The sequence below is a fragment of the Cellulomonas marina genome (genome assembly GCF_900111925.1).
Lineage (GTDB): Bacteria > Actinomycetota > Actinomycetes > Actinomycetales > Cellulomonadaceae > Cellulomonas > Cellulomonas marina.
Map to the genome: position 1 here is coordinate 57,672 of NZ_FOKA01000014.1, position 43,845 is coordinate 101,516.

The 43,845-nt window shown below is 76.7% G+C and carries 34 protein-coding genes, 1 tRNA gene and 1 pseudogene (1 of these 36 cut by a window edge); 19 read left to right on the plus strand and 17 right to left on the minus strand.

Annotated features, from left to right (window positions below):
* From glyA to BM048_RS14280, 4 genes are all read left to right on the plus strand, one after another.
* Positions 1–1,072: the 3' portion of a serine hydroxymethyltransferase gene (glyA, locus tag BM048_RS14265; protein WP_090034068.1), read on the plus strand. It extends 227 nt beyond the left edge of the window; the window shows 1,072 of its 1,299 coding nt (coding positions 228–1,299); the start codon falls outside the window, past its left edge; the stop codon is at positions 1,070–1,072.
* Between the two features lie 12 nt (positions 1,073–1,084).
* On the plus strand, positions 1,085–1,966 hold the full coding sequence (locus BM048_RS14270) for a bifunctional methylenetetrahydrofolate dehydrogenase/methenyltetrahydrofolate cyclohydrolase (protein WP_090034070.1): 882 nt from the start codon (positions 1,085–1,087) through the stop codon (positions 1,964–1,966).
* 142 nt (positions 1,967–2,108) lie between these two features.
* Complete coding sequence (locus BM048_RS14275; protein WP_090034072.1) at positions 2,109–2,600, plus strand: VOC family protein; 492 nt, start codon at positions 2,109–2,111, stop codon at positions 2,598–2,600.
* Between the two features lie 53 nt (positions 2,601–2,653).
* Positions 2,654–3,439 (plus strand): exodeoxyribonuclease III, encoded by a 786-nt coding sequence (locus tag BM048_RS14280; RefSeq protein ID WP_090034074.1) that lies wholly within the window; start codon positions 2,654–2,656, stop codon positions 3,437–3,439.
* Between the two features lie 18 nt (positions 3,440–3,457).
* Here the strand turns inward: BM048_RS14280 and BM048_RS14285 are convergent, their stop codons facing one another.
* The 6 genes and pseudogenes from BM048_RS14285 to BM048_RS14310 all read right to left on the minus strand — a co-directional run bounded on the left by BM048_RS14285 (position 3,458) and on the right by BM048_RS14310 (position 10,022).
* Entirely contained in the window at positions 3,458–4,672 is a 1,215-nt protein-coding gene (locus BM048_RS14285; RefSeq protein ID WP_090034076.1) for an ABC transporter permease, read from the minus strand.
* On the minus strand, positions 4,669–5,538 hold the full coding sequence (locus BM048_RS14290; RefSeq protein WP_090034116.1) for an ABC transporter ATP-binding protein: 870 nt from the start codon (positions 5,536–5,538) through the stop codon (positions 4,669–4,671). Before BM048_RS14290 ends, BM048_RS14285 begins: the two co-directional genes overlap by 4 nt.
* A complete protein-coding gene (locus BM048_RS14295) occupies positions 5,535–6,584 on the minus strand; it encodes a permuted SH3 domain-containing protein (protein ID WP_090034117.1) in 1,050 nt (349 codons plus the stop codon). The genes BM048_RS14290 and BM048_RS14295 overlap by 4 nt, the downstream gene beginning before the upstream one ends.
* A 163-nt stretch (positions 6,585–6,747) precedes the next feature.
* On the minus strand, positions 6,748–7,998 hold the full coding sequence (locus BM048_RS14300) for an Mrp/NBP35 family ATP-binding protein (RefSeq protein ID WP_275407355.1): 1,251 nt from the start codon (positions 7,996–7,998) through the stop codon (positions 6,748–6,750).
* Between the two features lie 265 nt (positions 7,999–8,263).
* A pseudogene (locus tag BM048_RS19190) lies at positions 8,264–8,752 on the minus strand (DUF1003 domain-containing protein); the annotation flags it as partial.
* Positions 8,745–10,022, minus strand: coding sequence for a magnesium transporter MgtE N-terminal domain-containing protein (locus tag BM048_RS14310; RefSeq protein ID WP_090034078.1), 1,278 nt, complete (start codon positions 10,020–10,022; stop codon positions 8,745–8,747). The pseudogene BM048_RS19190 and the gene BM048_RS14310, both read right to left, overlap by 8 nt.
* A 126-nt stretch (positions 10,023–10,148) precedes the next feature.
* Here BM048_RS14310 and BM048_RS14315 point away from each other — a divergent pair, with 126 nt between their 5' ends.
* Complete coding sequence (locus BM048_RS14315; RefSeq protein WP_203708978.1) at positions 10,149–10,847, plus strand: YflT domain-containing protein; 699 nt, start codon at positions 10,149–10,151, stop codon at positions 10,845–10,847.
* A gap of 92 nt (positions 10,848–10,939) precedes the next feature.
* Here the strand turns inward: BM048_RS14315 and BM048_RS14320 are convergent, their stop codons facing one another.
* Complete coding sequence (locus BM048_RS14320; protein WP_090034080.1) at positions 10,940–12,556, minus strand: aminopeptidase P family protein; 1,617 nt, start codon at positions 12,554–12,556, stop codon at positions 10,940–10,942.
* A gap of 157 nt (positions 12,557–12,713) precedes the next feature.
* On the opposite strand from BM048_RS14320, the gene BM048_RS14325 reads away from it, so the two are divergent.
* The gene (locus BM048_RS14325) at positions 12,714–13,556 is read left to right on the plus strand and encodes a PHP domain-containing protein (RefSeq protein ID WP_090034082.1); all 843 of its coding nucleotides are present in this window, start codon (positions 12,714–12,716) and stop codon (positions 13,554–13,556) included.
* Positions 13,553–14,173: a MarC family protein gene (locus tag BM048_RS14330; RefSeq protein WP_090034084.1), complete on the plus strand. Its 621-nt coding sequence runs from the start codon at positions 13,553–13,555 to the stop codon at positions 14,171–14,173. Before BM048_RS14325 ends, BM048_RS14330 begins: the two co-directional genes overlap by 4 nt.
* A 76-nt stretch (positions 14,174–14,249) precedes the next feature.
* Here BM048_RS14330 and BM048_RS14335 read toward each other — a convergent pair whose 3' ends face one another.
* Positions 14,250–16,058 carry a DEAD/DEAH box helicase gene (locus tag BM048_RS14335; RefSeq protein ID WP_090034085.1) on the minus strand — a complete coding sequence of 603 codons (1,809 nt, stop codon included), beginning with the start codon at positions 16,056–16,058 and terminating at the stop codon, positions 14,250–14,252.
* 315 nt (positions 16,059–16,373) lie between these two features.
* On the opposite strand from BM048_RS14335, the gene BM048_RS14340 reads away from it, so the two are divergent.
* Positions 16,374–17,339 (plus strand): ferritin-like fold-containing protein, encoded by a 966-nt coding sequence (locus tag BM048_RS14340; RefSeq protein WP_090034086.1) that lies wholly within the window; start codon positions 16,374–16,376, stop codon positions 17,337–17,339.
* Positions 17,340–17,475: 136 nt separating this feature from the next.
* On the opposite strand, the gene BM048_RS14345 is transcribed toward BM048_RS14340, so the two are convergent.
* Complete coding sequence (locus BM048_RS14345) at positions 17,476–17,700, minus strand: DUF3107 domain-containing protein (RefSeq protein WP_090034120.1); 225 nt, start codon at positions 17,698–17,700, stop codon at positions 17,476–17,478.
* Positions 17,701–17,739: 39 nt separating this feature from the next.
* Positions 17,740–18,576, minus strand: coding sequence for a TetR/AcrR family transcriptional regulator (locus BM048_RS14350; protein WP_175499558.1), 837 nt, complete (start codon positions 18,574–18,576; stop codon positions 17,740–17,742).
* 168 nt (positions 18,577–18,744) lie between these two features.
* Between BM048_RS14350 and BM048_RS14355 the strand changes: the two genes are divergently transcribed.
* From BM048_RS14355 to BM048_RS14365, 3 genes are all read left to right on the plus strand, one after another.
* Positions 18,745–19,671, plus strand: coding sequence for a DUF3152 domain-containing protein (locus tag BM048_RS14355; RefSeq protein WP_239079022.1), 927 nt, complete (start codon positions 18,745–18,747; stop codon positions 19,669–19,671).
* Between the two features lie 96 nt (positions 19,672–19,767).
* Entirely contained in the window at positions 19,768–23,154 is a 3,387-nt protein-coding gene (locus BM048_RS14360; RefSeq protein WP_239079021.1) for a UrvD/REP family ATP-dependent DNA helicase, read from the plus strand.
* Entirely contained in the window at positions 23,151–26,912 is a 3,762-nt protein-coding gene (locus BM048_RS14365; RefSeq protein WP_308439551.1) for an ATP-dependent helicase, read from the plus strand. The genes BM048_RS14360 and BM048_RS14365 overlap by 4 nt, the downstream gene beginning before the upstream one ends.
* Before the next feature lie 7 nt (positions 26,913–26,919).
* Here the strand turns inward: BM048_RS14365 and BM048_RS14370 are convergent, their stop codons facing one another.
* Positions 26,920–27,861 carry a phosphotransferase gene (locus BM048_RS14370; protein ID WP_090034089.1) on the minus strand — a complete coding sequence of 314 codons (942 nt, stop codon included), beginning with the start codon at positions 27,859–27,861 and terminating at the stop codon, positions 26,920–26,922.
* A 154-nt stretch (positions 27,862–28,015) separates the two neighbouring features.
* Here BM048_RS14370 and nudC point away from each other — a divergent pair, with 154 nt between their 5' ends.
* Positions 28,016–29,107, plus strand: a complete 1,092-nt coding sequence (gene nudC / locus BM048_RS14375) for an NAD(+) diphosphatase (protein WP_203708977.1) — start codon at positions 28,016–28,018, stop codon at positions 29,105–29,107.
* 28 nt (positions 29,108–29,135) lie between these two features.
* Here nudC and BM048_RS14380 read toward each other — a convergent pair whose 3' ends face one another.
* Both BM048_RS14380 and BM048_RS14385 read right to left on the minus strand, forming a co-directional pair.
* Positions 29,136–30,287 (minus strand): acyltransferase family protein, encoded by a 1,152-nt coding sequence (locus BM048_RS14380; protein WP_090034093.1) that lies wholly within the window; start codon positions 30,285–30,287, stop codon positions 29,136–29,138.
* A gap of 67 nt (positions 30,288–30,354) precedes the next feature.
* Positions 30,355–30,642: a mycoredoxin gene (locus BM048_RS14385; protein ID WP_090034094.1), complete on the minus strand. Its 288-nt coding sequence runs from the start codon at positions 30,640–30,642 to the stop codon at positions 30,355–30,357.
* 226 nt (positions 30,643–30,868) lie between these two features.
* Between BM048_RS14385 and BM048_RS14390 the strand changes: the two genes are divergently transcribed.
* From BM048_RS14390 to BM048_RS18970, 3 genes are all read left to right on the plus strand, one after another.
* Complete coding sequence (locus BM048_RS14390) at positions 30,869–32,956, plus strand: ATP-dependent helicase (RefSeq protein WP_090034096.1); 2,088 nt, start codon at positions 30,869–30,871, stop codon at positions 32,954–32,956.
* Between the two features lie 205 nt (positions 32,957–33,161).
* A complete protein-coding gene (locus tag BM048_RS14395) occupies positions 33,162–33,434 on the plus strand; it encodes a hypothetical protein (protein WP_090034098.1) in 273 nt (90 codons plus the stop codon).
* Positions 33,435–33,566: 132 nt separating this feature from the next.
* On the plus strand, positions 33,567–33,983 hold the full coding sequence (locus BM048_RS18970; protein WP_275407354.1) for a WhiB family transcriptional regulator: 417 nt from the start codon (positions 33,567–33,569) through the stop codon (positions 33,981–33,983).
* A gap of 23 nt (positions 33,984–34,006) precedes the next feature.
* Here the strand turns inward: BM048_RS18970 and BM048_RS14405 are convergent, their stop codons facing one another.
* Positions 34,007–35,038, minus strand: a complete 1,032-nt coding sequence (locus tag BM048_RS14405; RefSeq protein WP_139224466.1) for a ThiF family adenylyltransferase — start codon at positions 35,036–35,038, stop codon at positions 34,007–34,009.
* 297 nt (positions 35,039–35,335) lie between these two features.
* Complete coding sequence (locus tag BM048_RS14410) at positions 35,336–35,494, minus strand: DUF5679 domain-containing protein (protein ID WP_090034128.1); 159 nt, start codon at positions 35,492–35,494, stop codon at positions 35,336–35,338.
* A gap of 191 nt (positions 35,495–35,685) precedes the next feature.
* On the opposite strand from BM048_RS14410, the gene BM048_RS14415 reads away from it, so the two are divergent.
* Complete coding sequence (locus BM048_RS14415) at positions 35,686–36,276, plus strand: SprT-like domain-containing protein (protein ID WP_090034101.1); 591 nt, start codon at positions 35,686–35,688, stop codon at positions 36,274–36,276.
* Between the two features lie 56 nt (positions 36,277–36,332).
* Here the strand turns inward: BM048_RS14415 and BM048_RS14420 are convergent, their stop codons facing one another.
* On the minus strand, positions 36,333–37,841 hold the full coding sequence (locus tag BM048_RS14420) for a zinc-dependent metalloprotease (protein ID WP_090034102.1): 1,509 nt from the start codon (positions 37,839–37,841) through the stop codon (positions 36,333–36,335).
* 214 nt (positions 37,842–38,055) lie between these two features.
* Between BM048_RS14420 and BM048_RS14425 the strand changes: the two genes are divergently transcribed.
* On the plus strand, positions 38,056–39,261 hold the full coding sequence (locus BM048_RS14425) for a YlbL family protein (protein WP_239079020.1): 1,206 nt from the start codon (positions 38,056–38,058) through the stop codon (positions 39,259–39,261).
* 40 nt (positions 39,262–39,301) lie between these two features.
* On the opposite strand, the gene BM048_RS14430 is transcribed toward BM048_RS14425, so the two are convergent.
* Positions 39,302–39,880: a PPA1309 family protein gene (locus BM048_RS14430; protein ID WP_090034105.1), complete on the minus strand. Its 579-nt coding sequence runs from the start codon at positions 39,878–39,880 to the stop codon at positions 39,302–39,304.
* A gap of 133 nt (positions 39,881–40,013) precedes the next feature.
* Here BM048_RS14430 and BM048_RS14435 point away from each other — a divergent pair, with 133 nt between their 5' ends.
* Together BM048_RS14435 and BM048_RS14440 are read left to right on the plus strand one after the other, a co-directional pair.
* Complete coding sequence (locus BM048_RS14435; RefSeq protein WP_090034106.1) at positions 40,014–43,130, plus strand: UPF0182 family membrane protein; 3,117 nt, start codon at positions 40,014–40,016, stop codon at positions 43,128–43,130.
* Positions 43,131–43,270: 140 nt separating this feature from the next.
* Positions 43,271–43,344: transfer RNA gene (locus BM048_RS14440), tRNA-Met, on the plus strand.
* The last annotated feature ends 501 nt before the right edge of the window (positions 43,345–43,845 follow it).

The window sequence follows — 43,845 nt, forward strand, 5'->3', positions numbered from 1 at the left end:
CGAGCAGGTCGACGTCGCGGAGACCATCGCGATCGACCGCGCGAAGGCGCTGTTCGGCGCCGAGCACGCCAACGTCCAGCCGCACTCCGGCGCCACCGCCAACGCCGCGGTCCTGCACGCGCTCATCCGCGCAGGGGACAAGATCCTCGGCCTCGAGCTGGCCCACGGCGGCCACCTCACGCACGGCATGAAGATCAACTTCTCGGGCCGGCTCTACGACGTCGCCTCCTACGGCGTGGACCCGGACACGTTCCTCGTCGACATGGACAAGGTCCGCGAGGCGGCGCTCGAGCACCGCCCCGACGTCATCATCGGCGGCTGGTCCGCGTACCCCCGCCAGCTCGACTTCGCGGCGTTCCGCTCCATCGCCGACGAGGTGGGCGCCAAGCTCTGGGTCGACATGGCGCACTTCGCCGGCCTCGTCGCCGCCGGGCTGCACCCCTCGCCCGTGCCGCACGCGGACGTCGTGTCCTCCACGGTGCACAAGACGATCGGCGGCCCGCGCTCGGGCTTCATCCTCTCGCGCGAGGAGCACGCGAAGAAGCTCGACTCCGCGGTCTTCCCCGGCCAGCAGGGCGGCCCGCTCATGCACGTCATCGCCGCCAAGGCCGTGGCGTTCAAGATCGCCGGCAGCGAGGCGTTCCGCGACCGCCAGGAGCGCACGCTCGAGGGCGCGCGGATCATCGCCGAGCGCCTGACCGCCCCCGAGGTGGCGCAGGCCGGCGTCTCGGTCCTCACCGGCGGCACGGACGTGCACCTCGTCCTCGTCGACCTGCGGCACTCCGAGCTGGACGGCCAGCAGGCGGAGGACCTCCTCCACGCCGTGGGCATCACCGTGAACCGCAACGCCGTGCCGTTCGACCCGCGCCCCCCGCGCGTCACCTCCGGCCTGCGCATCGGCACGCCGGCACTGGCCACCCGCGGCTTCGACGCCACGGCTTTCGCCGACGTCGCCGACGTCATCGCCACGGCGCTGACCCAGGGCGCGGGGGCCGACGTCGACGCGCTCAAGGCCCGCACGGCCCGGCTGGCGGAGCAGTACCCGCTGTACGCCGGCCTGCGCCAGTACTGAGCGGGCGGCGCCATGACGGCACAGCTGCTGGACGGCACGGCCACGGCCGCGGCGATCAAGGCGGAGCTCACGGAGCGGGTCGCCGCGCTCGCGGCGCGGGGGGTCGTGCCCGGCCTGGGCACCCTGCTCGTGGGCGACGACCCCGGCTCGCGCTGGTACGTCGCCGGCAAGCACAAGGACTGCGCGGAGGTCGGCATCGCCTCGCTGCGCGAGGACCTGCCGGCCGACGCCACGCAGGAGGACATCGAGGCCGCGGTGCGGCGCCTGAACGAGGACCCGGCCTGCACCGGGTTCATCGTCCAGCTCCCGCTGCCCGCGGGGATCGACACCCAGCGCGTCATCGAGCTCGTCGACCCCGCCAAGGACGCGGACGGGCTCCACCCGACGAACCTCGGCCGGCTCGTCCTGCGCGTGGCCGAGGACCTCGACTCACCGCTGCCCTGCACGCCGCACGGCATCGTCGAGCTCGTCGAGCGGCACGGGATCTCCTGGCGCGGGGCCGAGGTCGTCGTGGTCGGGCGGGGGGTCACCGTGGGGCGCTCGATCGGGCTGCTGCTGACCCGCCGGGCGGTCAACGCCACCGTGACGCTGACGCACACCGGCACGCGGGACCTGGCGGGGCTCACGCGCCGGGCCGACGTGGTCGTCGCGGCGGCGGGCGTGCCGGGCATCGTCACCGCGGACATGGTGAAGCCGGGGGCGGTGGTCGTCGACGTGGGCGTGTCGCGCGCGACCGATCCCGGGACCGGGAAGAGCCGGGTCGTCGGGGACGTCGAGCCGGGCGTGCGCGAGGTCGCGGGCTGGGTCTCGCCCAACCCCGGCGGCGTGGGCCCGATGACCCGCGCGATGCTGCTGCGCAACGTCGTCGAGACCGCGGAGCGCGCGGCGCGCTGACGACGGGCGGGGCGTGGGCGATGAGCGGGCGATGAGCGGGCGATGAGCGGGCGATGAGCGGGCGATGAGTCCGTGCCCCGCCCGCGGTCTGCCCCACCAGGACGGGACGCACGGGGCGTCCCGACGACGAGGGGAGCCCGCCATGGGCAAGGTCCGTCCGCACCTGTGGTTCGACCACGAGGCCGAGGAGGCCGCGACGTTCTACGCCGCGACGATCCCCGGGTCGAGGATCACGCACGTCAACCGCGCGCCGGAGGGCGTGCCGGGTGTCGAGGCCGGCGCGGCGTTCGTCGTCGAGCTCGAGCTCGACGGCATGCCGGTCACCTTCCTCAACGGCGGGCCGGGCCACCCGCAGACGGACGCGTTCAGCCTCGTCGTCGACTGCGCGGACCAGGCGGAGGTCGACCACTACTGGGCCGCGCTGACCGCCGACGGCGGTACCGAGGGCCAGTGCGGCTGGTGCCAGGACCGCTTCGGCGTGTGGTGGCAGGTCGTCCCGCGCGGCATGGAGGAGGTGCTCGCGGGCGACGACCCCGAGGGCACCCGGCGGGCGATGGGGGCGATGTTCGGCATGCGCAAGCTGGACGTCGCGGCCCTGTGGGCGGCGTACCGCGGGGAGACGGCCACCGTCTGAGCCGGGCCCGGACGTCGCGGGGTCGTGTCGGTGCCCTGCGGCAGGATGTCCGGGTGCTGACCGTCGCCACCGTGAACGTCAACGGCATCCGTGCCGCCGCCCGCCGGGGCATGGGCCTCTGGCTCGACGAGCGCAAGCCCGACGTGCTGCTCCTCCAGGAGGTGCGCGGGTCCGACGAGGTGCTGACCGAGCACCTGCCGGGGGACTGGCACCTCGTGCACGAGGAGGGCGCGGCGAAGGGGCGGGCCGGCGTCGCGGTGGCGTCGCGGCTGCCCTTCACCGCGGTGCGCGTGGGGCTGGGCACCGACGTCCCCGGGGACGCCGGGCGCTGGGTCGAGGCCGACCTCGAGGCGCCCGGCGGCGCCCTCACCGTCGTCTCGGCGTACCTGCACTCCGCGACCGTCGGGACCCCGTCGCTCGACGAGAAGTACGCCTACCTCGAGGTCGTGACCGTCCGGATGGCGCAGCTGGCCGACGCGACGGCGCTCGTCGGCGGCGACCTCAACATCGCCCATCGGGAGGTGGACCTCAAGAACTGGAAGGGCAACCTGAAGAGCGCGGGCTTCCTGCCCGAGGAGCGCGCGTACCTGGACCGGTGGTTCGACGACCTCGGCTGGCGCGACCTGGGCCGGGACCTCGGCGGGCCGGGGCCGGGGCCGTACACGTGGTGGTCCTGGCGGGGTAAGGCGTACGACAACGACGCCGGGTGGCGGATCGACTACCAGCTCGGCTCGCCGGATCTCGCCCGCCGGGCCGTCCGCGCGCAGGTGGACCGGGCCGCGACCTACGCGGAGCGCTTCTCCGACCACGCCCCGCTCGTCGTGGAGTACGACCTGTAGAGGTCGTGCCCTGACGGGTCAGTAGCGGATCGCGTCGATGACCTTGACGCGGACCGCGACGACGGCCGGGATGAGGCCCGCCAGGGCACCGACGCCCGTCGCGGCCGCCATGCCGACGAGCGCGGCCGACACCGGGAACGGCGGCATCTCCTGGATGGCCCCGCCGAACACGCGGTCCACCGGCACGGACTTGATGATCGCCACGGCGAGCACCACGCCGACCGCTCCGGCGACGACGGTCGCCACGACCGACTCCATGAGCACGCCGAAGAACACCCGCCCCGAGGTGGCGCCGAAGGACCGGCGGATGCCGATCTCGCGGATGCGGTAGCGGACGGTCACGAGCGCGATGTTCACCAGGCCGAGGCCGCCGAGCAGCAGCGCGAAGGCGCCGACCCCGATGCCCACCCAACGGGCGGCGCCGTCGATGTCGAAGGTCTCGCCCCAGCCGCGGTTGTCGCTGACGTCCACCTGCAGGCCCGGCACGGCGGCGGCCATGTCGCGGGAGATCCGGGCGCCCAGCTCGTCGGCCATGTCGGCGGGCACCCACACGGACAGGGTCGGCGGCCCGCCGCCCCAGGCCGGGTTGGCGGTGCCGTACCAGTGCGCGAGCTGGTCGTAGAGGACCATCGCGAACGGCTCGGGGTTCTCGTACCCCTCGTCCATGACGCCGATGACCGTGGCGCGCACCGGGTCCGTGCGGCCCAGCAGGACGGTGGGGTGGTCCGCCACGCGGGCCCCGACGCGGTCGAGGAAGGCCTCGTTGACCACCAGCGTCGGCGCGTAGGCCTGCGCGTCGGCGGCCGTGAACCACCGGCCCTCGGTGATCGGGATGCGCTGCAGGACCCCGGCCGCCGGGTCGACGGCCCGCACGCCGATGTCCTGCACGCCGCTGCCGGGGAAGCGGATGGGCGCGCCCGTCCACAGGTCCCGCGTCGACCAGGTGAGCCCGTAGCGGGCCAGGGTCTCGGCGTAGGCGGCGTCGACGCGGGCGTTGTCCTCCTCGGTCGTGGCGCCGGTCATCGACCACGCGCTCACCATGAGCGTGACCTGCCGGCCGGACTGCCGGTCCGTCTGCTCGGCGAAGGCCTGCTTGAGCATCGCCACCGCCGCGGTGACCCCGGTGATGGCCGTGACGGCCACGGCGACGCCCACGAGGGCGAGCAGCACGCGCAGCCGGTGGATGCGCAGCTCCTGCCACGCCTCGACGACGGTGCTGACGAGGCCGGTCACGGTCCGACCACCGGGCTCGTGACCTCGGTGCGGGCGGCATCCGGTGCCGCTGCCGGCGGCGCGGCGGGCACCGACGGCGCGAGCACCGGCGGCAGGCTGCGCCCGGACGCGTCGTGCGTGCGCTCGGCCAGGTCCACCGGCACGTCGCCGACCCACTCGGTGACGCGCCCCGGCTCGCCGAGGCTCACGGGGACGAGCACGCCGTCGGCCAGCCGGTAGCAGCGCTGGGCGCGCGCGGCCACGGACAGGTCGTGCGTGATGGTGACCAGCGCCGCCCCGGTGTCGGCGGCGACCTCGTCGAGCAGGTCCATGACGCTGGCGCCCGTCTCGACGTCGAGGGCGCCGGTGGGCTCGTCGGCGAGGATGACGCGCGGGCCGCGCACGAGGGCGCGGGCGATGGCGACGCGCTGCTGCTCACCGCCGGACAGCTTCTCCGGCATCGTCTCCAACCGGTCGCCCAGGCCGACGCGCTCGAGCATCGCGGCGGCCAGCGAGGTGCGCCGCCAGAACTGGCGACCCGGCGCGTACATGAGCGGCGCGACGACGTTCTCCAGCGCGGTGCGCCCCGGCAGCAGGTTGAACTGCTGGAAGACGAAGCCGAAGTCGCGCCCGCGCCGCTTCGTCCGGGTGCGCGACGAGAGCCGGCCGATGGGCACGCCGTCCAGCAGGTACTGGCCCTCGGTGGGGGAGTCGAGCAGCCCGAGGATGTTGAGCAGCGTCGACTTGCCGGTGCCGGAGCGCCCGACGACGGACACGTGCTCGCCCGTGTCGACCGCCAGGTCCACGCCGCGCAGGATGTGCAGGCGTCGGTCGTCGGGCAGCAGGACCGAGCGCGTGACGCCGGTCAGCTCCAGGAGCGCGCTCATCCGCCGCACACCGCCGGGTCGTACTGCGACGGGTCGGCGCAGTCGACGGCCGCGTCGGCCACCGGGATGAACTGCAGCACGTGCTCGCCGGGCTCCAGGCCACCCGTGACCTGGACCATCTCGCCGTCGGTGAGCCCGAGGGCGACCTGCCGCAGCTCGCCCTCCGGGGCCGCGTCCGTGACGACCCAGACGTTGCCGTTCTGCACCGAGCCCTGCACGGCGGTCACGGGGACGACGACGCCGTCGGCCTGCCCGTTGGTGATCTCCAGGTCCGCGCCGAGGCCGGCGAACGCGGTGACGCCGGCGGGCACGGCGCACGTGACGGTCCCGGACGCCGTCGTGCCGTCGGGGCTCGTCGCGACGCCCGTGCCGGCGCCGCCGGCGTCCGTGCCGGTCCCGGTGCCGCCGGCCGCGGCGCCGATCCGCATTCCGGTGCAGGTGAACGGCGCGGGCCCGCCCTTGAGCGTGACCTGGGCCTCCGTCGGGGCGTTGACGAGGCGGTACTGCTGCTCGGGCGTGAGCGTGCCCGTGACCGACAGGGTGCCGGGGGTGACGCTCGCGACGACGTCCCCGATGGCGACCTCCTGCCCGACGAGCACCGGCAGCGTGAGGGTCCCGCCGACGGGCACCGTGATCGTCGTCGTCGTGACCTTCGGGGCGCGCTCGGTGACGGTCTGCTCCCCGGTGGTGGGGTCGGTCGTGACGACCGGCTCCTGCGGCGTCTCCGTCCGGATCTGCACGATCCCGGCATCGGGCCCGACGCCGACGCCGTCCGTCGCCAGGAGCTTGGCGACGGTCCCGGCCGCCGTGGACTTCACGGGGACGGCCGGGTCGGCCACGACCGACCCGGCGACCTTCACCGTGTTGACGACGGTCCCGGTGGCGACCTCGACGGTGGGCTCGACGAGCTGGCCGCCGGGGACCAGCGGGTCCTCCGCCGTCTGCAGCTCGGCTCCGCTGAACGCGATGCGCACGAGCGCGACGGCGATGACCGCCCAGATGACCAGGCGCAGGGCGGGGAAGACGATGCGACGGGTGACACCCACGGTGGTGCGCCTCTCGGGTCGGGGGCCGGCTGCCCCCCAGCCGACCACGCGACCCTAGCGGCCGGCATCGTCCCGCAGGAGGAGATTCGGCCCCCGAGTTGCACGACTGTGGTTCACGTGCTGCCGCGGCCCCGCCCCACCGGGGGAGGACGGCGGCACCGTGTCAGCGACCCGCCGGCGTCAGGCCCAGCGAGAGCCCGGCCAGACCACGGCGACGGCCGGCGAGCGCGGTCGCGACCCCGCGCAGCGCCTGCGCCCCCGGGCCGCCGGGGTGCGCCGCGACGACGGGCACGCCGGCGTCGCCGGCCTCCCGCACGGGGACGTCGAGGGGCACCTGCGCCAGCACCGGGACGTCGGTCCCCGTCAGGCGGGACAGCTCGTCGGCGACCTGACGCCCGCCGCCGCTGCCGAAGAGCTCGAGGCGCGTGCCGTCCGGCTGCTCGAGCCAGGACATGTTCTCGACGACGCCGACGACCCGCTGCCGGGTCTGCACGGCGACCGAGCCGGCGCGGGCGGCGACCTCCGCGGCCGCCGGCTGCGGCGTGGTGACCACGACGATCTCGCTCGTCGGGAGGAGCTGCGCCACGGAGATGGCGATGTCGCCGGTGCCGGGCGGCAGGTCGAGCAGCAGCACGTCGAGGTCGCCCCAGAACACGTCCGCGAGGAACTGCTGCAGCGCGCGGTGCAGCATCGGTCCGCGCCACACGACGGGCTGACCCGCGGGCACGAACATCCCGATGGACACGACCTTGACCCCGTGCGCGACGGGCGGCAGCAGCATGTCGTCCACCCGCGTCGGCGCGCGGTCCACGCCCAGCATGCGCGGCAGGCTGAAGCCGTGGATGTCGGCGTCGACGACGCCCACGCGCAGGCCCTCCTGCGCGAGCGCGACCGCGAGGTTCGCCGTCACGGTCGACTTGCCCACCCCGCCCTTGCCGGACGCGATGGCGTAGACCTTCGTCAGCGAGCCGGGCTGCGCGAAGGGGATGACCGGCTCGGCGGTGCCGCCGCGCAGGTGGGCGCGCAGCTCCGCGCGCTGCTCGGGGCTCATGGCACCGAGCGCGACGTCGACGGACGCGACCCCCGCGACGCCGAGCGCGGCGGCGGTCACGTCGCGCGTCAGGGTGTCCTTGAGCGGGCACGCGGCGACGGTGAGGTCCACGCCGACCACGACGTGCGCGCCGTCCGGGCCCGACCCGGCCACCTCGACCGACCGGACCATGCCGAGCTCGGTGATCGGCCGGCGGATCTCGGGGTCCTGCACGGCGCCCAGCGCGGCGCGGACGGCGTCGACGAGGGCGTCCGACGACGGGCCGGCGGAGGGCGTCGTCCCCTGGTCGGGGACGTCGCGGCGGACGTCGCGGCGGACGTCGCGGCGGACGTCGACGGGGTCAGCGGGACGAGGGTCGGGCACGGGTCCCATCGTAGGTGGCGACGGAGGACCCTCCCGTGGGACCCCCGGCCACGTCCTCCGCGGGCGCCGCCGCCGCGCGCGGTGCTTCCTCCGGCACGACGGGGACGGCGGTGGTGGCGGTCCCGGGCTCCTGCCGGCGCCGGCGGCCACGGCCCTTGCGTGCCTCGCCCTTGCGCGCCTCGCCCTTGCGGCCCTCGCCCTTGCGGCCCTCGCCCCTGCTGCGCCCCTCGCCGCGCCCCTCGCCGCGACCGGCGTCCTCGTCGCCCTCCTCGTCGCCCTCGTCGTCCGCGAGGAGGTCCTCGAGCAGGTTGCGCAGCTCGGAGCGGACGAAGTCGCGGGTCGCGACCTCGTTGAGCGCGATGCGCAGCGCCGCCACCTCCCGGGCCAGGAACTCCGTGTCGGCGAGGTTGCGCTCGGCGCGCGTGCGGTCGAGGTCGGCCTGCACCCGGTCGCGGTCCGTCTGACGGTTCTGCGCGAGGAGGATGAGGGGCGCGGCGTAGGAGGCCTGCAGGGACAGCATGAGCGTCAGCGCGGTGAAGCCGTTGGCCGCCCGGTCGAAGCGCAGGTCCTCCGGGGCGAGGGAGTTCCACAGCAGCCAGACGACGCAGAACAGCGTCAGCCAGAGGATGAACGTCGGCGTGCCGAGGAACCGCGCGATGGACTCGGAGACCTTGCCGCTCGTGTCCTGGTCCAGGCGCGGGCGCGGCAGGAGCGGCCGCCGCGTGCTGCGGGGCGTGTCGAGGCGCTCAGCCACGACGCACCGCGCGCACCGGGTAGAAGGTCTCGTCCGTCTCGCGCCAGTCCTCGGGCAGCAGGTGGTCGAGGACGTCGTCGACCGAGACCGCCCCGAGCAGCCGCCGCTCGGCGTCCACGACGGGCAGCGCGAGCAGGTTGTACGTGGCCAGGCGGCGCGTGACGGACTGCAGGTGGGCGTCGGCGGTGACCGTCTCGATGTCGCTGTCGACGATCGTGCCGATGGACTCGTGCGGCGGTTCGCGCAGCATCCGCTGCAGGTGCACCACGCCGATGAACCGCCCCGTCGGCGTCTCGAGCGGCGGGCGCACGACGAAGACCATGGAGGCGAGCGCCGGCGTCAGGTCCTGCCGGCGCACGTGCGCCAGGGCGGCGGCGATGGGCGTCTCCGGGCCGAGGATCACCGGGTCGGTGGTCATGAGGCCGCCGGCGGTGTTGTCCTCGTAGGCCAGGAGGCGGCGCACGTCCTTGGCCTCCTCCGGCTCCATCCGGGCCAGCAGCTGCGCGGCCTGCTCGTCGGGCAGCCCGCCCAGCAGGTCGGCGGCGTCGTCGGGCTCCATCGCCTCGAGGACGTCGGCGGCGCGCTCGACGCCGAGGTCGGCGAGGATCGCGACCTGGTCGTCCTCGCCCAGCTCCTCCAGGACGTCCGCCAGGCGGTCGTTGTCGAGGGCCGCGGCGACCTCCAGGCGGCGGGTGATGCCCAGGTCGTGCAGGCGGTCCGCCAGGTCGGCGGGCTTGAGGTCGCTGAACTGCGCGAGCAGCGACTGCGTGCCCTGGACCGGCGCCCGCCCGCCGAGCCCGCGCACGGCGTGGTGGTCGACGACGAGCGTCTCGCCGCGCCGCCGCAGCAGCCCCGACCCGCCGCCCTGCCGCCGCACCGACAGCCGCCGCACCTCCCAGTCGCCGTTGCGCTGCCGCTCGATGGCGACGTCCTCCACGGTGACCTGCCCCGACCCGTCCACCATGTCGACGGTCCGGTCCAGCAGCTCCCCGACGACGCTCGTCTCGATCGCCCGCTGCTCGAAGCGGCGCATGTTGAGCAGACCGGTGGAGATGACCCGTCCGGGCTCGATGGAGGTCACGCGCGTCAGGGGGAGGAACACGCGGCGCCGTCCCGGCACCTCGACGACGAGGCCGACGGCGCGCGGCGCACGCTTCTCGCGGATGAGGACCACGACGTCGCGCACGCGGCCGACCTGGTCCCCGATGGGGTCGAACACCGCGGTCCCGGCCAGGCGCGCGACGAACACAGGGGTCCCGACGCCGCTCACGCCGTCAGCCTAGACGTCGCCGGCGCGCCCGCCCCGCCTGGGAGCGGGCTGGGCGTCCGCTCCGGGTTCGCTGCGGGTTCCCCCCATCACCAGGACGGGCGGCCCCCGCGCGGGGATGATGGACGCATGTCCCTCTCCGGCAACACCCGCAGCCCCCGCACCCCGACCCTGCCGCAGGGCGAGACGGTCGCGTCGTACGCGACGTACCTCGAGGCGCAGAAGGCGGTGGACCACCTGTCGGACAAGGAGTTCCCGGTCGAGCTCGTGACGATCGTGGGCACCGACCTGCGCATGGTCGAGCGCGTGATGGGCCGGCTGACCTACCCCCGCGTGGCGCTGAGCGGGTTCGCCTCCGGCGCCTGGTTCGGCATCTCGTTCGGCCTGCTCATCGGGCTGCTGGCGGGCGATGGGCTCGGGGTGACCGTGCTGGCCGGCCTGCTCATCGGTGGGGCCTTCGGGCTGCTGTTCGCGGTGGTCGCGTACGCGTTCACCGGCGGCCGGCGGGACTTCACCTCGTCGAGCCAGATCGTCGCCACGACGTACTCCGTGCTGTGCCGGGAGGAGAAGGCGCACCAGGCCCGCCAGCTCCTCGCCGAGGTCGGCGGGGTGCAGTCGGGCTGGGGCCGCCCCCAGTCCGCGCCTGTCGCGCCGCCGGCGCCGCGGCCGCAGGCCGTGCACCAGCCGGTCCAGCAGCCCGTGCACCAGCCCGCGCACCAGCCCGCCCAGCCGCAGCCCGGGCAGCCGCAGGCCGGTCAGCCCTGGGGCGCGCCCCAGCCCCAGCCCCAGCCCCAGCCCCAGCAGCCGCCGCAGCCCCCGCAGGGCTGACCCAGGGCTGACGCAGAGCTGACGCAGCGCCGAGCCGGGCGCCGGCCCCAGGCAGGGGCCGGCGCCCGGCTGCGCCCGGGCCGCGCGCCGCGTCAGCCGAGCAGCCGGGCCATCCACGCCTCGACGTCGTCGGGCTCGCGCGGCAGCGCCGCCGACAGGTTCTCGACGCCGTCCGCCGTGACCAGCACGTCGTCCTCGATCCGCACGCCGATGCCGCGGAACCTCTCGGGCACCAGCAGGTCGTCGGACTTGAAGTACAGGCCGGGTTCGATCGTGAACACCATGCCGGGCCGCAGCTCGGCGTCGAGGTACATCTCCTTGCGGGCCAGCGCGCAGTCGTGCACGTCGAGGCCGAGGTGGTGGCTGGTGCCGTGCACCATCCAGCGGCGGTGGTGCTGGGCGTCCGGGTCGAGCGACTCCTCGGCGGTGCCCGGCAGCAGGCCCCACGCCGCGAGCCGGTCGGCGATGACGCGCATGGCGGCGGCGTGCACGTCGCCGAACCGGACGCCCGGCCGCGCGGCGGCGAAGGCGGCGTCCGCGGCGTCGAGCACCGCCTGGTACACCTGCCGCTGGACGTCGGTGAAGCGCCCGTCGACGGGCAGCGTGCGGGTCACGTCCGCGGTGTAGAGGGAGTCCACCTCCACCCCGGCGTCGACGAGCACGAGCTCGCCCGCACGGACGCTGCCGTCGTTGTCGGTCCAGTGCAGGGTCGTCGCGTGCTCGCCGCCCGCGGCGATGGTCTCGTACCCGACGGCGTTGCCCTCCTGCCGGGCGTGCCCGAGGAAGGTGCCCTCGAGCACCCGCTCGCCGCGCCGGTGCGCCGTGGCGGCCGGTAGCGCGCGCACGATCTTCTCGAAGCCCTCGACCGTGGCGTCGACGGCCCGGCGCAGCTCGGCCACCTCGTGCTCGTCCTTGACGAGCCGGAGCTCGGAGAGGGCCTCCGCGAGGCGGGCGTCCGTCTCGCCCGCCTCCTCCTGGCCCCGGATCTCGGCGACGACGGCGTCGACCGCCGGGTCGACGCCCGTGACGACCCGCAGCCGGACGCCGTCGGGGCCGACGTCCTTGGCGAGGGCGTCGCGCAGCTCGTCGAGGTCCGCGGTCGTGATGCCCGTCAGGGCGGCGACCTCCTCCAGCGTCGGGCGGGCGCCGACCCAGAACTCGCCGGAGCGGGCGTCGGAGAAGAACTCGTCGGTGTCGCGGCCCGCGAGCGGGCGGACGTGGAGGACGGCGCGGTGGCCGCTGCCGGACCCGCTGCCGGACCCGCTGCCGGCGCCCTCCTCGTCGGCGACGGGGTGCAGCACGAGCACGGCGTCCGGCTCCTGCTCGCCGCCGAGCCCGGTGAGGTGGGCGAAGGCCGAGTGCGGGCGGAAGCGGTGGTCGGTGTCGTTGGACCGGACCGTGAGCGTGCCGGCGGGCACGACGAGCCGCTCGCCGGGGAACAGCGCCGCGAGGGCCTCGCGCCGGGCGGCCGCGAAGGGGGCCGCGGGCGAGGGCTCGACCGTGCGCGGCTCCCGCGGCGCCCACCCCGACGTCATGTACGCCGCGAAGGCCGCGGACCGCGGCTTCTGCGAGCGGTTCGACCCCCGGTCCGCCAGCGTCTGGGGGTCGGACGGCTCGGCCGGGGTGGTGGCGTCGGGGACGGCGACGGGGGTCGCGCCGCCACCGGCGGGAGCGGTCGTCCGTGCGGTGGGCTCGAGGGGTTCCGTCATGGCCCCAGTATCCGCGCAGCACCCGCGCGGCGGCCGCGTGGCGACACCCGCGTGGGGACGCCCGCGTGGGGACGCCGGGGCGGGGACGCCCGCGTGGGGACGCCCGCGTGGGGACGCCGGGGCGGGGACGCCCGCGGGCGGCACTACCCTGGGCCCGGTGCGTGCCGACCTCCACACCCACTCGACCGCGTCGGACGGCACGCAGACCCCCGCGGAGGTGGTGCGGGCCGCCGCGGCGGCCGGCCTCGACGTCGTCGCCCTCACGGACCACGACACGACCGCCGGCTGGGACGCCGCCGCCGACGAGGCCCGTCGCTCGGGCGTCGCGCTGGTCCGCGGCACGGAGGTCTCCACGCTGTCGGGCCACGTGAGCGTGCACCTGCTCAGCTACCTGCACGACCCGGAGCACCCCGCGCTCGCGGCGGAGCTCGCCCGGACCCGGGCCGCCCGCGACGGCCGGGCCCGCGCGATGGTGGACCTCCTCTCCCGCGACCTGCCCATCACCTGGGCGGACGTCGAGGCGCAGTCCGTCGGCAACGTCGCCCTCGGCCGGCCGCACATCGCCGACGCGCTCGTCGCCGCCGGGGTGGTGCCCGACCGGGACACCGCCTTCGCGCGGCTGCTCAGCGCCCGCGGGCCCTACTTCGTCCCGCACCACGCGCCGCCCACGGCACGCGCCGTCGCGCTCGTGCGCGCCGCCGGCGGCGTCCCCGTGCTCGCGCACCCGGGCGCCGACGCCCGGGGCCGGGTCATCCCCGACGCCGTGTTCGACGAGCTCGCCGGCGCCGGGCTGGCCGGCGTCGAGGTGCACCACCGCGACCACACCCCGGCCCAGGTCGCGCGGCTGTCCGCGATCGCCGCGCGGCTCGGCCTGCTCGTCACGGGGTCCAGCGACTACCACGGCACGGGCAAGGTCAACCGGCTGGGGGAGCACCTGACGGCCCCGGAGGTCGTCGCCGCCGTCGAGGAGCAGGGAGGGCTGCCGGTGGTCCGGCCGTGACGGGGGCGTTCGACGCCCAGCTGCTGCTGTCCGTCTTCATCACGCTGTTCGTCATCATGGACCCGCCCGGGACCGTGCCGATCTTCCTGGCGCTGACGGGGACGATGACACGGGCCGAGCGCTCGCGGGCCGCCCGGCAGGCGGTGCTCGTGGCGCTGGGCGTCGTCGTCGCCTTCGCCGTGTTCGGGCAGGGCCTGCTGTCCTACATGCACATCTCGCTGGCCGCCCTGCAGGGGTCGGGGGGCCTGCTGCTGCTCGTCGTCGCCATGGAGCTGCTCACGGGCAAGGCGGAGGAGCCGCAGCCGGCGGCGGCCGGGCGCGTCAACGTGGCGCTGGTGCCGCTCGGGACGCCGCTCCTGGCGGGGCCCGGCGCCATCGTCGCGACGATGGTCTTCGTCCAGCAGGCCGAGCAGACGTGGGACTGGGTCGTCATCGCGCTGGGCATCCTCGGCGTGCACCTGTGCCTGTACCTGGCCATGCGGTTCGCCGGCGCGGTGCACCGGGTGCTGGGGGAGTCGGGCACGACCCTCGTGACCCGCATCGCGGGTCTGCTGCTCGCGGCGATCGCCGTGCAGCTCGTCGCCGACGCGGTGCGCGCCTTCGTCACGGAGGGCTGAGGCCGGCACGGGGGACGGTGACGGCGCCGACCCGTCGTGGGTCGGCGCCGTCGCGGTGCGCCCTCGTGGGCGCCGGTCAGGCCTCCGGGGCCGCCGGTGCCGGCTCGCCGGACGCCGGTGCGCCCGCAGCGCCGTCACGGCCGCCGCGGGTGCGCCGGCGGTTGCGGCTCCGGCGGCGGGGGGCGTCGCCCTCCTCGCGCGGCCCGGTCGCGGTCGCGCCGTCGCCCGCCCCGGCCGTCACCCCGGGCGCGTCGAGCGTCGTCGGGCCGTCCGCGGCCGCGTCCCGCGCGCGGCCCTCGCCGCGCCCGGACCGGCCCCGGCCGCCGCCGCGCTCGTCGCGCCCGCGGCCCGCGTCACGCCCGCCCTCGCGCGCGCCTTCCCGCCCGCCCTCACGACGGGGCTCGCGACCGCTCTGGGCGCCGGCCCCGCCGCCGCGCTTGCCGGTCTCGCCCAGGTCCTCGAGCGCCTCGGCCTGCAGGCCGGCGCGGGTGCGCTGCTCCTTCGGCAGGCGCCCCGTGGTGCCCGCGGGGATGTCGAGCTCGGCGTAGACGTGCGGCGAGGAGGAGTAGGTCTCCACGGGCTCGGGGATGCCGAGGCCCAGCGCCTTGTCGATGAGGCCCCAGCGGGGGATGTCGTCCCAGTCGACGAAGGTGACGGCGGTGCCCGTGTGCCCCGCGCGGCCCGTGCGGCCGGTGCGGTGCAGGTAGGTCTTCTCGTCCTCGGGGCACTGGTAGTTCACGACGTGCGTGACGTCCTCGACGTCGATCCCGCGCGCCGCGACGTCCGTGGCGACGAGCACGTCGACCTTGCCGTGGCGGAACGCGCGCAACGCCTGCTCGCGGGCGCCCTGGCCGAGGTCGCCGTGCAGGGCGCCGGCGGCGAACCCGCGCTCGACGAGCTCGTCGGCCACCTTGGCCGCGGTCCGCTTCGTGCGCGCGAAGACGATCGTCAGGCCGCGCTTGCGCGCCTGGAGGATGCGGGCCAGCAGCTCGACCTTGTCCAGCGCGTGCGCCCGGTAGACGACCTGCGCGATGTTCTTGACGGTCTGGCCGTCGTCGTCCGGCGCGGCGGCGCGGATGTGCGTCGGCTGCGTCATGTAGCGGCGGGCCATGGCGACGACCGCGCCGGGCATCGTCGCGGAGAACAGCATCGTGTGCCGGCTGGCCGGAGTGGCGCCCAGGAGCTTCTCGACGTCGGGCAGGAAGCCCAGGTCGAGCATCTCGTCGGCCTCGTCGAGGACGACCTCGACCACGCGGGACAGGTCGAGGTGACGCTGGTTGAGCAGGTCGATCATGCGGCCGGGCGTCCCGACGACGACGTCGGCGCCGCGCTGCAGCGCCTCGATCTGCGGCTCGTAGGCGCGCCCGCCGTAGACCTGCACGACGCGGACGGACCGGCGCGACGAGGCCGTCGCCAGGTCGCCGGCCACCTGGACGGCGAGCTCGCGCGTCGGCACGACGACGAGCGCCTGCGGCTTGCCCGGCGCGGGCAGGCGGTCGTAGCCGTCCTCGCCGGGCGCGACGACGCGGTGCAGCAGCGGGACGCCGAAGCCCAGCGTCTTGCCGGTACCGGTCTTCGCCTGGCCGATGATGTCGTGGCCCGCCAGCGCCACGGGCAGCGTCATGGCCTGGATGGGGAAGGGCCGGGTGATGCCGGCGTCGGCCAGGGCGGCGACGATCTCCGGGCGGACGTCGAAGTCCGCGAAGGAGGCGTCGACCGCCTGCACCGAGCTGTAGGAGGTGAGCGAGGAGCGCGCGTGCGCGTCGGCCTCGGTGGTGACGGTGGCGCTCTCGGGGGTGGCGCTCTCGGGGGTGGCGCTCTCGGGGGTGGGGGTCTCGTCGGGGGTGGGCGCGTCGGCGCCGGTCGTGCTCGTCTGGGTGGTCACGCGTGCTCTCGTCTGCTGAGGGCCTCCGCCGGGCGGGCGCCGACCGCGTCCGCCGGCCGTGGTGGCCGTGCGCGGTCTCGGCGCCGGCCGGGCGGTCGCCACGGCTGGCGGCAGCCGATCGCGGAGGTCGCTCGCGCTGCTCCGCCGGTGGGGCGGGCACGAGGTGGTCCGGGCGGGTGTCCCCACCCCTCGGACCGGTGGAGCTTCGACGGGGGGACGACCGGGCAACCGATAACACGGCCAGCGTAGCCGACGGGACCGCGCACCGGCCTGCGGATGTGGGCGGCGTGACAGCGCCCGCACTACGATGCCCGGATGACGTCGACGCCCCGCCGGCCGGACACCGCCACGTCCCGCGCCGCCACCACGGCCGCGGCCGACCCGGACGCCCGGGCCGCGGGCCGCCCGGGTGCCGGGGCCCCGACGGACGACGGCTGCTCCGCGGCCGACGCGATCGCGCTCCTCGGCCTCGTCGCCGAGCTCGAGCACGAGTCCTTCGCCCGGCTCGCGGCGGACGCTGCGGTCGCCCCCAGCCTCGAACAGAGCCTGCAGCTGTCGCGCCTCGCGGTCGAGGCCGTCGCGCGGCGGGACCGGGTGCTCACGCGGGTCACGGAGCTCGGCGGGGACCCGGTCGACGCGATGCGCCCCTACGAGCACATGCTCGACGACTTCGACGCCCGCACGACGCCGTCCTCGTGGTGGGAGCGCCTGCTCAAGGTGTACGTGGGCTACGGCGTGGCGGACGACTTCTGCCGCCTCGCGGCGGCCGGCCTCGACGAGCGCTCACGTGAGCTGGTCCTCGAGGTGCTGCAGGACGCGTCGCACGCCGAGCTCGCGGTGGCCGAGCTGGACGCCGCCGGGGCCGGCAACGACGTGCTGGCCGCCCGTCTCGCCCTGTGGGGCCGTCGGCTGGTGGGCGAGGCGCTCGGCACCGTGCAGCGGCTCGTCGTCGAGCACCCGACGCTGGCGCGGCTCATCGCCGAGCGGCCCGGTGCCCGCACCGCCACGGGACGCACCGGGCGCGACGCGACGGCGCCCGGCGTGCCGGTCGTCGCGGCGCCTGCGGCCCCGCTCGCGGTGGCGTCCCCGGTGGCCGCCTCGGTGGCTGCCCCGGAGAGCGGGGGCCACGGCCGTCGCTTCGGCCTCCACCGCCGCCGCCCGGCGGCCGTCCCCGTGCCCGCCTCCGTCGACCCGGCCACGGCGGAGGCCACGGCGGGGATCTTCGGGGAGCTGACCGCCGAGCACACGCGCCGCATGACGCGGCTGGGCCTCACGGCCTGAGCGCGCCCGTCCCACACGGCGGCGGCGTGGACGGACGCCAGGAGGGCGACAGGCCCGGCACCGGTGACGTGACGAGGGCCCTGCACGGCGCGCCGTGCAGGGCCCTCCTCGTCGGCCTCCGCGGCCGGAGCAGGGGTCAGATGGAGCCGAAGCCCACGCGCCCCTTGGTCTCCGTGCCGATCTCCACGTAGCCGATCGCGCTCGTCGGGACGATCACGCGCCGTCCCTTGCTGTCGGTGAGCTCGAGCGTCGCGCCGCCGCCGAGCGCCTCGGTGACCGCTGCGGCCACCGCGTCCGCCGACTGGTCGGACTCGAGCACGAGCTCGCGGGGCAGGTTCTGCACACCGATGGTGATGTCCACCGTCATCGTCTCCTCATGATCAGGTCGAGCACGGCGACCCTATCCCGCCACCTGCACGCCCTGCCCGCCGGCCCCGACAGCGCCGGGCAGGGCACCGGCGGTGCTCGCGGGGACCCCCGCGACGGCGCCCGACGGCGCGGGACGCGCGACCCCGAGCACCCCGTCCCAGGACAGCGCCGTGACGAGCTCGACCGCCTCGTCGGGGCCGAGGCCGTCCGGGCTGCGCAACCGGTGCGTGGCCGCCCCCCGGGCCAGGGCGACGAGCGCGACGGAGGCCAGGCGCGCCTGGGCGGGGGTGAGCGACGCCGTCGCCTCCAGGGCCGCCGCCACCCGCTGCGCCACCTGGAGGGAGGCGCTCTCCACCCGCTCGCGGACGCCCGGGTCGTGCCGCACGTCCGACTCGAACAGCAGGCTCGACGACTCGCCGGCCACGTCGACGAAGGCGAAGATCGCGTGCACGACGGCGTGCACGACCTGGCGTCCCCCGTCGGCGGGCACGGGTGCGGGCCCCAGCGCGGTGAGCGCGAGCTCGACCGTGCGCAGCAGCTCCTCGCCGCGCTGGTCGACGACGGCGAGGTACAGGTCGAGCTTCGACGGGAAGTGGCGGTAGAGCACGGGCTTGCCGACGCAGGCGCGATCGGCGATGTCGTCCATCGAGACGTGGTGGTAGCCCTCGCGCGAGAAGAGCTCCTGCGCGACCTGGAGCACCTGCGTGCGGCGCTCGTCGCGCGCGAGGCGCTGACCGCGGATGCGCGGGACCTCGCCGGTGACCGTCGGGACGGGGGCGGCCGCGGTGGCGCCCGTGCTCGTGCCCGGAGTCGTGCCCGTGCTCGTGCTCGTGCCCGGGTCCGTTCCGGTACCCGCGAGCGCGTCCACGGCGCGATGGTACGGCCTGCGTGGGGGCCGGCGGGAGCCTCCGGACGGGCAGTTGATCGGCCCAGCACCTGCGCGTGCGCCGTCGGGTGCGGGTGCGGGTGCGGGTGCGGGTGCGGGTGCGGGTGCGGGTGCGGGTGCGGGTGCGGGTGCGGGTGCGAGCATGGGGTCGTGCTCCGACCCCTCCCCGCCCGTCGGCCCCTGGTGCCCCCACCGGTGGGCGACGGGCCGCGACCGGTCGTGGCGGCGGCCGTCGTCGGGCTGTCCCTCGTCGCGGGCCTCGCTGTGGGGTCGGGCCTCGTCGGCGGGGGCGACGAGGCCCCCCGGACCGCCCGTGCCGTCGCGGCGGCCGACGCCGGCGCGGCGCCCACGACCACCGGTCAGGACGGCGTGCAGGACGGCGTGCAGGACGGCGCGCAGGACGGCGCGCAGGACGAGATCGGATCGGCGCCCGTGACCGCCGCGCCGCTCGTCCAGGAGCCGCTCGTGCAGCCGCCGGACCTCGGCGTGCTCCCCGAGGGTCTCGACGCCGCGGACCTCGCCGCCGGGTTGACCGGCACGGAGGTGCCCGAGGTCGCCACCGGCGCGCTCGAGGTGGTCCCCGGGTCCGGTGCGGCCGGTCCTGACGCCGGTCCGGGCGCGCGCGTCCGAACCGTGAGGGTCGAGGTCGAGGCGGGCCTGGCGGTCGACGGGGCGACCTTCGCGCAGTTCGTCATGCAGACCCTGGCGGACCCACGCTCCTGGGGCGGTGACGGCTCGACGACGTTCGTGCGCACGGACGGCGCCGCCGAGCTGCGCGTGGTGCTGGCCAGCCCCGACCTCACCGATGCGCTGTGCGCGCCGCTCGACACGGGTGGGCAGGTCTCCTGCGGGCGCGCCGGCGCCGCCGTCCTCAACTGGCGGCGGTGGGTGCTGGCCACGCCGGAGTTCGCCGACCGGACCGTCTACCGGCAGTACCTCGTCAACCACGAGGTCGGGCACCTGCTGGGCCACGGTCACCGCACGTGCCCCGGCGCGGGGCAGGTGGCGCCCGTCATGCAGCAGCAGACCCTCGGCGTGGCACCGTGCACCGCCAACGCCTGGCCCTTCCCGGGCTGACCTCCGGGGTGTCCTGAGCGGGGACGTCGTGGTCCCGTCCGCATGGCCGGGGTGCCGGTGCGGGGCGTGTCGGTGGGGTGTGCTGGGATCGTCCGCGTGACAGCGACGGTGGAGGACCGCCCCACGGCGGCGGGGGAGGCGGGCGGCGCGGGGACCGTGCGCGCGCCGGGCGGGACGCGGGCGGTGCGGCTGGTGCGGCTGGTGCGGCCCGCGCTCGCGGACGGGCCCGTCTCCGGGCCCGGGGCGCCCGTCGTGCTCGACCCCGTGCAGCAGGAGGTCGCCGACCGCGTCGTGGCGGGGGTGACGGACGCCGGCGCCGGGCACCTGCTGGTGCTCGGCGCGCCCGGCAGCGGCCGGACGACGGTCCTGCTCGAGGCGGCGGTCGCGGCGGTGGCCGCCGGCCTGCCCGTGGAGGAGCTGCTCGTCCTGGCGGCCACGCGGCGCGCGGCGGCCGACCTGCGGGACCGGCTCGCGGCCCGGCTGCGCGGCACCGCGGGCCGGCCGCTGGTGCAGACCCCCGCCGCCGCGGCGTTCGCCGTGCTGCGTGCGCGGGCCGCCGCGCTCGGCGAGCGCCCGCCGACGCTCGTCAGCGGGCCCGAGCAGGACCTCGTCATCGCCGAGCTGCTGGAGGGGCACGCCGCCGGCGAGGGACGACGCGTGCCCTGGCCGACGGGTGTGCCTGCGGAGCCCGCGGGGGTCCGCGCGTTCCGGGACGAGCTGCGGGACCTGCTCATGCGGGCCGCCGAGCGCGGGCTCGGGCCGGCGGACCTCGCGGCCCTCGGCCGCAGGCTCGGCCGGCCCGAGTGGGAGGCGGCCGCGGCGGTCCACGAGGAGTACCTCGACGTGCTGGAGCTGCGGTCCGGCACACCGGACCTGGGTCCTCGCTTCGACCCCGCGGCCGTCGTGGCGGAGGCGGCGCGGGCTCTCGCGCGCTGGTCGCGGGAGGTGCCCGGCGTGGCGGCCCCCCGTCGCCGCCTCGTCCTCGTCGACGACCACCAGGAGAGCACGGCCGCGACGGCACAGCTGCTCGCGCGGTTCGCGGCGGACGGGGCGCGCGTCGTCCTGGCCGGCGACCCCGACATCGCGGTGCAGACGTTCCGCGGTGCCCTGCCCTCGCTCGTCGGGCGGGCCGCCGTGGCGGGCGGCGCAGCCGGTGAGCTGGGCGCGACGACCCTGGTCCTGCCCCAGGTGTGGCGGCACGGGGCCGCCGTGCGCGCCGTGGTGCAGCGGGTCACCGAGCGGGTGCCCACCGCCGGGGTCGCGGCGCACCGCGCGGCCCCGTCGGCCACGAGCACGGCGACGAGCACGGCGACGAGGTCGACCACGAGTGGGACCGGAGGGGTGGTCCCAGCCGCCGGGACGAGCGCCGGGCCGGCCGCCGACGCGGGCCTCGTGCGGGCGGCGGTGCTCCCCAGCGCGGCGCAGGAGGCCGCCTGGGTGGTGCACGCGCTGCGCGCGGCCCACCACGAGGACGGCGTGCCGTGGCAGGAGATGGCCGTCGTGGCGCCGACGGGGGCCCGGGTCGCGGCCCTGCGGCGCGCGCTGGTCGCGGGTCAGGTGCCGGTGGCCGTGCTGGGCGCGGACGTCCCCCTGCGCGAGGAGCCGGCGGTCCGTCCGCTGCTGGAGGCCACGCGGGTCGCCCTCGGGGCCGATCCCCTCGACGCCGACACCGCCGCGCGCCTGCTGCAGTCGCCGCTCGGCGGCGTCGACGCCGTCGGGCTGCGTCGTCTGCGGCGTGCGCTGCGGGCGGAGGAGCTGGCCGCCGGTGGTGGCCGGTCGAGCGACGCGCTGCTCGTCGAGGCGCTGCTCGAGCCGGGCACGGTGCTGGCGCTGCCGTCCACGGTGACGCGGCCGGTCCTGCGCGTGGCGGCCGTGCTGGCCGCGGGCGCCAGGGAGGCGGCGCGCCCGGACGCGGACGCCCGGACCGTGCTGTGGGCGGTGTGGGAGGCCGCGGGACTGGCCGAGACGTGGCGCGCGGCCGCGCTGGGCGGGGGCGTCGCCGCCGAGCGGGCGGACCGGGACCTGGACGCGGTCGTCGCGCTCTTCCGTGCGGCGGAGACCTTCGTCGAGCGCATGCCGCAGAGCCCGCCCGCGTCCTTCACCGACTGGCTCGTGGCGCAGGACCTGCCCGCGGACTCGCTCGCGGCGCGGGGGCGTCGCGCTGCGGTGTCCGTGCTCACGCCCGCCGGTGCATCGGCACGCGAGTGGGAGGTCGTCGTCGTGGTGGGGGTGCAGGACGGGGTATGGCCCGACCTGCGGCTGCGCGACTCGCTCCTGGGCGCGCAGGCGCTCGTCGACCACCTCGCGGGCCGTGCCACCGCCGCCACCGACCCGGCGGCGGCGCGCGCCGCGGTGCTCGGCGACGAGCTGCGTTCCTTCGCGCTCGCGTGCTCCCGCGCGCGCCGCACCCTGCTCGTGACGGCCGTCAGCGGGCCGGACGACCAGCCGTCCCCGCTCCTGGACCTCGTGCAGCCGCCGGCCCCGGGCGACGACGCCGGGTCCGAGGAGAAGGACGTCCGCGTCACCTCCGCGCCCTCGCCCTGGGACCTGCGCGGGGTCGTCGCACGGCTGCGGCGACGCCTCGAGGAGGCCGCGGCTGCGGGGGCCGAGGACCCCGTCGCGGCCCGTGCGCTCGCGCGGCTGGCCGCCCACGGCGTCGCCGGCGCCGACCCGGCGGGCTGGGCCGGACGGGCGGCCGTCTCCTCCGACGCGCCGCTGTGGGCGCCCGGGGAGCGCGTCCCGGTCTCCCCGAGCCGGCTGGAGACCGCGCACACGTGCGCCCTGCGGTGGGCGCTGGAGAGCGCCGGCGGGACCGCCGGTGACTCCGGGCAGCAGTCGCTCGGGACGCTCGTGCACGCCATCGCGCAGGACCACCCGCGCGGGACGCACGCGGAGCTCGCGGCGGCGCTCGACGCACGGTTCGAGGAGCTCGGGCTCGGCTCGGGCTGGCCGGCGCTGGCGACGCGGCGCAAGGCGGAGCGCATGGTCGAGCGGCTGGCGGCCTACCTGCGGGACGGCGGCACGCCCGTCGCGGTGGAGGCGCCGTTCCGGGTCGAGACCGACCGCGCCGTGGTGCGCGGGACCATCGACCGGGTGGAGCAGCTCGCCGACGGCAGCGTGCGGGTGGTGGACCTCAAGACGGGGTCGGCCGTGCCGACCGCCGCGGAGGCCGCGGTGAATCCGCAGCTCGGCGCCTACCAGCTCGCGCTCGACGCCGGCGCCGTCCCCGACGTGCCGCCCGGTGCCCCGTCCGCGGGGGCCCGCCTCGTCCACCTGGCGCACGGCTCGGCCGCGCCGACGTGCCGGGACCAGCAGCCCTTGGCCGACGCGGAGGACCCCGCCTGGTCCCGTGCCCTCGTCGACGAGGTCGCGGAGCGCATGGCCGCTTCCGCCTTCGACGCCGCCGTCAACCGGCGCTGCGACCGGTGCCCCGTGCGCCGCTCCTGCCCCGCACGCCCCGAGGGTGCGCAGGTGGCCGGGTGACGACCACGACGACGTCCCCCGGCGCGGGGCGCATGCCGGCCGCACCGGGCTTGGTCGCCGACGCCGCCGCGGCGCGCCTGACCGCGCTCGAGGTCGCCGACCTGCTCGGCCAGCACCCGCCGACCCCGGAGCAGCGGCGCGTCATCGAGGCACCGCTCGCCCCGGCGCTCGTCGTGGCGGGTGCCGGCTCGGGGAAGACCGAGACGATGGCCGGTCGCGTCGTCTGGCTGGTCGCGAACGGGTTCGTCGCGCCCGAGGAGGTCCTCGGGCTCACGTTCACGCGCAAGGCCGCGGGAGAGCTCGCGCTGCGCGTGCGCCAGCGGCTGCGCCAGCTGCGCCTGGCGCTGCGGGCCGCGGGGCTGGAGCCGGCCGTGCCCGCCGGCAGCGGGGGCGCGGGCGGCGGCACGGACGGCGGCGGTGCGGGTGGTAGCGGTGCGGGTGGTGGCGGTGCCGTGGGGCTGGCGGACCTCGACCGTCCGGTGGTGTCGACGTACAACGCCTACGCCGCGTCCGTCGTCGCGGACCACGCCGTGCGCCTGGGGCTCGAGCCCACCGCGCGGCTGCTGGGCGAGGCGTCCCAGTGGCAGCTCGCCAGCGAGACCGTCGAGGCGTGGGCGGGCGACCTCGACACCGACCGCGCGACCTCCACGGTGGTCCGCGCGGTGCTCGCGCTGTCCGGGGCGCTCGACGAGCACCTCCTCGACCCGGCCGTCGCGCGGGCGCAGGTGCAGGCGCTGGCGGCGGGCCTCGCCGCGACCCCGCCCACGGCGCCGACCGGCAAGGGCCGGCCGCGGCCCCTGCGCAAGGAGGCGCTCGAGGTGCTCCAGAGCCTCGAGCTGCGGGGCCGGCTGCTCGACCTCGTCGCCGACTACCGCGCCCGCAAGCGACGTGCCGACGCCATCGACCACGGGGACCAGATCGCGCTGGCCGCGCGCCTCGCGGAGTCGTTCGAGCCGGTCGCCGCGGGTGAGCGGGCGCGGTACCGGGTCGTCCTGCTCGACGAGTACCAGGACACGTCCTACGCCCAGGTCCGGCTCCTGCGCGCCCTGTTCGGCGGTGGCCACGCCGTGACCGCCGTCGGCGACCCCCACCAGTCCATCTACGGCTGGCGCGGGGCCAGCGCGGGAGGGCTCGCCCGCTTCCCCGGCGAGTTCCCCGCTCGCGCCTCCGGGGCGACGTCCGCCTCGGACGTCGTCGCGCCGGGAGCCGGGGTACCGGGCGGACGCGTCCCGGGTCCGCTGCGGCCCGCTGACGTGCACCCGCTGTCGACGTCCTGGCGGAACGACCGCGCGGTCCTCGCCGTCGCGAACGCCGTGGCGGAGCCGCTCCGCGCGGGCGTGCGCGGCCTCGACCTGCCGGTGCTCGTCCCACGCCCCGGGGCCGGCGAGGGGCGCGTCCGCGCGCTCGTCGCCGGCACGGTGGAGGAGGAGGCCGCGGCGGTGGCCCGGCACCTGCGCGACCTGCGCGCCGGCACGGGGGCCGGCACAGGGGTCGGCACAGGGAACGGCACGGGTGCCGGAGCGGAGGACGGCAGGGCTCCGGTGACCGCCGCCGTGCTGTGCCGGCGGCGCTCGCAGTTCCCGCTCCTGCGTCGGGCTCTGCTGGACGCGGGGGTCCCTGTGGAGGTCGTGGGGCTCGGCGGGCTCCTCAGCACACCGGAGGTCGTCGACCTCGTCGCGGCGCTGCAGGTCGCCCACGACCCGGCGCGCGGCGACGCCATGGTGCGGCTGCTCACCGGCGCTCACGTGCGCCTGGGCGCGGCCGACCTGCACGCGCTGCACGAGTGGGCGCGCGAGCTGGCGGGCCGGGGCGCACCGGCGGCACCCGCCGCCCTGCCGACGGACACGCCGACGACAGGCCCCGCGCCGACGGGTCCTGCGCCGACCGGCCCGTCGACGACGGGCGCACCGGTCGAGGCGGACGCGGCGGACCTCCGCAGCCTCGTCGACGCGGTCGACGAGCTCCCGCCGCCGCGGTGGACCGGCCCCGGCGGCCGTCGGCTGACGCCCGTCGCCCGGGAGCGGCTCGCCGGGCTCGCCCGGTTGCTGCGAACCCTGCGCCAGCACACCTACCTGACGGTCCCGGAGCTCGTGGCCGAGGCCGAGCGGCTGCTCGGGCTCGACCTGGAGGTGGCCGCCCGGGGCGGCACCACCCCCGGTCTCGCGCGGGCCGCGCTCGACGCCTTCGGCGACGTCGCGGTCGAGTTCACCCGCACCGCCGACCAGGCCACGCTCGGCGCGTTCCTCGCCTGGCTCGAGACGGCCGAGGAGGTGGAGGACGGCCTGGACGCCCCCGTCACGCCGCCGGACCCGCGCGCGGTGCAGCTCGTGACCGTGCACGGGGCCAAGGGCCTGGAGTGGGACGCGGTGGTCGTGGCCGGTCTCCTCGACGGCACGCTGCCGAAGGTCAAGGCGCTCGGTCCGGAGGGGCCGCGCGACTGGGGCTGGGCCCGGGACCCGGGCGCCCTGCCGGCACCGCTGCGGGGCGACCGCGCGGACCTGCCGACGCTCGACGTGGTGGGCGCGGCCGACGCCGCGGAGCTGCACGCGCGGCTCGACGCGTACCGCCAGGAGGCCGGCCTGCACGAGCTGGCGGAGGAGCGGCGGCTCATGTACGTGGCGGTCACCCGGGCGCGCGAGGACCTGCTGCTGACGGCGGCCTGGTGGGGGGACGGGTCGCGGCCGCGTGCGCTGTCGCCGTTCCTCACCGAGCTCCTCGAGGCGCCGGAGCCGCTGGTCGAGCTCGTGCACCGCGCCCCGGAGCCGGAGCCGGACGCGAGCAACCCGCGCGAGGACCTCACCGCCGCCGTCTCCTGGCCGGCCGACCCCTTCGGCGGCAGCCCGCGCCGGGAGGCGGTCGAACGGGCCGCGCAGCAGGTGCTGGTGCAGGCGGACGCCGCGGGCCCGGAGCTCGCCGACCTGACCAGCGGCGACGCAGCCCTCGACGCGCTCATCGGGAGGCTTCTCGACGAGCGGTCCCGCTCGGCCGCACCCGTGGCCGAGGTGGAGCTGCCGCCGCACCTCTCGGCGTCCGCACTGGTGCGCCTCGAGGCCGACGCCGGCCGCTTCGCGAGGGACCTGCGCAGGCCCGTCCCCGTCGAGCCCTCGCCGGCCGCCCGCACCGGGACCGAGTTCCACGCGTGGGTGGAGGCCTACTACGGACGGGCGACGCTCGTCGACGTCGACGACCTTCCCGGGGCCGACGACGACCCGGCCGTCGACGCGGACCAGGCCTCCCTGCGCGCGGCCTTCCTCGCCACGCCCTGGGCCGCCCGCACGCCCCTGGCGGTGGAGGTGGACATCGAGACGAGCGTCGACGGCTACGTGCTGCGCTCCCGTATCGACGCCGTGTTCCCGGACACGGAGCGCCTGCCGGGGACGGAGTCGCAGCACGCGGGGAGCGGCGCGGACCGACGCGTCGTCGTCGTGGACTGGAAGACCGGCCGTCCGCCCACGGACGCCAAGGCGCGCGCCGACCGGGAGCTGCAGCTCGCCGTCTACCGGCTCGCGTGGTCGCGCTGGACCGGGACGCCCGTCGAGGACGTGCGCGCGGCGTTCTGCTACGTCGGGGAGGGGCTCACGGTGTTCCCCGAGCGGCTGCTCGGAGAGGACGAGCTCGTCGCCCTCCTGCGACGGACGGGCGGGGAGCCTGGCGGCGCCGACGACGCGCCGGTCGGCGGCGACGAGGGCGGCGCTACCCGCAGCGCGGCCGGTGGGGCGGTCGGTCCCGGTGCAGGTGCAGGGGTTTCCGACGGGTGAGGAGCCGTCAGCCGGCGACGGGCTCGGCCACCGGCTCGCTCTCGCGGCAGGAGGCGTCGAGGTCGCGCAGCATGGCGACGGCGTCCTGGACCACCGCGTCGTCGCCCGTGCGCACCCCGTGCAGGAGCCACCGCGCCAGGGCCAGCTCGCCCGCCAGCAGCGCACGGTCCTGCAGGTGCGGGTCGCCGAGCTCCGTCCGGCGCAGCAGGTACGCCTCGAGGATGGAGTCGACGGCGTCCGGCGGGGCCGCCACGAGCAGCCAGGACAGGTCGTCGGCGGGGTCGGCGACCTTCGTCTCCGTCCAGCCGACGACCCCGCACACCGCGCCGTCCTGGACGAGCACGTGCTCCTCCGTCAGGTCCCCGTGCACGACCACCGGGCGGAACCGCCACAGCGACACGTCCTCGAGCAGCCGCTCCCACCGGCGCAGCAGGGTGGGCGGCACGTGCCCGGTGCGCGCGGCCTCGTCGACCTCGGCGAGGCGGCGCTCGCGGTAGCCGGCGGCGTCGTAGACCGGCAGGCCCTGCTGCTCGACGACGGCGGTCGGCAGCTCGTGGAGCGCGGCCAGCGCACGGCCGAGGGACGCGGCCAGGCCGGGGCCGGCGGTGAGCGTCTCGAGCCGCAGCGGTGCGCCGGGGAGCTGCCGGTGCACCATCGCGCGGCCGCCCTCGGGCAGCGCGGCGAAGCCGGCCGGCCGGGCGACGGCGAAGGGCAGCCGGCCGCCCTCCACGTGGTCCTCGAGCGCCGCGAGGAGCGCGACCTCGGCCTCCAGCGCAGCACCGGCGGCGGCCGTGCGCGGCGCCCGGACCAGCCAGCGTCCGCGCCGCGCGTCGACCACGACGGCGGCGTCGTCGTCGGAGCCGGAGCCGGCGGGGTGCGCGTCCCAGACGTCCAGCCCCGGCACGGCGGCCGTGGCGAGCGCGGCGAGGACGAGCGGCGAGCGGGTCATGGCACCGAGGGTAGGTGCGGCCCGCCGCGGGGCGCCCCAACCGCCCGGGGCGTGTCCGGCCGCGCACCGGCCGGGCACGGAGGAGGCACCACCTGCCATCGGCGGCGGTCGCGGCGGCGCGCCCGGTGCCCGACCGGTGCGTACGGTGTCGGGCGTGGTCCTCGACGAGCTCCCCCTGTCCCGTGCGACCGTCGACCGCGCCGCCGACCTGCGCACCCGTCCAGGCCTCGTCGCCGACGCGCTGGCCGCGCCCACCACGCGGGTCCTCCTCGTCCGGGACGGCGCCGTGGCCGTCGTGCCCGTCGTCGAGGCGTCCGGGGACGGCGCGGGCGCGGCGGCTCTCGACCTGCGGCCCGCCACGGACGTCCGAGGGAGCGCGGCAGCGGACGGCGCTGCCGCCACCTGGCTGTTCCTGGGCCGTGAGGCGGACGGCACGCTGCACCTGGCCCGCTCGTTCAGCGTCGACGAGCGCCTCGTCGAGCCGGACGAGGTCCACCGCTCCGACGACGGCGTGCACCCCGGACGTGACGAGCGCGCCGCGGACGCGGGCGCCGCCGGGCGAGCCGGTACCGCCGTGGCACCCGCCGTGGCACCCGCGGTGCCGGCAGGAGAGCCGGTGTTCGCACCCCTGCGCGAGGTGGGAGCCCGCCTCGGCTCGCGCGACGCGGGGTTGGCGACGACGGCGGTCGCCCTGACCGCCTGGCACGCCCGGCACCCGCGCTGCCCCCGGTGCGGCGCGGCCACGGAGGTCGTGCAGGCGGGGTGGGCCCGCCGCTGCCCGGTCGACCGCTCGGAGCACTACCCGCGGACCGACCCCGCCGTCATCATGGCGGTCGTCGACGCCGACGACCGGGTGCTGCTCGGCCACTCGGCCGGCTGGCCCGAGGGCCGCTTCTCGACGCTCGCGGGGTTCGTCGAGGCGGGGGAGCCGCCGGAGGCGGCCGTGCGGCGCGAGGTGCTCGAGGAGACCGGCGTGCACGTCGGCGAGGTGGAGTACCGGGGCAGCCAGCCCTGGCCGTTCCCCGCGTCGCTCATGCTGGGCTACCGCGCCCGCGCGACGTCGACGACGGTGGTGCCGGACGGGGTTGAGATGACGCAGGCCCGCTGGTTCAGCCGCGAGGAGCTCGCCGCCGCGGTGCGCAGCGGCGCCGTGGTGCTGCCGGGGCGCTCCTCGATCGCGCACGCGCTCATCGCCGAGTGGTACGGGCAGCCCCTGCCGCCGGCGGACCCGTCCACCGGCGGCTGACCCCGGGCGAGTCGTCGGCCCTGTCGCGTCAGACGGAGGACGCGGGTGGTGGTGCTGGTGCGGCCGGGGCGCCGGCGCGCCGGCCGCGGCCGGCGTGGAGGGGCTGCGGCGTCGCGTCCGGGTGTACGTCCCACAGGCGTCGGGTGAGCGCGGCCCGGAGCCGCGGTTCCAGCACCGTCCCCAGGACGTAGGCCAGGGCGAGCACGACGACGCCCGCACCCACCGCGGCCCCGAGCGGTGGTGCGCCGAGCTCGACGAGGGTCGCCGCGAGCGTCGCACCCCACGCGAGGTGGACGAGGTAGAGCGGGTACGTCATGCCGGCCGCATCCTGCACGAGCCGCGTCGGCCGTGCCGGGAGCACCACCCGCGTCGCCACGGCGAGCACCACGACGGACGCGACGAGCAGGGCTGCCCCGACCGTCGGGGAGCGGGGGACCACGGCATCCGGCGCGATGAGGTCCACGTGGTCGGCGGTGTGCAGGCCGAGCAGGGTCGTCGTCACGAGCACGCCCGGGAGCACGACCAGGGCGCGTGCTCCGAACCGCCACGCGCCCAGCAGGAGGCCGAGGACGAACGCCGGGGCGTACTCGTACTGCAGGGCCACGGTCAGCACCCCCGTGGGCGCACCGGCCTGCCGCGCGGCGAGAGCCACCGCGAGCCAGGCGTAGGCGGCCGCCACGACCCGCGGGACGTCGAGGGGCCGCGCCACGACCATCACCACGGCGAGCAACGCGTAGAACCGCAGCTCGGCCCACAAGGTCCAGAACGGCGGGTCGGCCCAGGGCACGTGGAGGACGTCGCTGAGGAGCAGGGGCGACAGCAGCGCCTCTGCCGGCGTGAGCGACGTCAGGCGTCCGTCGACGACGGCGAGCACGGCGGACACGGTGGCGATCGGCACGAAGAGGGGCAGCAGGCGCACCGCTCGTGCGAACAGGAAGCGCGCCGGTCCGGTCCGGGTGGCGCTGGGCACCATGACGATGCCGCTGATGACGAAGAAGACGGGGACGCCCAGGAAACCGTAGGCGCCGGCGCCCGCGAGCCACCTCGGCACGTCGTCGGCGTCCCACCCGAAGGCCGCGGTGGTGATGCGGCGGTCCGCGAACCAGTGGAAGAGCAGCACCGCCACGGCGGCGAGCAGCCGCATCGCGTCCACCGCAGGCATCCGCGCGCTCGTCGTCATCGGGCCCCCCTCCCGTCGGGCGGTGACAGTACCGCGGGCGACCGGCGGCGGGAGAGGGGCTCCGACGTCAGGCGCCGAGCCTTTGCTTCACCTGCACCAGCGAGGGGTTGGTGAGCGCCGAGCCGTCGGGGAACACGACCGTGGGCACGGTGCGGTTCCCGCCGTTCACCTGCTCGACGAGCGCCGCCGCGTCCGGCACCTGCTCGATGTCGACCTCGGTGTAGGCGATGCCGGCGGAGTCCAGCTGCGTCTTGAGGCGCTTGCAGTACCCGCACCACGTCGTGGAGTACATCGTCACGGCACCCGCCGTGCCCGCCTCGGTACCGGTCGCCGTGCCCGTCGTCCCGCTCGACATCGCTCTCCCTCTCGTCTGCCGTCCGCGGCGCGCGGCCCGGACGGTGGTGGCCGGTGTGGCCGGTCCCTCGCTGAACGCTGCCACGGCCCCCGTGCTTCCCGCCCCCTCGGACACCCCTCCCGACGAGGGGTCGTCCGCGGCGGGTCGCCCCCGTCGTCCGGCCGACGGGTCCACAGCCGTCCGTCGGCGGCCCACCGTGTCCGTGGTCCCTGCGAGACTTGTCGCGATGTCCGCCGACGCCCTCCTCGACGCGCTCGACCCCGACCAGCGCGCCGTCGCCACCGCCCTGACCGGGCCCGTCTGCGTGCTCGCGGGCGCCGGCACCGGGAAGACCCGGGCCATCACCCATCGCATCGCCTATGGCGTGCGGACCGGCACGTACCGCCCGTCGAGCGTGCTGGCGGTGACGTTCACGGCGCGCGCCGCGGGGGAGATGCGGATGCGCCTGCGGGACCTGGGCGCCACGGGTGTGCAGGCGCGGACCTTCCACTCCGCCGCCCTGCGCCAGCTCACCTACTTCTGGCCCAAGGTCGTCGGCGGCGCCCCGCCGCGCCTGCTCGAGCACAAGGCCCCGGCGGTCGCCGACGCGGCGCGGCGGCTCGGCCTGGAGGTGGACCGGGTCGCGGTGCGCGACCTCGCGTCGGAGATCGAGTGGGCGAAGGTCAGCCTCGTCGCGGCCGACGACTACGAGCGGGCCGTGCTCGCGGCCGGTCGAGCGCTGCCCGAGGGGTACGACGCCCGCACGCTCGCCCGGCTGCTCACGGCCTACGAGGACGTGAAGACCGAGCGGCACGTCATGGACTTCGAGGACGTGCTGCTCCTGCTCGGCGCCGTGCTGTCGGAGCGGGCGGACGTGACGGAGCAGGTGCGCGCGCAGTACCGCCACTTCGTGGTGGACGAGTACCAGGACGTCAGCCCTCTCCAGCAGTTCCTCCTCGACCAGTGGCTCGGCGGCCGGCAGGAGCTGTGCGTGGTCGGGGACCCGAGCCAGACCATCTACTCCTTCACGGGCGCGACGCCGCACCACCTGCTGACGTTCGCCCGCACCCACCCCGGGGCCACCGTCGTCCGCCTGGTGCGGGACTACCGCTCCACGCCGCAGGTGGTCGCCCTGGCCAACCGCGTCCTCGCCGTCGGCCGGCGACCGGCCGACGTGCCCCCCCTCGAGCTCGTGGCCCAGCGGCCCGACGGGCCCGCCATCCGCTACGCGGTGCACGAGGACGACGAGTCCGAGGCGCGGGCCGTCGCCACGCGCATCGCCCGGCTCGCCGAGGCGGGCGCACGGCTGAGCGAGATCGCCGTGCTCTACCGGACCAACGCGCAGAGCGAGGTCCTCGAGCAGGCCCTGGCGAGCGCCGGCATCGGGTACGCGGTCCGGGGCGGGGACCGCTTCTTCGCGCGCCGCGAGGTGCGCGACGCGCTCGTACTGCTGCGCGGCGGCGCGCGCAGCGCCGACCCGACCGACCCCATGCCGCAGACGGTCCGCGGCCTGCTGCTCCCGGTCGGCTGGGCCCCGGAGCCGCCGGCGGCCCGCGGTGCGGCGCGCGAGCGGTGGGACCTCATGCAGGCGCTGGTCGCGCTCGCCGACGAGCTCGCGGAGACCGCCGCCCGGGACGGACGGTCCGCGACCGTGCAGGACCTCGTCGCAGAGCTCGACGAGCGCGCCGCCGCCCAGCACGCGCCGACGGTCGAGGGCGTGACCCTGGCCTCGCTGCACGCGGCCAAGGGGCTCGAGTGGGACGTAGTGTTCCTCGTCGGGCTGAGCGACGGGCTCGTGCCGATCTCGCTCGCCGAGGGGGAGGACGCGATCGCGGAGGAGCGGCGGCTGCTCTACGTGGGCGTGACCCGCGCGCGCGAGCGGCTCGAGCTGTCCTGGGCGCGGTCCCGCAACCCGGGGGGCCGCGCGTCCCGCTCGCGCACGCCGTTCCTGGCGGGCATCTGGCCCGACGACGAGCAGCGGCGGGGCCGCACCGCCGGCGGTCGGGGAGGCCGGGAGGGCTCGCGGACGCCGACCAGCGGCCGGCCCGGCGTCGGCGGCGCGGCCCTGTGCAGCGCCTCGGCGGGCCCCGCGCCCGACGCGGCGGTGCTGCGGCGGCTGCACGCCTGGCGGGCCGAGGTGGCGCGGACCACGTCGAAGCCGGCCTTCACCGTGCTCACGGACGCCGTCCTCGAGCAGGTGGCGCGCACGCTGCCGACGACCGTGCGCGAGCTCGCCCTCGTCGACGGGGTGGGCGCGGTCAAGCTGCAGCGCTTCGGGCCCGCGGTGCTGGACGTCGTCGCGGGCCGCGGCCCCGCGGTGGGTCCGCGCGCCTGACGCCGGCTCGGGACCCGGGAGAAGAGCCCGGCCACGTGCCCGGCGAAGAGCTCCCAGAAGGGCCGGGGACGAGCCCGGGGACAAGCCGGCGAGAAGATCCGGGAAAAAGGATTGTGCCCGTCGCCGGGCCGTCCCTAGTCTGGGGACGTCCTTGCTGAGAGGTCGCGCCCACGGGCCCGGCCCGCGCCGAGAGGAGGTGGCTGCTGTGGAGAACATGACCGACCTGGTCGGGGTGACGCCGCGTGGCGCCCACCTCCTCGCGCCCATCGGCGGCGCGTTCCAGGGGACGGGTCTGCCCGTCGTCAGCGGCGGCCGCGCCATCGGCAGCGGCCTCGGTGCCGGTCTCGGTACCGGCGCCCGCACCGGTGCCCCCGTCGGCGGCACCGGCCGGATCCGCACCACCGGTGGGTACGCCCCGGTGACCTGGAAGACCTCGCACCTCGTCGTCGACACGACACCCAGGACCCGCTCCGTCTGACGCCTCGTCGGACAGCCTCCCCAGGCCGCGGATCCCTCGGGTCCGCGGCCTGCTCGTACCCCCGGTGATCCCGGTGGGCAGCGGCCCGGACCTCCGCGCACTGCTCACCAGCACGGACACCAGGAGGACATCGTGCGGCTCTCGACGCTGCTCGACACGGACCAGCGCACCGGCTCCGGCCGGTGGACGGCCCTGGCCGAGGCGCCGGCCCCCCTCGCCCCCCGACCGGCGGCGGGCACCGCCGACCCGGCACCCCGCACCACCACGGCCACGCTCGAGGAGCGGCGGAGCTTCACCTCCGTCGTCGCCGCGCTCGTGCCGTGCCGGTCCAACGACCCCGAGCTCTGGTTCGCCGAGCGGACGGCCGAGGTCGAGCAGGCCAAGGCGCTGTGCCGCGAGTGCCCGCTCGTCGCCGGCTGCCTGGCCGGTGCGGTGGAGCGCCAGGAGCCCTGGGGCGTCTGGGGCGGCCAGGTCTTCGTCGACGGCGTCGTCGTCGCGACGAAGCGGGGCCGCGGCCGGCCGCGCAAGGACGCCTCCGGCGCCGCCTGACGACCGCTCTGGGGTCGCGGGCGTCAGCCGGTCGGCGGCAGGCCCGTGCACCCGCACCGCGTGTGCGGGTGCACGGGTCGCGCCACGCCGAGGAGCCCCGGCAGGGCGACCTCCACCACCGCAGCCCAGCTCGGCGGCCGCCGTCCGTCCACCGCGGCGAGGACGTGCGCGGCGGCGAGCGTCCCGGCGACGCCGCTGAGCAGCAGCGGCTCCTCGGCGGTCGGGCGGGTCCGCGGCGCGTGGTCACCGCCGGCTGCGGACGGGCCGGCACGTCGCCGCAGGCCCAGCCCGTCGGTGAGCGGGAGACCGGGGTCGGGCGGCACCACCTGCGCCGCGACGACGGGCCACGCCGGGTCGTCCGCCGCGCGCGCCAGGTCCAGGCACCGCAGGCACGGGGTGCGCCCCGGCACGACGAAGGGCCCGACGAGCGCGTCCGCCTCCCGCACCACGACCGACAGGTGCGGGACGCCCGCGCCGAGCAGCACGGGCGCGCGGGCCGGGTCGGCAGCGCCGTGCTCCACGACCACCAGGACGTCGGGCCGCCGGTCCGCGGTCGTGCGGACGTCGACCCGCACGTCCGCCAGGGCGCGCGCCGCTGCAGCGACGCGCGGGGAACCCACGTCCGCCCAGCGGTAGGCGCCCGGACCCACGTCCCCGGAGCGCACGGGCCCGGGATCGTCGAGCACCACGGTGCCGACGCCCGCCGCGGCCACCGTCGACGCGACCACCAGCCCGGTGGGGCCCAGCCCCAGCACGCCCACCACCGCGGCCTCGCGCCGGGTCAGGACCTCGGCCGCGCCGCCCCCGCCGCCGGCGAGGCACGCGGCGTCCGCGCAGACGACGGCCGCCCGTGCCGCGCGCGGGTCGGCCCGGCCCTCGTCGAGCACGCCGAGCGCGAGCAGCCCCGGCAGGACCGCGTCCGGGAGGGCGCCGACGCGCCGCGCCCCGGCCGGGCCCGCCGGCAGCTCGCGCTCGCGGTCGAGCGCCACCAGCGCCTCGACCTCGGAGGGCGCGAGCCCGTCGACCCGCACGGCCCACCGCGGGTCCAGGCCCACCTGCACCTCACCCGGACCCCGACGCAGGACACGCAGGCCCGCCCGCAACCGCATCGTCCTGCCGCCCCTCTCGTGCACCGGCCGGCCCCGGCACCGGCGGCCCGGGCGGCACCCTGCCACGACGACCCGCCCCGCAGCCGATCTCCGTCCACAGCCGGCGCCGCAAGACGGGATGGGCGACCGCCGGCACGACGACGGGGTGCCACCGCTGCTGCGGTGGCACCCCGTCGGGTGGTGGTCGGTGTGCTCGGATCCCGGCCCAGATGTGGCCGAGCCGGCCCCGGCGCGGACCGGGTGTCAGGCCTTGCCGAGGATCCGGTTGAGCTTGGTCCCGCACACGGGGCACACGGCCTTGGCCATGCGGCGCCCGGACTCGGAGACGACGACGTCACCCTCGGCCTCGCGCTTCTCCTTGCACTTCACGCAGTAGAACTCGCCCGCGTAGGTCTCCGCCATCACCATCTCCTGTCCTTCAGCCGCCTCGGACCGGCGGCCGGCTCGGGGGCGCGGCACCGGTCGCCGGGCCGCGCGACGCCCACAGTAGACGCACGATCGGGGGACCCGCCGCCGCACGGGGGCCCGGCGCGCCGGGCGGGCCGGGCCGGTGCTCCCGTCCGGCGGGCCGCCGCTCCACTACCGTCACCCCCGTGCGCCACCAGCACGACCTCGACGGCGTCGAGGTCCGCCGCTCCCGCCGTCGCCTGCGGACGGTCTCCGCGTGGCGCGAGCAGGACCGCACGGTGGTCGCCATCCCGGCGCGGTTCAGCCCCGCGCAGGAGCGCGAGTGGGTGCAGCGGATGCTCGCGCGGCTCGCGGCGCAGGAGCGGCGGCGGCGGCCGTCCGACGACGAGCTCGTCGCGCGGGCCGCGGAGCTGTCCGCGCGCTACCTCGGGGGGCGGGCGCGGCCCGCCAGCGTCGCCTGGTCGTCCCAGCAGGGGCGGCGGTGGGGGTCGTGCACGCCCGCCGACCGGTCCATCCGCATCTCCGACCGCGTCCGCGGGATGCCGCGCTGGGTGCTCGACTACGTGCTGCTGCACGAACTGGTGCACCTGCTCCACGCGGGTCACGGGCCCGAGTTCTGGGCGGAGGTGAACCGGTACCCGCGGACCGAGCGGGCGCGCGGCTTCCTCGAGGGCTACTCCTTCGCCCTCGAGCGCGGGGGCCCGGGCGGCGGACCGGACGGCGCACCGGACGACGGACCCGACGACCGCGGGGTCGAGGTCGCGGTCGAGCCCTGACGCCCTGTCCCGGCACGCAGGCCCGTGACCTGGACCTGACGCCCGGGCCCCGGCGCTCAGGCCCCGGTCCCGGCCCCACCGCGCCCGTCCTCGTGCGGGCCGTCGCGGTCGTCCTGCGGCCCCGGCGCCGTGGGGCCTTCGCCGGTGTCCTCGCCGAGGATCTCGGCCAGCACCCGGTCGAGGTCGGCGCCCTCGTCCGTCTGCTCCGCGCGCCGCCCGGCGTACCCGGCCGGGTCGTCGAGGTCCTGCGCCGTCGGCAGTAGGTCGGGGTGAGCCCAGACCGCGTCCCGCCCGGCCGGCCCGCCGTCAGCGGCGATGCGCGCCCAGAGGGCCGCCGCGTCCCGCGACCGCCGCGGCCGCAGCTCCAGCCCGACGAGCGTGGCGAACGTCTGCTCGGCCGGCCCGCCAGCGGCCCGACGGCGCCGCATCATCTCGCGCAGCGGGACCGCGTGCGGCAGGTGCGGCAGGGCCGCCTGCGCCGTCACCTCCTCCACCCAGCCCTCGACGAGCGCCAGCGCCGTCTCCAGGCGCGCGAGCGCGGCGCGCTGGTCCTCGGTCGTCTGCGGCGCGAAGACCCCGCCCGCCAGCGCCGAGCGCAGCGCCTCGGCGTCCGTCGGGTCGATGGCGCGCACCGCCTCCTCGAGGCCCTCGACGTCGATCGAGATGCCGCGCGCGTACGCCTCGACCGTGCCCAGCAGGTGCGCTCGCAACCACGGCACGTGCGTGAACAGCCGGTTCGCCGCCGCCTCGCGCAGCGCCAGGAAGAGGCGCACCTCTTCCGCCGGCGCGTCCAGCCCCTCGGCGAAGGCCTCGACGTTCCGCACGACGAGGGCCGCGCCGGGCGTCTCGAGCAGCGGCAGCCCGATGTCCGTGGTGCCGAACGCCTCGGCCGCCAGCGTCCCGGCCGCGTGCCCGACCTGCATGCCGAACACCGCCGACCCCAGCCGGCGCAGCAGCTCACGGGGGTCGCCCATGGCGCCGAGCCCGGGCAGGCCCGGTATGCCCGGCAGCCCGGGCACCCCCGCCGTCCCGGGCCCGCCCTCGAGCTCGTCGGCGCCCGGCAACGCCTGCCCGAGGGTGTCCGCCAGCGCCAGCGACAGCGACGACGCGACCGGCTCGGTCAACGTCCGCCACGTGGGCAGCGTCGCCTCGACCCACTCCGCGCGGGTCCAGGCGCGCGGCGTGCCCGTGGCGGGCGGCAGGTCGGTCGCGGCGTCGAGCCAGAGCTCGGCGACCCGCAGCGCGTCGAGCGCCTGCCGGGACTGCGTCGGCGTCAGCGAGGGGTCGCCGCCGACGGCCGCCTGCTGGCGCGCCAGGTCGTGGGCGACCTGCCAGTTGACGGGCTCGTCGCCCGACGTGGCGAGCATGCGCTGCACCTGCTGCATGGCGGCGGCCATCGTCTGGGGGTCCGTCGGCATGCCGGACGCGGCGGCCATGGCCTCCGGGTCCAGCCCGCGCTCACGCATCTCGCGCAGGGCGTCGTCGGCGGCGGGGCCGAGCATCTGGCGCAGCATCTGCTCCCACGGCGGCACGCCGCCGTCGGGGGAGGGTCGGTCGGCGCTCATGGGTCCTCCGGGGTCGCGGGCCGGCGGTGGCGCCGGCGGTGCCCACGCTAACGACCGGGGACGGGCGCGGGCTCCCGTCCCCGCGGCACGACGCGATGGTTCGCTGAGGGCGCAGGACCTGTGCGCCGACCTGGGTGCGGGCCGTGCGTCGGCCGGACGGGTGCGCCGCGGTCGCTCCCAGGTCGCTCCCGGCCGGGTGGGCGATGATGCGGCGGTGACAGAGCAGCAGGCCGGGGTGCCCGACGAGCGCGTCGGCGGCCCCGTGGCACCCGGCGACGCCGACCGCAGCACGGAGGGCACCGGCGCGACCGGCACGACCGGCGCCTCCGGCACCGACCCCCGCACGCGCCCGGGCCGACGCGCGCTGACCCTGTCGGTCTCCCTGCTGACGACCGCGGCACTGGCCGCGGCCGGGCTCGTGCTGCCCGTGCCCTACGCCGTCAACAGCCCCGGGCCGACCCTCGACGTGCTCGGCGAGCACGACGGCGAGCCGCTCATCACCATCGAGGGCGCCCCGACCTACGACGCGACGGGCGAGCTGCGGCTGACGACCGTCAGCGCCGTCGGCGGCCCGGGCTACCCGGCCTCGGTGCTCGACGTCGTCGTGGGGTGGGTGCGCCCCGACGTCCTCGTCCAGCCCGCCGAGGACGTCTACGCCCCCGACCTCGGGCGCGACGAGCTCGAGGAGCAGAACCAGGCGCAGATGACGAGCTCCCAGGAGGACGCGACCGTCGCCGCGCTCACCCAGCTCGGCTACGAGGTGCCCGCCGTCCTCACCATCACCGCGGCGGTGGAGGGGTCCGCGGCCGTCGGTCTCGTGCAGGAGGGCGACGTCCTCACGGCCGTCGACGGCGTGCCGCTGCCGGACTACGGGACCCTCGTCGAGCACCTGGACCAGGTCACCCCCGGGGACACCGTCACCCTCACGGTCACGCGCGACGGCGCCCCCGTCGAGGTGCCGGTGGTGACGGGGGAGGCGGACGGCCGCGCGCTCATCGGGGTGTACATCGACCCCGCCTTCGACCTCCCCGTGGACGTGACGATCCGGTCCGAGGACATCGGCGGGCCGTCGGCGGGCACGATGTTCGCGCTCGGGATCATCGACGCCCTCACGCCGGAGGACGAGGCGGACGGCGCGGTCGTCGCGGGCACGGGCACGATCTCCGTCGACGGCCGGGTCGGGCCCATCGGGGGTATCCGGCAGAAGCTCTCCGGGGCGTCGCGCGACGGCGCGTCCTGGTTCCTCGCCCCCGACGCCAACTGCGCCGAGACGGTCGGGCACGTGCCCGACGACCTGCGGGTCGTCGCGGTGGGCACGCTCGAGGAGGCCTACGACGCCGTCGTGGCCATCGGCGCCGGCGACGCGCAGGACCTGCCGACCTGCACGGCGGACGGCCCGTCGGACGCGTCCGCCGCCTGACGCGCCGCGTCGTCCGCCCGGCGCGTCGCGTCCGTCGTCCTCAGTCGAGCGTCGCGCGCAGCGCCTCGACGAGCCCCGGGACGGCGTCGGGCCCCTGCCCGACGGACGCGTCCTCGTCGTCGGACCGCGTGCGCAGCACGCACCACGACGGACCCGCGCGCAGGACGCCGACCGCCATCCGCACGTCCGTCCGCTCGGGGTGCGTGCGCAGCACCTCGAGGGCGGCGGCCGGGTCCGCGGGCAGCGCCTCCTCCACGTGCGGCGGCACGACGAGACGCTCCACGGTCAGCGCGACGCCGTCGACCGCCGGCGGCCAGGCCAGCGCGCCGAGCAGACCCTCCAGGTCGTCGGCGGGCGGCAGCCGCTCCTGTTCGACGGACGTGAGGTGCCAGGGGTTCTCGGCCGCCGCCGCGAGGACGTCCATCGACAGCCGCGGCCCCAGCCCCGGGTCGGAGGCGAGGGCGGCCTGGGTCCGCACGAGCGCGAAGACGCGCACCGGCCCGTCCCACCCGGCGCGGGCGACGTGGACCTCCACCTCCCGCACGGCGTCCGCCAGCGCACGGCGCGCCGCCTCCTCGTCCTGCGGGCCGGTCGCGGGTCGCGTGCTGCCTGTGCTCACGGCGCCAGCATCACACGAGTCTGTGGGAACCTGGCGCCCGGACCAGCCGTTGCGCTGTGCGGACCCGACGCCCGGGGCCGTGCGTCGGGCGGACCCGGTCTCCGCTCCGCCCGACGACGAGGAACCCGCAGCCGTGACCTTCGCCAGTGCACCACCCCCGCGCAGCCCCCAGGGCCCCCGGGCCCCCCGCCCGCCGGCCCGGCGGCGCCCGCACCCCCTCGCCGTCACCGCGGTCGTCGTCGGCCTGCTCGTCGTCGCGCTGCTCACCCTCAGCCAGGTCTGGACCGAGTTCCTCTGGTTCGGCCAGCTCGGCTTCACGCGCGTCCTCGTGACGGAGTGGGTGACGCGCGGGGTCCTGTTCCTGCTCGCCGCCGTCGTCATGGCCGGCGCCGTGGCGGTCAACCTCTCCGTGGGCTACCGCTCCCGCCCGGTCTACGCGCCCTCGACGCAGGAGCAGGCCAGCCTCGACCAGTACCGCGAGGCCATCGAGCCGCTGCGTCGCGTCGTCATGGTGGTCGGGCCCGCGGTCCTGGGCCTGTTCGCCGGGGCCGCCGCGTCCCAGCAGTGGCAGACCGTGCAGCTCGCGATCAACGGTGGCGACGTGGGCACGAGGGACCCGCAGTTCGGCCTCGACGTGGGCTTCTACCTGTTCACGCTGCCGGCCGTGCGGTTCGTCGTGTCGTTCCTGCTGGCCGTGGCGGTGATCGCCGGCATCGCGGGGCTCATCACGCAGTACCTGTACGGCGGCGTGCGCGTCGGCGGGCCTCAGGGCGCGCCCCGCACCACCCGGGCCGCCCGCGCCCAGCTCTGCACGGTCGGCGCGGTCGTGCTGCTGCTCGTCGCGGCCAACTACTTCCTCGACCGCTACTCCCTGCTGACGAAGGAGAGCGGCAACGGCCGCTTCTTCGGCGCCTCCTACACGGACGTCCAGGCGGTCATCCCTGCGCGGGGCATCCTCGCCGGCGCGGGCGTCCTCGTCGCCCTCGTGTTCGTCTACGCCGCCTTCCGCGGCTCGTGGCGCCTGCCGCTCATCGGCGTGGGCATCATGGTGGTCTCCGGCGTCGCGCTGGGCGGGATCTACCCGGCCGTCGTCGAGCGGCTGCAGGTGAGCCCCAACCAGCAGGACGTCGAGGCGCCCTACATCGAGCGCAACATCGCGGCCACGCGCGCCGCCTACGGGCTCGACGCGGTCGACACGCAGACCTACTCCGCGGCGACGACGGCCGAGGCCGGCCAGCTGCGCGAGGACGCCGAGACGGCCGCGCAGATCCGCCTGCTCGACCCGCAGGTCGTCGCGCCGTCGTTCCGCCAGCTCCAGCAGGTGCGCGCGTTCTACGACTTCCCGGAGACGCTCGCGGTCGACAAGTACGAGATCGACGGCGAGAGCCGCGACACCGTCATCGCGGTGCGCGAGCTCAACATCAACGGCCTCAACGACGCGCAGCGCAACTGGACCAACGACGTCACGGTCTACACGCACGGCTTCGGCGTCGTCGCGGCCTCGGGCAACCAGGTCGCCGCGAACGGCGGCCCGTCCTTCTGGGAGGGCGGCCTGCCCACCACGGGGGACATGGGCGAGTACGAGCCGCGCATCTACTTCAGCCCGGAGGCGCCCGCGTACTCCATCGTCGGCGCCCCCGAGGGCCGCGGGGACTGGGAGCTGGACTACCCGGACGACGAGTCCGGCGGTGCGGTGAACACCACCTTCCCGACGGAGGCCGTCTCCGCCGGCCCGAGCGTGGGCAACCTGTGGAACAAGCTGCTGTACGCGCTGAAGTTCGGCGCGACGCAGATCCTCCTGTCCGACCGTGTGACCACCGAGTCGCAGATCATCTACGACCGCGACCCGCGCGAGCGCGTGGAGAAGGTGGCGCCGTTCCTCACGCTCGACGGCCGCGTCTACCCGGCCGTCGTCGACGACAAGGTGGTCTGGATCCTCGACGGCTACACGACGTCGAACCAGTACCCCTACTCGGCGCAGCGCTCGCTCGACGACGCGACGGAGGACGCGCTGACCGGCACGGCCGCCACGGTCCAGGCCCTCGCGCCCGAGCAGGTCAACTACATCCGCAACTCGGTCAAGGTCACCGTCGACGCCTACTCGGGCGACGTGACGCTCTACGCCTGGGACGACACCGACCCGATCCTGCGGGCCTGGCAGCGGGTCTTCCCCTCCGAGGTGCAGCCGCTGTCGGCCATCAGCGGTGAGCTCATGAGCCACATCCGCTACCCCGAGGACCTGTTCAAGGTGCAGCGGGACCTGCTCGGCCAGTACCACGTCACCGAGGCGGACCAGTTCTTCTCCGGCAACGACTTCTGGACCACGCCGGACGACCCGTCGACGGACCGCGAGGTCAACCAGCCGCCGTACTACCTGACCCTGCAGATGCCGGGCCAGGAGCAGCCGACGTTCTCGCTGACGACCTCGTTCATCCCGAGCGGTGCCAACGCGCGCAACGTGCTCACCGGCTACCTCGCGGCGGACTCCGACGCGGGCGACCAGGCGGGCGTCAAGGGGGAGCGGTACGGCACGCTGCGGCTGCTGGAGCTGCCCCGCGACTCCACGGTGCCCGGCCCGGGCCAGGTGGCGAACAACTTCAACACCGACCCCGACGTGTCCACGACGCTGAACATCCTGGCCCAGCGCTCCACGACGGTCGTGCGCGGCAACCTGCTCACCCTGCCCGTGGCGGGCGGTCTGCTCTACGTGCAGCCCGTGTACGTCCAGGCGGCGTCGGGCACCTCGTTCCCGCTGCTCCAGCGCGTGCTCGTGGCGTTCGGCGACGAGATCGGGTTCGCCAGCACGCTCGACGAGGCCCTCGACCAGGTGTTCGGCGGCGACTCGGGCTTCGAGGGCGACGGGACGGGTCAGGGCGAGGCGCCCGACACCGGCTCCGAGGTCCCGGACCCGGGGACCGGCACGGACCCGGGTGACGGCACGGACCCCGGCACCGACCCCGGGACGACCGACCCGGGCACCGGGACGGGTGACCCGGGCTCGACCGCGGACGCCCGCACGCGCCTGGCCGACGCCCTGGCGTCCGCCGACGCGGCCATCCAGGCCGCCCAGGCCGCGCTGACGGCCGGTGACTTCGCCGCCTACGGCGAGGCGCAGGCGCAGCTCGACCAGGCCATCCAGGACGCCATCGCGGCGGAGGCGGAGCTCGACGCGGCCGCCCGCGGCGCGACGACCGACCCCTCGGCGTCGACCTCGCCGTCGCCGGACCCGTCGGCCTCCGCCAGCCCGTGACGACGGCCGGCTGATCACCGACGAGGACCCGGGGCGCACGCCGCCCCGGGTCCTCGCGCGTGTCGGCGGTGCGGGTCGGGCTGCTGGTCAGGAGTCGATTTGGTCCTCGTCCCGAGCTGACGTACTGTTGTCCACGCCGACGCGGGGTGGAGCAGCTCGGTAGCTCGCTGGGCTCATAACCCAGAGGTCGCAGGTTCAAATCCTGCCCCCGCTACAAGTGAAGTACCAGGTCAGAGGCCCTTCCGATCGACAGATCGGGAGGGCCTCTGGCGTTGGTGTCAACGAGATGTCAACGCATGCCGCCGGCGGTACGTACACGCACGGCGGCGAACAGGGCCGAACTCTGCCCGGCTGTGGCGCCGGTGATGGCGCCTTGCCTCGCGGTGCTGGCGGGCCGAATGCCTGCGTCGTGGTCCCCGGCTCTCTCAGGTGGCGCAGAGGCCGTCGCCAAGGTTCCAACACCAGTGCGGGTGGCTCTCGACAATCGCAGGCACGTCCAGCGTCAGCGTCCCTCGTGCCAGTGGAGGGTCGTACGCGACTTCCATGAGCAGAGAGCGGAGAGGGAAGTCTCCGAACACGGCCCGGCAGTGGCCGCAGGTGAAAGCCGTGTATCCCTCCGGGACGGTCAAGTCCCCGGTCGTGGTGTGTGACGGCTGCCGCGTGACCTTCATTGGTTAGGCGCTGAGCGCCGGGAGTTGGGGCGGGGTGACCTCCT

What these genes read in the sequence shown, in the direction of transcription:
- BM048_RS14270 (WP_090034070.1), top strand. Translation starts at nt 1,085, where the DNA reads ATGACGGCACAGCTGCTGGACGGCACGGCCACGGCCGCGGCGATCAAG.
- BM048_RS14275 (WP_090034072.1), top strand. Translation starts at nt 2,109, where the DNA reads ATGGGCAAGGTCCGTCCGCACCTGTGGTTCGACCACGAGGCCGAGGAG.
- BM048_RS14290 (WP_090034116.1), bottom strand. Translation starts at nt 5,538, where the DNA reads ATGAGCGCGCTCCTGGAGCTGACCGGCGTCACGCGCTCGGTCCTGCTG.
- BM048_RS14315 (WP_203708978.1), top strand. Translation starts at nt 10,149, where the DNA reads ATGTCCCTCTCCGGCAACACCCGCAGCCCCCGCACCCCGACCCTGCCG.
- BM048_RS14320 (WP_090034080.1), bottom strand. Translation starts at nt 12,556, where the DNA reads ATGACGGAACCCCTCGAGCCCACCGCACGGACGACCGCTCCCGCCGGT.
- BM048_RS14340 (WP_090034086.1), top strand. Translation starts at nt 16,374, where the DNA reads ATGACGTCGACGCCCCGCCGGCCGGACACCGCCACGTCCCGCGCCGCC.
- BM048_RS14370 (WP_090034089.1), bottom strand. Translation starts at nt 27,861, where the DNA reads ATGACCCGCTCGCCGCTCGTCCTCGCCGCGCTCGCCACGGCCGCCGTG.
- BM048_RS14380 (WP_090034093.1), bottom strand. Translation starts at nt 30,287, where the DNA reads ATGACGACGAGCGCGCGGATGCCTGCGGTGGACGCGATGCGGCTGCTC.
- BM048_RS14385 (WP_090034094.1), bottom strand. Translation starts at nt 30,642, where the DNA reads ATGTCGAGCGGGACGACGGGCACGGCGACCGGTACCGAGGCGGGCACG.
- BM048_RS14390 (WP_090034096.1), top strand. Translation starts at nt 30,869, where the DNA reads ATGTCCGCCGACGCCCTCCTCGACGCGCTCGACCCCGACCAGCGCGCC.
- BM048_RS14410 (WP_090034128.1), bottom strand. Translation starts at nt 35,494, where the DNA reads ATGGCGGAGACCTACGCGGGCGAGTTCTACTGCGTGAAGTGCAAGGAG.
- BM048_RS14420 (WP_090034102.1), bottom strand. Translation starts at nt 37,841, where the DNA reads ATGAGCGCCGACCGACCCTCCCCCGACGGCGGCGTGCCGCCGTGGGAG.